We start from the raw sequence: 57671 nt of genomic DNA on the forward strand, positions 1-57671 counted from the left end.
CGCTGCCTGTGGGTGCGCGACATTGTCAGCCTGATCGAGCATGGCCACGAACCGGTGATGCGCGGGTTGATGATCGATATCAGCGAAATCAAACGCACCGAAGAGGCGCTGCGCCTGTCCGAGCAGAAGTTCGCTTCGGTGTTCGAGCAATGCCCGGACATTCTGGTGATTGCACGCCTGTCCGACGGCTGCCTGCTTGAGGTCAACGAGGCCTTCGAAGAGCAGATCGGCCTCAGGGCCGAGGATGTGATCGGCCAGACCGCCACCAACCTCAATATCTGGGGCATTCCCGGCGTCGGGCCGGGCCTCTTGCAGCGTTTGCAGGCCGGCAGCATCCGTAATCTGGAAATGCCCTTTCGCCGCAACAACGGCCAAGTCTTCACCGGGCTGATTTCCGCCGAGCCTTTCGACCTCGACACCACGCCGGCGCTGGTGGTCGTGGTGCGCGACATCAGCCAGCTCAAGGAAACCCAACAGCAACTGCAAACCTCTGAAGAGAAGTTCGCCAAGGCTTTCCATGCGTCGCCGGATGGCCTGTTGCTGTCGCGTCAGAGCGACGGCTTGCTGCTGGAGGTCAACGAAGGCTTCAGCCGCATCACCGGTTTCAATAGCGCCATGTCGGTGGATCGTTCGACGCTGGATCTCGGCATCTGGGTCAACCTCAACGAACGCAAGCAGATGCTCGATCTGCTAAAGCGCGACGGGTTTGTCCGCGACTTCACTTGCCACATCCGTCGCAGCGACGGGCAGATTCGCCTGTGCGAAGTGTCCAGTCGCCCGCTGCCGATCGGTGACGAGGATTGCATGCTGACCATCGCCCGCGACATCACCGAACGCCATCTCATGCAGGAAAAACTGCAGCAGGCCGCGACCGTTTTCGAGAGCACCGCCGAGGGCGTGTTGATCACCGATACTCAACAACACATCAGCGCCGTCAATCGTGCCTTTACCGAAATTACCGGCTATAGCGAAAGCGAAGCACTGGGCCACACGCCACGCTTGCTGGCCTCAGGGCTGCATGACAGCGCTTTCTACGCAGCGATGTGGCATCAATTGACCGACGAGGGCCACTGGCAAGGCGAGATTTCCAACCGGCGCAAGAACGGCGAGCTGTACCCGAGCTGGCTGACCATCAGCGCGGTGCGCAATCGCGACAAGTTCATCACTCACTTCGTCGCGGTGTTCGCCGATATTTCCAGCCTCAAGCATGCCCAGGCCAAGCTCGATTACCAGGCTCACCACGATCCGCTCACCGGCCTGCCCAACCGCACCCTGTTCGAAAGCCGTCTGCAAATGGCCCTGACCAGCCAGCAGGAAAATGGCGGCCAGGGCGCGGTGCTGTTTCTCGATCTCGACCGCTTCAAACACATCAACGACAGCCTCGGCCACCCGGTCGGCGACCTGTTGCTCAAGGGCATCGCCGTGCGTTTGAAAGAACAACTGCGCGATATCGACACGGTCGCGCGATTGGGCGGTGACGAGTTCATCATCCTGTTGCCAGGCTTGCAGCAAGCCAGCGACGCCGACAACATCGCGACGAAACTGCTCAACTGCTTCGGCGCGCCGTTCCAGGCCGGCGAACACGAGTTCTTTATCAGCGCCAGCATCGGCACCAGCCTCTATCCCCGCGACGGTTGCGATGTGGCCACGCTGGTGAAAAACGCCGACGCGGCGATGTACCGCTCAAAAGCCAAAGGACGCAACCGCGTCGAAAGCTACACCCGCGACCTCACCGCCCAGGCCAGCGAGCGCATAGCGCTGGAACACGAACTGCGCCGCGCCATCGAGCGCGATGAGCTGTTTCTCTGTTACCAACCGAAAATCAGCCTGGTCGATCACAGTCTGGTCGGTGCAGAGGCGCTGATTCGCTGGCGCCACCCAACCTTCGGCGACGTGCCGCCCGAGCATTTCATTCCGCTGGCGGAAGAAAACGGCATGATCCTGCAGATCGGTGACTGGGTGCTCGAAACCGCTTGCAGACAAATGTTCGAGTGGAGCCGGATCTACCAACCGCTCGGGCCGCTCTCGGTAAACCTCGCTGGCGCGCAGCTGCGTCAGCCGAACCTGCTGGTGCGCATCGAGCAACTGCTCAAGGACAACCGCCTCAGGCCGGATTTACTGCAACTGGAAATTACCGAGAATTTCATCATGAGTCAGGCCGAAGAGGCACTGGCAGTGCTGCACCAGCTCAAACACCTCGGCGTGCAACTGGCGATCGATGACTTCGGCACCGGCTACTCCTCGCTCAGCTACCTCAAACGCCTGCCGCTGGACATTCTCAAGATCGACCAGTCCTTCGTCCGCGGACTGCCTGACGACCCCCACGACGCGGCCATTGTGCGCGCCATCATCGCGCTCGGTCGCAGCATGCAATTCACCGTGATTGCCGAAGGCGTGGAAACACAGGCGCAACAACAATTCCTCGCTGCTGAAGGGTGCGAACAGATACAGGGCTACATCGTCAGCCTGCCGCTGCCCCCGGAGGAATTCGCCGCGACGTTTCTGCATATAACCGTATCGGATTTTTCGGATAGCACAGCCGCGAAACCGTCGCTATAATCCGCGGCCTACTGAGGGCCTATAGCTCAGTTGGTTAGAGCAGAGGACTCATAATCCTTTGGTCCACGGTTCGAGTCCGTGTGGGCCCACCAAATTGAAAAGCCGCGCTTGATGCGCGGCTTTTTTGTGGGCTTTGATTTCCCAATCATGCTAATCCCATGCCTGTGGTTGTGGACATTCGGGATGGACACATTCTCTGGAATTTTATGCACGCTCCGGCGAGAGCCATGAACAGGCATCGAAAAGGCGAGCTTTTGTATAGGCGGTACATTCTTTCGGAAAAAAAAAGGGCAGCCATCGGGCTGCCCGTAACATCTAAATCCTGATATTTGCATCCTCAGGAAATGGGATGAAGAGGTCTCACCTGACACCGATGTTGCAGCATCGCTGAGGTACCTACATCTGCTAATGCCCTGCAAGGCAGCAGATTTCGCGCTCTTGTAGGCATTCTTGGGAAACAGGGCAGACAAGTCAAATCAATTGTCAGAACATTTGTTTCATCAAACTCATCAGTGACCTCTTTGCTTTGGCGCAAAAGCCTTTCCTTATTTGCCTGTATAGAGGCGCCTCCCTCCGACTCAACGCCAATGGAGCTTCCCTTGCCAGACACCCGCCAACCCATCCTCGACGAAATCGACCGCCAGCTAATCGCCGCGCTGCAAATCAACGCCCGCGAAAGCGTGGCCATGCTCGCCCGTCAGCTAGGCATTGCTCGCACTACGGTGACGTCGCGTCTGGCCCGTCTGGAAAAGGCCAAAGTGATCACCGGTTACGGTGTGCGCCTCGGTCAGCATTTTGTCGATGGCGGGCTGCAAGCCTACGTCGGGATCAAGGTGCAGCCGCGTTCCGGCAAGGACGTGCTGCGGCGCCTGAGTGCGATGGCGCAGGTGCAGCAGTTGTGTGCAGTGAGTGGCGAGTTTGATTATGTGGCGTGGTTGCGCACCGACTCGCCGGAGCAGCTCGATCAGTTGCTGGATCAGATTGGCAGCGTCGATGGGGTGGAGAAGACCACGACTTCGATCATTCTGAGCAGCAAGATTGATCGCGGGCAGCCGGTCTGAGCGTTGGCCATGGCATCGTGGCTCGGGCCTCTTCGCGAGCAGGCTCGCTCCCACATTTTGGTCGGTATGCAGCCTGCAATCGTCAGTCTGCACAACATTCAGGCAAAACGACGACACATTGCGTCTTATTAACGCGCTCCACGCTCCCTAGAATGGCTGACATCTTTTCCTATACTCAGACGCGAATCCTGCGTCGGGTCGCCAATAAGGTCAGCCATGAACAAGAACAATCGCCATCCTGCAGACGGAAAAAAACCAGTCACCATTTTCGGTCCGGACTTTCCGTTCGCGTTTGACGATTGGATCGAGCATCCCGCCGGGCTGGGGAGCATTCCTGAGCAGCACCATGGCGCTGAGGTGGCGATTGTCGGCGCGGGCATTGCCGGTCTGGTGGCTGCGTATGAACTGATGAAACTCGGTTTGAAACCGGTGGTGTACGAGGCGTCGAAACTCGGTGGTCGTCTGCGCTCGCAAGCCTTCAACGGTACCGACGCCATCGTCGCCGAGCTCGGTGGCATGCGTTTTCCAGTGTCCTCCACCGCGTTCTATCACTACGTCGACAAGCTCGGCCTGGAAACCAAGCCTTTTCCCAACCCGCTCACTGGCGCTTCGGGCAGTACCGTGATCGATCTGGAAGGCGAAACCTATTACGCCGAGAGCCTGAAGGATCTTCCTGCATTGTTTCAGGAAGTGGCTGACGCCTGGGCGGATGCGCTGGAAGCCGGTTCGCAGTTCTCCGACATCCAGCAAGCCATCCGTGATCGCGATGTGCCGCGCCTGAAAGAGTTGTGGAACAAGCTGGTGCCGCTGTGGGACGACCGGACCTTTTACGACTTCGTCGCCACCTCGAAAGCCTTCGCCAAATTGTCGTTCCAGCACCGCGAAGTGTTCGGCCAGGTCGGTTTCGGCACCGGCGGCTGGGATTCGGACTTCCCCAATTCGATGCTGGAAATCTTCCGCGTGGTGATGACCAATTGCGACGATCACCAACACCTAGTGGTCGGTGGCGTCGAGCAGGTGCCACAGGGCATTTGGCGCCATGTGCCGGAGCGCTGCGTGCACTGGCCGGCCGGCACCAGCCTGAAATCCCTGCACCGTGGCGCGCCGCGTTCCGGTGTGAAGAAAATTGCCCACGCACCGGAGGGCCGTTTCGCCGTTACCGACAACAACGGTGACACCCGCGAGTACGCCGCCGTCCTGACAACCTGCCAGAGCTGGCTGCTGACCACTCAGATCGAATGCGACGAGACCCTGTTCTCGCAGAAGATGTGGATGGCCCTCGACCGCACGCGCTACATGCAGTCGTCGAAAACCTTCGTGATGGTCGACCGGCCATTCTGGAAAGACAAGGATCCGGAGACCGGCCGCGACGTGATGAGCATGACCCTCACTGATCGCCTGACCCGTGGCACCTATCTGTTCGACAACGGCGACGACAAACCGGGGGTGATCTGCCTGTCGTACTCGTGGATGAGCGACGCGTTGAAAATGCTCCCGCATCCGGTGGAAAAACGCGTTGAACTCGCCTTGAACGCGCTGAAGAAGATCTACCCGAAAGTCGACATCGCCGCGCGGATCATCGGCGACCCGATCACCGTGTCGTGGGAAGCCGACCCGTACTTTCTCGGTGCCTTCAAAGGCGCCCTGCCCGGCCATTATCGCTACAACCAGCGTATGTACGCGCACTTCATGCAGGACGACATGCCGGCCGAACAGCGCGGGATTTTCATCGCCGGCGACGACGTGTCGTGGACACCGGCGTGGGTCGAAGGCGCAGTGCAGACTTCGCTCAACGCAGTGTGGGGCATCATGAAACATTTCGGCGGCTCGACACATAAAGAGAACCCCGGCCCGGGTGATGTGTTCAAAGACATCGGCCCTATCGCCCTGCCCGAGTAAGAGGATTCCCCGATGCGCGTAGCCGTTTACCAATGTCCACCGCTGCCACTGGACCCCGCCGCCAACCTGCATCGCCTGCATCAAGTAGCGATGGAGGCCAAGGGCGCCGATCTGCTGGTGCTGCCGGAGATGTTCATGACCGGCTACAACATCGGCGCCGAAGCGGTCAGCACGCTGGCCGAGGTCTATAACGGTGAATGGGCGCAGCAGATCGGCCGCATTGCCAAGGCTGCCGGTCTGGCGATCGTTTACGGCTACCCGGAGCGCACCGCCGACGGTCAGATCTACAACGCCGTGCAACTGATCGACGCCCATGGCGAGCGCCTGTGCAACTATCGAAAGTCGCATCTGTTCGGCGACCTCGATCGGTCGATGTTCAGCTCCGGCGAAGCGGAGTTGCCGGTGGTTGAGCTGAACGGCTGGAAGCTCGGCTTCCTGATCTGCTACGACCTGGAGTTTCCGGAAAACGCGCGGCGCCTGGCCTTGGCCGGCGCCGAGCTGATCGTGGTGCCGACGGCCAACATGATTCCGTTCGATTTCGTTGCCGATGTCACCGTGCGTGCCCGCGCCTTCGAAAACCAGTGCTACGTGGCTTACGCCAATTACTGCGGACACGAAGGCGATATCCAGTATTGCGGGCAAAGCAGCATTGCCGCGCCGGACGGCAGCCGCATCGCTCTGGCAGGTCTGGACGAGGCGTTGATCGTCGGCGAACTGGACCGACAACTGATGAACGATTCACGCCAGGCCAATCGCTATCTCAGCGATCGCCGCCCGGAGCTTTACGGCGCGCTCAACCGCCGCTAATCCGCTAGCATGGGCACTTCACTGTTCTGGAAGTGCCCATGTCTGCGCCGACTCATCCCCGCCCCCACTCTGAAACCCTGGCCAACGGCCTGCGCGTGACCCTGCGCCACGTGCCTGGTCTCAAGCGCAGCGCTGCCGCGTTGCGCGTGGCGGCCGGCAGCCATGACGTGCCATTGGCTTGGCCGGGGCTGGCGCATTTTCTCGAGCACTTGCTGTTTCTCGGCACCGAGCGTTTTCCCACAGACGAAGGGCTGATGGCCTACGTGCAACGTCACGGCGGGCAGGTGAATGCCAGCACCCGCGAGCGCACCACGGACTTTTTCTTCGAGTTGCCTGTGTCGTCCTTCAGCGCGGGGCTCGAGCGTCTGTCAGACATGCTCGCCCGGCCACGTATGAATCTGGACGATCAACTGCGTGAACGGGAAGTGCTGCAGGCCGAATTCGTCGCCTGGTCGCAGGATCCGACAGCGCAGCAGCAGTTTGCCTTGTATGAAAGTTTGCCAGCGGAGCATCCGTTGCGCGGTTTTCATGCAGGCAATCGGGACAGCTTGCAGGTCGAATCGCCTAGGTTTCAATCGGCGCTGAAAGATTTCCATCAGCGCTTTTATCGAACCGGGCAAATGAGCCTGAGTCTGGTCGGGCCACAAAGTATCGATGAGCTTCGGGAGCTCGCGCAGCAATTCGCAGCGGTGTTATCGGTTGGGGATAAAGTTGCCCAGGCCGCACCGCCACCGTTGGCAGTGAAGAGTTATCAACAGGTTGGCGCTCACACGAACCTGTTATTTGCTTTCGACGCGTTGCCCGAGTCATCCGCCGAGGCGATGGCTTTTCTCTGTCATTGGTTGAATAGCGCAAAACCTGGTGGATTGCTCGCATACCTGCATCAACAGAATCTGGCTGACAGCCTGAAAGCCACGCCGCTTTACCAGTTCGCCGGCCAAGCGCTGCTGCATCTTCAATTCCATGCCGACGGCGAGCAGTTGAACACCATTCACGAACGGCTGCTGGATTGGCTGAGCTTCTTCGCCCGTCAGGACTGGACGCCGTTGCGCGAGGAATACGCCGCCCTGCTTCAGCGCCAGCAGCAAGTCAGCGGCGCGTTGCAACTGGCGCGAACCGACATTGAGCAGCAAGCATTCGGCCTGTCCGAATCCGGCGCTGCCGCACTTGAGCACATCCTTCGCGAAATCGGCGTTGTGGATAACTTCAGCGATCATTGGCATCTGCCCGCCGCCAATCCTTTCTTGCGCGCCAGTGAACCGCTGGCCAACGCCGGACTGATTCGCGGCCAGACCAGCGCCCACCGTGGCCTGCGCACCTTCGCCCAGGATCGCTCGCGCAGTCGTCGCGAGCGATCGCCGATGCAGTTCAGCCTGGCCCTGCCGGACAACAGCGATGAGGGCGCGATTTACCTGCGCTGGCAGGGCGAGACGGCGGCCAGCGCCGATCTGCGCTCAAGATTGCAGCGCAGTCTGCGCCAGACCCGACAGGATGCGTCCGAAGCCGGAGTGGACTTGTCTTTCAGCGCCGCAGGTAACCAATGCCTGCTGAAAATGACCGGGCTACAGGAACCGATGCCCAGCATCCTCGAGCATGCGCTGAAATGTCTGACGATGATCGACGCCGATTCGCCGCGCGACGAGGTGCAGATACCGTCGATGCCGATCCGCCAACTACTCGAAGCGTTGCCGGAAAAATGCCTGCCCACGATTGAAACCAGCGATGACGCCAATCAGCTGTGGACAACTTCGCGCTGGGACGGCCTCGCTCTAGGCCTTAACCAACAAACCCAATCAGCCTTGGGCCTGGCGCTGAGCCGCATTCCCGGCACACCGGACAATCAGCTACCGGTGATACCGATCACCCAAGGCAAGTACCACTGGAGCCAGATCAACACGGCCTGCAGCGAACACGCCTTGCTGCTGATCTGCCCGACTACCAGCAGCGATATTGCTGACGAAGCGGCGTGGCGCCTTCTGGCTCAGTTGTGCCAGACGCCTTTCTATCAGCGCCTGCGCGTCGAACTGCAATTGGGGTACGCCGTATTCAGCGCGCTGCGTCAATTGCACGGCAGGACCGCGATTGTGTTTGGCGTGCAATCGCCGACGACTTCGGCCGCCGAGTTGCTCGAATATATTCAGGAGTTTTTCAACGGCATTCCCGCGTTGATCGAAACGCTCGATGAAGCAAGCCTCGAGCAACAGCGTCAAAGCCTCGCCGATCAGTTCGACGACACCACACTGTCCACCAAGGATGCCGCCGAACTCCTCTGGCAAGGCAAACTTGCCGGCCATTCGTCGGATTACCGGGAGCAGTTGGTCACGGCGATCCGGCAACTCGATCGCCAGGCTTTGCTGGCCGCTGCGCAGCGCCTGATCAATGCCGAGGGCGGCTGGCATTGCCTGGCCAATGAATCGATGCCGGACGCGCCGTGGCAAGTGACAAACTGATCATTACCGAGGCTGCAAGGAGCTTTCTCAAAGATTCACGGGTCACGGCGTTGAAATTTTGAGTAACATAGCCGCCTAACTAATTGGAACATCACCGCGCTGCCGTGGACTATAACTATGGATAGCGCTATCCCAACCCTCAGAAGGAGACATCTCATGGCCTGGACCAAACCTGCTTACACCGACCTGCGTATCGGCTTCGAAGTCACCATGTACTTCGCCAGCCGCTGAGTTCTGCCTACGCAGAATCGCAGTGCAACGCCTCGGCTCGCCGAGGCGTTTTATTTTCCGCGTTGAAATGATGGAGCGTTCATGTTCGTCCAGATTCTGGGTTCGGCCGCCGGTGGCGGTTTTCCGCAGTGGAACTGCAACTGCGTCAACTGCGCAGGCTTTCGCGACGGCAGCCTGAATGCCAAGGCCCGCACCCAATCGTCCATCGCCATTTCCGATGACGGCGTGAACTGGGTGCTGTGCAATGCCTCGCCGGACATCCGCGCGCAACTGCAAAGCTTCGCCCCGATGCAACCGGGCCGAGCCCTGCGCGACACCGGCATCAGCGCGATCATCCTGATGGACAGCCAGATCGACCACACCACCGGCCTGCTCAGCCTGCGCGAAGGCTGCCCGCATCAGGTGTGGTGCACGGACATGGTTCACGAAGACCTGAGCACCGGTTTTCCCCTGTTCAAGATGCTCACCCACTGGAACGGCGGGCTGGACTGGAACCGTATCGAGCTCGACCAGAGCTTCACCGTAGCCGCCTGCCCGAATCTGCGTTTCACCCCGTTGCCGTTGCGCAGCGCCGCGCCGCCGTATTCGCCGCACCGTTTCGATCCGCATCCGGGCGACAACATCGGTTTGATCGTTGAAGACCTCAACACTGGCGGCAAGCTGTTCTACGCGCCAGGGCTGGGCAAGGTCGATGCGCCGCTGCTGGAAATCATGGCGGACAGCGATTGCCTGCTGGTCGACGGCACGCTGTGGGATGACGATGAAATGCAGCGCCGTGGCGTCGGCACCCGCACCGGTCGCGAGATGGGCCATCTTGCCCAGAACGGCCCCGGCGGCATGCTGGAAGTGCTGGAGCAGTTGCCCGAGCAGCGCAAAGTACTTATCCACATCAACAACACCAACCCGATCCTCGACGAGGATTCCCCGGAGCGTGCGGAGCTGGTGCGGCGTAATGTTGAAGTGGCGTTTGATGGCATGAGTATCGTGCTTTAAGCAATCGAGACCGCTGCGCGGTCTATCGCGAGCAGGCTCACTCCTACAATGGAATGCGATCAACTGTGGGAGCGAGCCTGCTCGCGAAGAGGCCAGCACAGACACCAGAGATTTCCAGGGTTGTTCCCGGAGAACAGACATGACCGACACCCCGCTGTCCCCCGCCGAATTCGAAGCGGCCCTGCGCACCAAGGGCGCCTACTACCACATCTACCACCCTTATCACGTGGCGATGTACGAAGGCCGCGCGACCCGCGAGCAGATTCAGGGCTGGGTCGCCAACCGCTTCTACTATCAGGTGAACATTCCCCTGAAGGACGCAGCGATCCTCGCCAATTGCCCGGATCGGGAAATCCGCCGCGAGTGGATTCAGCGCCTGCTCGACCACGACGGCGCGCCCGGTGAAGATGGCGGCATCGAAGCCTGGCTGCGTCTGGGCCAGGCTGTTGGCCTTGACCCGGACCAATTGCGTTCTCAGGAGCTGGTGCTGCCCGGCGTGCGTTTCGCTGTCGATGCCTACGTCAACTTCGCACGTCGCGCCAGTTGGCAGGAAGCCGCCAGCAGCTCGCTGACCGAACTGTTCGCGCCGCAGATCCACCAGTCGCGCCTCGACAGCTGGCCGCAGCATTACCCGTGGATCGACCCGGCCGGCTACGAATACTTCCGCACCCGTCTCGGTCAGGCGCGGCGTGATGTCGAGCATGGGCTGGCGATCACCCTTGAGCATTACAAGACCCGCGAAGGCCAGGAGCGCATGCTGGAAATTCTCCAGTTCAAACTGGACATTCTTTGGAGCATGCTCGATGCCATGAGCATGGCCTACGAACTGAACCGTCCGCCGTATCACAGCGTGACCGAACAACGGGTCTGGCATAAAGGAATTACCTTATGAGTTTCGACCGCAGCAAAGTACCGAGCTGGCGCCCGGGCTATCGCTTCCAGTACGAACCGGCGCAAAAAGGCCATGTGTTGCTGTACCCGGAAGGCATGATCAAGCTCAACGAAACGGCCGCGCTGATTGGCGGCCTGATTGACGGTGAGCGTGATGTCGCGGCGATCATTGCCGAACTGGACAAGCAGTTCCCCGGCGTGCCCGAGCTCGGTGACGACGTCGAGCAATTCATGGAGGTTGCCCGTGAGCAACACTGGCTCACCCTTGGCTGATCTGCCGGCCAAACCGGAAGTCGGCCTGCCGCTGTGGCTGCTCGCCGAGCTGACCTACCGCTGCCCGCTGCAATGCCCGTACTGCTCCAATCCACTGGATTTCGCCGAGCAGGGCAAAGAGCTGACCACCGAGCAATGGATCAAGGTGTTCCGCGAAGCGCGGGAGATGGGCGCGGCGCAATTGGGCTTTTCCGGCGGCGAACCGCTGGTGCGTCAGGACTTGGCCGAACTGATCCGTGAAGCGCGGCAGTTGGGTTTCTACACCAACCTGATCACCTCCGGCATTGGCCTGACCGAGCAGAAAATCAGCGACTTCAAAAAGGCCGGGCTTGATCACATCCAGATCAGTTTTCAGGCCAGCGACGAGCAAGTGAACAACCTGCTCGCGGGCTCGAAAAAGGCCTTTGCGCAGAAGCTGGAAATGGCTCGTGCGGTGAAGGCCCACGGCTACCCGATGGTGCTGAACTTCGTCACCCATCGGCACAACATCGACAAGATCGACCGCATTATCGAACTGTGCATTGCGCTGGAGGCTGACTTCGTAGAACTCGCCACTTGCCAGTTCTACGGCTGGGCGCAGCTCAACCGTGTCGGTCTGTTGCCGACCAAGGAACAACTGGTGCGCGCCGAACGCATCACCAACGAATACCGGGCCAGGCTGGAAGCCGAAGGGCATCCGTGCAAGCTGATTTTCGTCACCCCGGATTACTACGAAGAACGCCCGAAAGCCTGCATGAACGGCTGGGGCAGCATCTTCCTAACCGTCACCCCGGACGGCACCGCCCTGCCCTGCCATGGTGCCCGCCAGATGCCGGTGCAATTTCCCAACGTGCGCGATCACAGCATGCAACACATCTGGTACGACTCGTTCGGCTTCAACCGTTTTCGCGGTTACGACTGGATGCCCGAGCCGTGCCGCTCTTGCGACGAGAAAGAAAAAGACTTCGGCGGCTGCCGCTGCCAGGCGTTCATGCTCACCGGCGACGCCAGTAATGCCGACCCGGTGTGCAGCAAGTCCGAACATCATGGCGTGATCCTCAAGGCCCGCGAAGAAGCCGAGACCGCCACTCAAACCATCGAACAATTGGCCTTTCGCAATGAACGAAACTCACGCCTCATCGCCAAGGGCTGAGCTTTTCAGCGCCGCCCAGGCCGTCGCCGCCGGAACCGACTTCGCCGAACTGCAGCTCGGCGCCCATGGCGTGTTCTGGAATGAATACCGCCCCGAGGATGCCGCGTGCCGAATCTGGCATTGGCGCGATGGCGCAGCGAAACGTCTGACGCAGGACGGTTTCAGCGTGCGTAGCCGCGTTTACGAATATGGCGGTGGTGCGTTTTGTCTGACGCCTGACGGGGTGGTTTTCGTCAATGAAGCGGATCAGCAGATGTATCGGCAGGCGCTGGATGGCGAGCCGGTCGCGCTGACGTCGACTGACTGCCGCTACGGCGATCTGCAATTCGCCGCAGGCCGGGTGTTGGCGGTCGAAGAGCAGCAGGATCGACATCGCCTGGTGGCGATTGATCTGGCGACCGGCACGCGCAAGGTGCTGGCCGAAGGTGCTGATTTCTACGCGTCGCCAACGCTGAGCCCCGACGGCCAGCGCTTGGCATGGATCGAGTGGAGCCGACCGCATCAGCCGTGGACCTCGACGCGGTTGATGGTCGCGGAAGGTGATTTTTCCGCACCTCGTTGTATTGCCGGCGAGCAGATTGAGGAGTCGATCCAGCAGCCGCGCTTCGACGCGGACGGCCGGCTCTACTGCCTGACTGATCGTGGCGGTTACTGGCAGCCGTGGGGCGAAACGTCTGATGGCTTGCACGCGCTACCGAGTGCCGAGGCCGATCACGCGCCCGCGCCGTGGCAGCTAGGCGGCTGCACGTGGCTGCCTGTCGGTGATCAATTTTTAGCCAGTTGGAGCGAGGATGGTTTCGGTCGCCTGGCCCTTGGAAATGAAGATTTCAGCGGTGACTACAGCCGCTTCCGCCACTTGGCGATGGATCAACAATTCATCTATTGCATCGCTGCATCGCCGACCAGCCCGTCGGCAGTGATCGCCATTGATCGTGTCTCTCATGCCGTGAAAATCCTCGCTGGCGGCGTGGCTCCATTGCCTGCCGAACGCATCAGCCGCCCGCAAACCTTGCGTTATCCGAGCGGCTCCGGCGAGGCGCATGGTTTCTTCTACCCGGCCATGAGCGGTGAAGCGAAACCGCCGCTGGTGGTGTTTATCCACGGCGGCCCGACGTCGGCGTGCTATCCGATCCTCGATCCGCGCATCCAGTACTGGACGCAGCGCGGTTTCGCCGTCGCCGACCTCAACTATCGCGGCAGCACTGGCTATGGTCGTGAATATCGGCAAGCGCTACATCTGCGCTGGGGCGAGGTGGATGTCGAGGATGCCTGCGCGGTGGTCAGCTATCTCGCGGACCAAGGTTTGATCGATGGTGACCGCGCGTTCATTCGCGGTGGCAGTGCAGGTGGTTACACCACATTGTGCGCACTGGCGTTCAGGCAGGTTTTCCGCGCAGGTGCCAGCCTCTACGGCGTCAGCGACCCGGTAGCTTTGGCACGGGCCACGCACAAGTTCGAGGGTGATTATCTGGATTGGCTGATCGGCGATCCCGAAGGAGATGCCCAACGCTATGCCGCCCGCACGCCACTGCTGCACGCAGACAACATTCGCGTGCCGGTGATTTTCTTTCAAGGTGAACTGGACGCGGTGGTCGTGCCGCAACAGACCCGCGACATGGTCGCGGCGCTGGAGCACAACGGCATCCCGGTCGAAGCGCATTACTACCCTGACGAACGCCACGGCTTTCGTCGCGCGGCTAACCAGGCGCATGCGCTGGAGCGGGAGTGGACGTTTTATCGGCGAGTGATGGGACTGACTGACTGAGCCCTCACTTTGAGACTGCGTCGCTCCAATCGCGGGCAAGCCCGCTCCCACAGGTTATTTGGTGTACACAAAAATTGTGATCACTCATAACACTGTGGGAGCGGGCTTGCCCGCGATAGCTATTGATCAGACGCCACTGAACTCAACGCTTGGCGATGATATACACCGCATGCACGATCCCCGGAATGTAGCCGCACAACGTCAGCAGAATGTTCAGCCAGAACGCCCCGCCAAACCCGACCTGCAGAAACACGCCCAGTGGCGGCAACAGAATAGCGATGATGATACGAATGAAATCCATGGGGCAGCTCCTGAATGGGGGTTGGCTCACTTGAGCCATACAAGCTAATCGACCTGCGCCGTTCGTCAGGGTTCAGTGCAATAGCTGCGTCAGGCTCAAGCGAGAATTTTCAACCCATGTTTTTGTACGATGCTCAGTAGTTTGAGCGCCATACCGCTGGGATGTTTGTCACCCGATTCCCATTGCTTGACCGTGGATGCACTGGTGTTGAGATAGCGTGCAAACACCGGCTGGCTGACCTTGTTACGCTCGCGTAGCGCCTTGATCTCCTCAGCCGGGATCGCTAAGGGAACCGATGCCAGACAGGAGTCATCGAATTCTCGCATCGTTGCTTTGTTGATTGCTCCGACAGCAAGCAACGCCCCGGCTGATTCGTGTATCGATTCAAAGACTTCACTTTTGAATTTCTTACTCATGACATATCTCCACAAACTCCTTCATCGCCAACAAGTCGCTGATCTGCTCTTCGGTCAGTTGCGCATAAACCTTTGCCAATTTACGTAAATCCTTCAATTCTGTTGGCGTGATATTGCTTTGATCCTGCTTGGCGAAAAGCACTTGGTAGATCCAGTAATGTCCACCTTTTGCCAAAACAATCGAACGGTGGCGGTTCGACTTCAAGCGCTTCTTCCACACGCCTCCGCCAAGATCGTCCGCCTGTCCCTGAAGCATCTGATGAAACGCCTCCTGCAACTCTTCATCTGTGATCCACGCCCTGCTGGCCTGGAGGGCGAAGCGTTTGGTCTTGAACAACCTCAATGGCATAGGTATCCCTTCCAAAAACATACCACCCAGTGGTACAGATCGCAAAACGGCTTTTTCGGTGATACCGATCAGGCCGTGGCCGCATCCCTTGCTGGCATTCTCTAAAAGACCATCCGCGGTACGATCCCTTAAGCTCTAAATCCCGTCTGTAAAACCCGGCCACAAAAAAACGCCCCACGCCAAAAGAATCAGGCGTGGGGCGTGCGTTATACCGCGAGACGGTTCGGGTAATCGGTTGGGGCTGCTCTGCTCACACGGCAATGCCCTTGCGACATTGCACTTGGGCGGTGCGCACTCGCGAGAAGGCGCGGCCCAGGCGCAGGAGCATTTCGTCGATGTTGGTTTTGCTGACAGTGAGGGCCGGGGTGAAGCGCAGGCAGTCAGGCTGCGCGGCGTTCAATATCAGGCCTTCGTGAAGTGCGGCATGGACGACGGCGTCGGCGCATTCGTCGGACAGCGTAAACCCGTAAAACAGGCCTTGGCCGCGCAATTCGCCGTGGCCGTAGCGGTATGCCAGTCGTGACAGACCTTCGCGCAAATGCTGGCCGTTATCGTTGACCTGCTGGAGGAAGCTGCGGTCATGGATGCTGTCGAGCACCACCAGACCGGCCGCCGTCATCAAGGCGTTGCCGTGATGGGTGCCGCTAATCTCGCCGGTGGCGAAGCAGCAGGCCTTGCCTCGCGCCAGCAAGGCCGCCAGCGGCAAGCCGCCGCCAAGACCTTTGCCGAGCACGACGATATCGGCGCGAATCCCGTAGGACTGTTCGGCAAGCAAGCTGCCGCAGCGGCCCATACCCGTCTGCACTTCGTCGAGGATCAGCAGAATGCCCAGGTCACGACACAGTCGCTCGACGCCTTTGAGGTAATGCTCGGTCGCCGGAATGACCCCGGCATCGCTCTGGATCGGCTCCAGCATGATCGCCACGGTCTGCGCGTCCACCGCCGCATGCAGCGCCGGCAGGTCGTTGAATGGCACTCGATCAATCGTCGCCAGACTGCGGCCATGACAACCCTGCTCAGCCATGATAATCCGCGAGGCGCCGCCGCGATGCAGCTGCCCCCATTTGCGCGCCAGTTTGATTGCCGCCTCACAAGCCTCGGCGCCACTGTTGAGCAGGTAGGCCTGATCGCTGGACGTGCTGGCGCACAAACGTTCGGCGAGGCTGAGCATGCCGCGATTATGCAGATTGCAGCCGGGATTGATCAGCGCCTGGGCCTGATTGGCGATGGCTTTGACCAGCGCCGTGGGGCTGTGGCCAAGGCTGTTGGCGCCGCCTGCCTGGGAAAAGTCGAGGTAGGCGCGATCATTGCTGTCCCACAGCCAGGAACCCTGGCCGCGAACGAACACTTGTTGCGGCCGATCGACGTTGGGCATCAGGCGTTGAGCATGGAGGTGGTCGCTCAAGGCGGATGGCCCCGCCTCGAAGGTGAGGTCATCCAGACTCGGCGTCTGGCGCCGCAAACTGAACAGATTCATGCGGAAAAACCTCGCTGGAGGTTTTTTGAACTGCCTATGTAATCACGAACGAAGCAAATGGAATTCGTCACGCTTTCTGGCCCTGCAAGCCTTGTGAATGCGGTTAGACTAGGCGCGCAAACGGCTCCAGGCCATTTCGATTTCACAGCCATTTCGATAAGCGCTACTTATGGATTTCAAACAACTGCGTTATTTCGTCGCGGTCTACGAAGAAGGCCATGTCGGCCGTGCGGCTGAGCGCCTCTCGATCTCGCAACCAGCGCTGTCGCAACAGATCCGTCAGTTGGAGCAGAACCTCGACGTCACCCTGTTCGAACGCAGCAGTAAACGCCTGCTGCCGACCCTCGCTGCGCATACGCTGTACAACCACGCGTTGCCATTGCTCGATGGCTTGCAGCGGGCGCGCGAGGCGTTGGGTAATTTCAAGGGGCAGGCGTTGCGCACCCTGGCGATCGGTGTGTTGCAAACGGTGCACACCAGCCTCGTGCCGCAGATGCTCGAGCGTGTGCGCAAGGCGCAGCCGCATCTGGTGGTGCAGATCTATGAACTGACCGGGCTGGAAATCGAACGGCGTCTGCTCAATGGTTCCCTGGACATCGGCATCAGCTATCTGCCGCCGCGCCAACCCGGTCTGCACGGTGTGTTGCTGTACGAAGATGAACTGACGCTGGTTATCCCGGCGGACCATCCCTTGCGCGAGTTCAAGAAAGTCTCGATGCGCCAGGCTGCTGAGCTGCCCATGTTGCTGCTCGGCGAAGAGTTCCAGATCCGGCAGATCTGGCAGGCACAACTGACCAGCCTCGGACGACGCCCGCAGGTGCAGGCCGAGCTGAACACTATGCTGGGGATTCTCGATAGCCTGCCGCACACCAGGCTGGCAACGGTGCTGCCGGGACGTTCGCAAAAGGAATACGACGACGAAGATCTGCTGTGGAAACCGCTGAGCGAGCCACGGGTGCCGTTGCAAGTTGGCCTGGTGTGCCGTGATGTGCAACGCCAGCAGGCCTCGTTGGCATTGCTGCGGACATTGCTTGAAGAGGTGATCGATCGCGAAATGAAGCCGCCTCTCGATCCGCTTGCCTGAAACTTTTCTTCAGGCAAAAGAAAACCCCGCCGAAGCGGGGCTTTGCAGACTGTTTCCCTGACATCCATTTCACTCCGCCACCCTGGCAGAATCCTACGTGTCCGTGTTGTTTACTTTGCGCTTCCTGCGCGACGTCCATGAAATGTAGATTAGCCGTGGATCCAATATACGGATATGGGAGAACAGCAGCACGTCACGTAAGCAAATGCTTACATGACGTCTACAGGATCAAAACTGTGCCGCATCCAGCAGGAACAGCGACTCGCTACCGGCCTTGACCGACGCGCTCAACGAGTGGATACGCGGCAGCAGACGGGCGAAATAGAAGCGCGCGGTGCCCAGCTTGCTCGCGTAGAAATCCTCCTGCGCTTCCTTGCCCAGCGCGGCTTTGGCCATCAACGCCCACATGTAGGCGTAAGCGGTGTAGCCGAACGCTTGCAAATATTCGACCGAGGCCGCGCCGATTTCGTTCGGATTGTTTTTCGCCCGGTCCAGCAGCCAAGCGGTCAGCTCGTCGAGGGTGTCGACGGCATCGTTCAGCGGTTTGGTGAACTCGCCCAGATCGGCGCTGGCGGTTGCGGTGAAATGGCGGATCTCGTCAGCGAACAGCTGGTAGAACGCGCCGCCACTGCCAACGATCTTGCGCCCGACCAGGTCCAGCGCCTGAATGCCGTTGGTGCCTTCGTAGATCTGGGTGATGCGCACATCGCGCACCAGTTGTTCCTGGCCCCACTCGCGGATGTAGCCGTGGCCGCCGAAGATCTGCTGGCCGTGGACGGTGGTTTCCAGACCCAGGTCGGTCAGAAAGGCTTTCGCCACCGGCGTCAGCAACGCCACCAGATCTTCCGCGCGCTTGCGGGTGGTCGCGTCTTCACTGAACTTGGCGGTGTCCAGTTGCATCGCCACATACGTGGAGAACGCACGGCCGCCTTCGTTCGAGGCTTTCATGGTCAGCAGCATGCGTCGCACGTCCGGGTGGACGATGATCGGGTCAGCGACTTTGTCCTTGTTCTGCGCACCGGTCGGCGAACGGCTCTGCAGACGATCGCGCGCATATTCAACAGCGTTCTGATAAGAGCGCTCGCCCGTGGCCAGGCCTTGAATACCAACGCCCAGGCGCTCGTAGTTCATCATGGTGAACATTGCGGCCAGGCCTTTGTTCGGCTCGCCGACCAGATAACCCACGGCTTCGTCGAAGTTCATCACGCAGGTCGCCGAGGCCTGAATGCCCATCTTGTGCTCGATCGAGCCACAGTTGGCCGGGTTGCGTGCGCCGAGGCTGCCGTCGGCATTGACCATGAACTTCGGCACCAGGAACAGCGAAATGCCTTTCGGACCGGCCGGGGCGTCCGGCAGCTTGGCCAGTACCAGATGAATGATGTTCTCGGTGAGGTCGTGCTCGCCGCCAGTGATGAAGATCTTGGTGCCGCTGACCTTGTAGGAACCATCGGCCTGAGGTTCGGCTTTAGTGCGAATGATCCCCAGATCGGTGCCGGCGTGCGGCTCGGTCAGGCACATGGAGCCGGCCCAGATGCCGGCGTACATGTTCGGCAGGTACGCAGCTTTCAGTTCTTCACTGGCGTGGGCATTGATCGACAGGCAGGCGCCAGCGGTCAGCATCGGATACAGACCGAACGCGAGGCTGGCGGAGTTGACCATTTCTTCGACTTGCGCCGACACGGCTTTGGGCATGCCCATGCCGCCGTAGGCCGGATCGCCGCCAACACCGACCCAACCGCCTTCAGCATAAGTCTGATAGGCCTGTGGGAAACCGGCCGGCGTGGTGACGGCACCGTCCGCCCAATGGCAACCTTCCTCGTCAGCGGCACGGCTCAGCGGCGCGATGCTTTTGCTGGTGACCTTGCCGGCCTCTTCGAGAATCGCTTCAACGGTTTCGGCGTCGACGGTCTCGGCCAGTGCCGGCAGCTCGGCCCAGAGTTTGGCGACTTCGAACACTTCATTGAGGACGAAGCGCATATCGCGCAGCGGCGCTTTGTAGTCAGCCATGGCAAACCTCGCAAGATCTAAACAGGTGGTTCGTGGAATGATGTTTTCGTTGATCCGGAGTGTACCTCAACAACTTTTGCGACACATAGGGTCAACCGGTGACTGATTTGTTATTTTTGGTCACCGGAAAAAGATCGCCGCGATCTTTCGATCTGCCCTACAAGGCAAACGCCTGCGCCGGCAAATTCATCAAACAATCACTCCCCGCCTCGATCGCCACCTGATGCGCAGCCGTACGCGGCAGCAAGCGCTTGAAGTAGAACTCGCACGTCGCCAGTTTGCCCTTGAGGAAATCAGCCTCACCCTCGCCCGCCTCCAGCTGTGCCTGCGCAACCAACGCCATGCGCAGCCACAGGTAGCCAAGGATGATGTAGCCGCTGTACATCAGGTAATCCACCGATGCGGCGCCGACTTCGTCCGGGTTCTTCATGGCGGCCATGCCGACCTTCATGGTCAGGTCGCCCCACTGTTGATTGAGCCCGTTGAGTTGCGCGACGAAGCCGCCCAATTGCGCGTGGTCGGCGTTCGCTGCGCAGAACTTGTGGACGATCTTGGTAAAGCCCCGCAGCAGCTTGCCCTGACTGCCCAGCACCTTGCGCCCGAGCAGGTCCAGCGCCTGAATGCCATTGGTGCCTTCGTAGATCGGCGCAATCCGGCAATCGCGCACCAGTTGCTCCATGCCCCACTCACGAATGAAACCGTGGCCGCCGAACACTTGCATGCCGTGATTGGTCACTTCCAGCCCGGTGTCGGTCATGAACGCCTTGCAGATCGGCGTGAGGAACGCCAACAGGTCTTCGGCCTCCTGACGCGCCTCGGCGTCGCTGCTCAGGTGCGCGACATCGAGCATCTGCGCGGTGAAATAGGTCAGCGCGCGGTTGCCTTCGTTGAAAGCTTTCATGGTCAGCAACATGCGCCGCACATCGGGGTGGACGATGATCGGATCGGCAGGTTTTTCCGGGGCCTTGGCGCCGGTCAGCGCGCGCATCTGCAGGCGGTCGTTGGCGTACTTGATCGCACCCTGAAAACTCGCCTCGCCCAGACAAAGCCCTTGCGTGCCGGTGCCGAGCCGCGCGTGGTTCATCATGGTGAACATGCAGTTGAGGCCCTTGTTCGGCTCGCCGATCAGGTAACCGGTGGCGGCATCGAAGTTCAGCACGCAGGTGGCTGAAGCCTTGATGCCCATCTTGTGCTCGATCGAGCCACAGGAAACGCCATTGCGCTCTCCCGCTTCGCCTGCTGCATCGGGCAGGAACTTGGGCACGATAAACAGGGAAATGCCCTTGGTTCCGGCCGGTGCGTCCGGCAGCTTTGCCAGGACCAGATGGATGATGTTGTCGCTCAGGTCATGCTCGCCGGCGGAAATGAAAATCTTGCTGCCGGTGATCGCGTAGCTGCCGTCGGCCCGGGGCACCGCGCGAGTCTTGATGATGCCCAGATCAGTGCCGCAGTGCGCTTCGGTCAGGCACATGGTGCCGGTCCACTGGCCGGCGGTGAGTTTGCTCAGGTAGGTGTCTTTCTGTTCGGCGGTGCCGTGAGCGTGAATCGCCGACATCGCGCCATGGGTCAGGCCCGGGTACATGCCCCAGGACGTGTTACTGGAACCGACCATCTCGCTGATCACCAGCCCTAGCGAACTCGGCAACCCTTGGCCACCGTAAGCCGGATCAGCCGCCAACCCATGCCAGCCGCCCTCGACATATTGTGCGAAGGCCTGCTTGAAGCCTGTAGGCGTTGTCACCACGCCGTTGTCGAAATGGCAGCCCTCTTCGTCGCCGCTGCGATTGAGCGGGGCCAGCACGTTCTCGCAGAACTTCGCGCCTTCTTCGAGGATCGCGCTGATCATGTCCGGGCTGGCGTCATGCGCGCCGAGATTGGCGTAGTTGGTATGGAAGTCGAAGACGTGATCGATCAGAAAGCGCATGTCGCGCAGCGGAGCTTTGTACTCGGGCATGGTGGCTTCTCCGTCAGCAGATGCCTCCAACCTACTGCTGGCCACCACGTGCGGCAATCATCGTGCAGGCGCTGAATGCGCCGTCATCACTCAACCCGCAGCAGCGTCCATGCGCACCGCGCCACGGCGGTTCTGCCCGAATGCCATGACGCAGTTACGCCCGGCGCCCTTGGCGCTGTACAACGCCTGGTCGGCGGACTTGAGCACTTCTTCAGGGGTGCGTTGCTCCACGCGTTCGGCGACGCCGATACTCACCGTCACCGACACCGCCGAAGCCCCGGAACCGCTGCGGCGCTGGCGACCTTGCTGATCATCCTGCGGGCGGTTTTCCTGGTTGCGTAGCTGAATGCTGTAGGAGGCGATCGATTCGCGGATCACTTCCAGGTGCGGCATGCATTCCTCAAGGGTTTTGCCTGCAAACACCAAGGCAAATTCCTCACCGCCGTAGCGATACGCCCTACCGCCACCGCTGATTTTCGACAGCTTGCTGGCGACCAAGCGCAGCACCTGGTCACCGACATCATGGCCATGGGTGTCGTTGAATTTCTTGAAGTGATCGACGTCGCTCATCGCCAACACATAGTTGCGCCCCAGACGCTGCATGCGCTCGTTGAGCGCACGTCGTCCCGGCAGGCCGGTGAGCTCGTCGCGGAAGGCCATTTGATAGGCCTCATGCGCAACGGCGGCGGCGATCATCAGCATCACCTGGCTGCACATGATGTTCAGGGTGAACGGCAGAATGAAGGTCTTCGGCAGCATCCAGAACACCCCGAGCAAGCCGACCAGTTGCGCCGCATGCAACGGACGCGGGTTGCGCCAGTATTGCCAGGCCAGCAGCAGGAAGGCCGAGATGAACACCGGATAGGACAACTGGATCAGACTCATCCATGCGCCATGCAGCGCCGGCCAGCGGATCTCCGACAGCCACAGCAGTAGCGCCTGTGGGTAACTTTGCTCCAGGCCCAGCGCCACGCTGCCAAATGCCAGCAGTACGGCAAAGCGCGCGACCATGTCCTGAAACAGATGGGTACGTTCCTGCCATGCGGCGAATAATCCGAACAACAGCGGCAGCAGCAGGCAGACCAGATGAAACACCACCGCAGCGTCCTCGCGAACCTTGCCGTTGTCGCGGTAGAAATCGGTCTGGGTGTCCAGCAGAAAGTAGGCGATGTACACCGTGAGCATCAGAAACAGTTCGCGCTGACGTCGATACACCGCGCAATACGCGCCACCGAGGAGCAGAACCAATGTCGGCAGAACGTTGAACAGCGACGTGAAAAACACGCTGAGGTCTTTGACGTACGCAGCCGCCAGCCCCGCAAGCAATAACAGCAGTGATGGCACGAAATGGCTGAAACGTACAGCGGAAGAACGCGGCAAGGGTAAGCTCCGACCCGTCATAGCAAAGAGATGGCATTGTGCCTGCAAAGTGCGGCCAAGCCCATACAATGTGATCCAGATCACACACGGTCTCTGTAACGGCCGGAAGCTCGACTATCTGAGCGATCCACAAACAAAAAAACCGCTGCCCCCTAACGGGAGCAGCGGTTTTCGTCAGACTGCGTTAAGGCTTAGTAGCCCAGTGCGAAGTCTTCTTCTTTCATGTCCATCAGGTTGCCAGCACCCGACAGCATAGTGGCCACGTGCGTACGGGTACGCGGCAGGATGCGCTGGAAGTAGAAGCGCGCGGTTTGCAGCTTGGCGGTGTAGAACGCCTCGTCGCTGGTGCCGGCGGCCAGTTTTTCCGCAGCCAGACGTGCCATGTCAGCCCAGAAGTAGGCCAGGCAGGCATAACCGGAGTACATCAGGTAATCCACGGAGGCCGCGCCGACTTCTTCGCGATCTTTCATGGCAGCCATACCAACCTTCATGGTCAGCTCGCCCCATTCCTTGTTCAGTGCAGCCAGCGGCGCGACGAATTCCTGGACGGCTTCGTTGCCTTCGTTGGTCTGGCAGAACTTGTGGACGATCTTGGTGAAGCCTTTCAGAGCCTCGCCTTGAGTCATCAGCACTTTGCGGCCGAGCAGGTCGAGGGCCTGGATGCCGGTGGTGCCTTCGTACAGCATCGAAATGCGGCTGTCGCGAACGTTCTGCTCCATGCCCCACTCGGCGATGAAGCCGTGGCCGCCGTAGATCTGCACGCCGTGGTTGGCGGCTTCGAAACCGACTTCGGTCATGAACGCTTTGGCGATCGGGGTCATGAATGCCAGCAGTGCGTCGGCCTTCTTCTTCTCTTCTTCATCGACGCCGTATTTGACGATGTCGACCTGCTTGGCGGTGAAGTAGACCATCGCGCGGTTGCCTTCGGCGAACGCCTTCATGGTCAACAGCATGCGGCGCACGTCAGGGTGGACGATGATCGGGTCAGCGGCTTTGTCCGGCGCTTTCGGGCCAGTCAGCGAGCGCATTTGCAGGCGATCACGAGCGTATTTCAGACCGCCCTGGAAGCCGATTTCGGCGTGAGCCAGACCTTGCAGCGCGGTACCGAGACGGGCGGTGTTCATAAAGGTGAACATGCAGTTCAGACCTTTGTTCGCCGGGCCAATCAGGTAACCAGTGGCGCCATCGAAGTTCATCACGCAAGTGGCGTTGCCGTGGATGCCCATCTTGTGTTCCAGCGAACCGCAGCTCACTGCGTTGCGCGCGCCAATGGTGCCATCGGCGTTTGGCAGGAACTTTGGAACGATGAACAGCGAGATGCCTTTGGTGCCAGCCGGAGCATCCGGCAGACGCGCCAATACGATGTGGACGATGTTGTCGGCCATGTCGTGTTCACCGGCCGAGATGAAGATCTTGGTGCCGGAAACTTTGTAGGAACCGTCGGCCTGAGGCTCGGCCTTGGTGCGCAGCATGCCCAGGTCAGTGCCGCAGTGCGGTTCGGTCAGGCACATGGTGCCGGTCCATTCGCCGGAGACCAGTTTGGTCAGATAGGCTTCCTGCTGCTCAGGGGTGCCGTGCTCGGAGATGGTGTTCATCGCACCGTGCGACAGGCCTGGGTACATGCCCCACGACCAGTTGGCTTCACCGACCATTTCGCTCACTGCCAGGCCCAGCGACTCAGGCAGACCTTGGCCGCCGTGCTCAACGTCGTGGGCCAGGCTTGGCCAGCCGCCTTCGACGAATTGCTTGTACGCCTCTTTGAAGCCAGTCGGGGTTTTCACACCGGACTCGCTCCAGGTGCAGCCTTCGATGTCGCCCACGCGGTTCAGCGGCGCCAGTACCTGCTCACAAAACTTGGCGCCTTCCTCGAGGATGGCGTCAACCATGTCCGGCGTGGCGTCTGCGCACGCTGGCAGGCTCTGATAGTGCGCTTCGTAGCCGAGCAGCTCGTCACGAACGAAGCGAATATCACGCAAGGGGGCCTTGTAGTCAGGCATAGCGATAAACCTCTGCTGATGTAACCGGGAATGAACGACCGTGTTGAGTTGTTGTGACGGTCAAACAGTTGTTTGAAACATACGTTTACGCCGAAATCTTGTCAAGCGTCGATCTTTTGCCGTTCGTCATCACGTTCTCCAAATGCCGGAAACTGGAAATCGCCGCGACTTCACGTAAGCCACGGGCGTTGTAAAAAGATTAGTTGAGCAAGAAGGACTTAAACGAAAAACGCCGCGACAGGGGCGCGGCGTTTTGAGGTCTACAACAAGTTCGATCAGGCGAAGGTATCGATGATCGTCCCGAGCACTTCGTCGGAAGCCTTGGCCACTTTCACACCCAGCTCTGCCTGGATCTTGCCCTGCGACAGCTCGACGATATTGCTCGCCAGATCCGATTCTTGTGCGCGATCCACGCCGCGCAGGCGATTGACCTGCACTTCGGACGACTGGCTGGTCACCGAGCGTTCGATGGTGTTGTTGGCGATCTGGCTGGCAGCCTGATCGACGCGGTTCTGCCCGGACTGAATCGAGCTCAGCCCCGCATAGAAAGCTGTGTTACCGGAGATTTCCATGATCGTGCTCGTCCCTACAAAGGATCAATGGTCGCCATTGAAGCAGACGCGCCGGCAAAACACCCGTCAAAAACACTAATGGCACAGTGCCTGTTCATAGCGAGAAACTTAATCGAGCAAATCCAGTTGCAAATGCTCGGCCACCGCTTCGGCGCTCAACGCCTTGAGTTTTGGCACGCGACCCAGGCACGGCGCGGGGATGCGCTCAGCCAGGGTCGCAAGGTTCTCCTCCAGCCGCGAAGTTTTCGGATCGATGATATTCGCCACCCACCCCGCCAATTGCAGACCATCGCGGGCAATGGCCTCGGCGGTCAGCAACGCATGACTGATGCACCCCAACCTTACGCCCACCACCAGAATCACTGGCAGCTTCAGTGCGATCGCCAGGTCCGAGAGATTGTCCTGATCGGCCAACGGCACCCGCCAGCCGCCCGCGCCTTCGATCAGGGTGAAATCGGCGTTCATCGCTAGAATCCCGCGCATCGGCGCCAGCAGCGATTGCACCGTCAGCGCCACACCTGCTTCGCGCGCCGCCAGATGCGGAGCGATCGCTGGCTCGAACGCCACCGGGTTGACCTGTAGATAAGTCAGCGGCAACGAACATTCGGCCAGCAGCGCCAAGGCATCGGAATTACGCAAGCCTTTGGGCGTGACATCGCACCCGGAAGCCACCGGTTTGCCCGCCGCCGTGCTCAAGCCTGCCGACCGCGCCGCATGGAGCAATCCGGCAGCAACGGTGGTCTTGCCGACATCGGTGTCGGTACCGGTGATGAAATAGGCTGCGCTCATAGAGGTTTCTCCAACACGGCGTATACCACCTGATACGTTGCCGGCAGCCCCGACGCCTGACGGAACCGCTCATACGCGTCGATCAGCCCGAGAATCCGCGCCCGTCCGGTCAAACCGCCCGGCCGCCCGGGATTCAGATTGTGTGCGCCCAGCGCTTTCAGCTCATGAGTCAGGCTGCGCACATCCGGGTAATGCAACACGTGCGGCTGATTCTCCAGCGCCGAAATGCGCATGCCACTGCCGGCACATAACTGTTCATAGCGGCCGAACTCACGGAAGCGATTGACGTGCACCAGCCCATCGACCTGCTGCCAACTCTCCCGCAACTCGAACAGCGTTCCTGTACATAGACTAGCAAAGGCAAAAATCCCGCCCGGTTTAAGCACGCGCAAGGCTTCGCTGAGCACCGCCTCGAAGTCGGCGCACCACTGCACTGCAAGGCTGGAGAAAATCAGATCGATGCTCGCATCCTGCAACGGCAGCCTTTCGGCATCGCCGGCAATGAAATGCTCAGCGCCACCCAACGGCCGGGCGTGATTGAGCATGCCTTCGGCAATGTCCAGCGCGACACCGCTGCCCTGGGTGAAACGCGAGGCCAGCGCCCGGGTGAAATAGCCGGTGCCGCAACCGAGATCGAGCCACCGCGACGGCATGAAACTCCCAGGCAAACGCTCAAGCAGCTGCGTGCCGACGTCACGCTGAAACTCGGCGACGCTGTCGTAACTGGCCGCAGCGCGAGAAAAAGACGCCGCCACCTGGCGCTTGTCGGGCAAGCCCCCAGGCAGCACAAGGGACAGATCAGTCATCAGCGCACTCATGTAGAAACGCCTGGATCGCGCCCGCGACTCCATGCGGGTCTTCCAGCAGAAAAGCATGGCTGGCCTGTTCGATCAGACCAATTTCGATATCCGGCAACAGCGCGAACAATGCGCCGGCCGCTTCCGCCGGGACCAGAGCGTCCTGTCCGCCGAACAGATGAAACTGCGGGCCGCGAAACCCCTGCAACGCCTGGCGTGTGTCCAGTTGCGCGAGCAGCTCCAGCCCTGCCATCAGCGCGGCCGGCGCGGTGGCCGGCGCGCCACCGAGCAGCAAGCGCGACAAGCCGCGCGGGTCTGGTGAACCTTGCGCACATAGCAGAGCGAAGCGCTTGAGCGTGGTACGCGGATCGGCCTGGCAACCGGCAAGAAACGCATCGAACGTCTCGCCAGGCATCGCGTTCGGCCACTGTTCATGGGCGATAAACGCAGGGTTGCTCGCCAGCGTCAGCACCCCGCAGCACGCCTCGCCGCGTCGTGCCGCCAACTCAGAGACGAGCATGCCGCCCAGCGACCAGCCACCGAGCCAGACCTCCTGCGGAATGCGCGCATCGAGCTCGTCGAGCCAGTCTTCAAGGTCAGCGGAGTCCAGCTCCGGCAGGGGTTCGATCTCGACTTGCAGATGTTCGTCGAGGCCACGTAATGCTGCGGCCAGCGGTTCCAGCGGCGACACGCCGAGGCCCCAGCCGGGCAACAGGATCAGACGATTACGCATGGCCTGGCTCCAACGACAATCGGGCGAAACAATCTGCCAACCCTTCCAGCAACTGTTGCACCTGTGCCTCGCTGTGGGCGGCGGTCAGAGTGACGCGCAACCGCGCGCTGCCGGCCGGCACGGTCGGTGGGCGAATTGCGGTCACCATCAAGCCGCGCTCGCGGAGCATTTGCGACAGCCGCACCGCGCGGCCGGCATCGCCGATCATGATCGGCTGGATCGGCGTAAAGCTGTCCATCAGCTCCAGCCCGATCTGCTCCGCGCCGTGGCGGAACTGGCGAATCAGCGTCTGCAAGTGTTCACGGCGCCAGTGTTCGCTGCATAACAGCTCAAGGCTTTTCAGCGTCGCGCAGGCCAGCGCCGGCGGTTGGCTGGTGGTGTAGATGTATGGGCGGGCGAACTGGATCAGGCTTTCGATCAACTCTTCGCTGCCGGCGACAAAGGCCCCGGCGGTGCCGAAGGCTTTACCGAGAGTGCCGACCAGCACCGGCACATCGTCCTGGCTCAGGCCGAAATGCTCGACGATGCCGCCACCGTTGGCGCCCAGCGGGCCGAAGCCATGCGCATCGTCGACCATCAGCCACGCGCCTTTGGCCTTGGCCGCGCGGGCCAGCGCCGGCAGGTCGGCGATGTCACCGTCCATGCTGAACACACCGTCGGTGACCACCAGCGTGTTGCCGGTGGCTTTCTCCAGGCGTTTGCCCAGGCTTTCGGCGTCGTTGTGCAGATAGCGATTGAAACGCGCGCCGGACAACAGGCCCGCGTCCAGCAACGAGGCATGATTGAGCCGGTCTTCGAGTACCGTATCGCCCTGCCCGACCAGCGCGGTGACCGCGCCGAGGTTGGCCATGTAGCCGGTGGTGAACAGCAGCGCACGTGGGCGCCCGGTCAGATCGGCGAGTGCTTCTTCCAGCGCGTGATGCGGGCTGCTGTGGCCGATCACCAGATGCGATGCGCCACCGCCGACACCCCAGCGCTCGGCACCGGCGCGCCAGGCTTCGATCACCTGCGGATGATTGGCCAGGCCCAGATAGTCGTTGTTGCAGAAAGCGAGCAGCGGTTGGCCGTCGACCACGACTTGCGGGCCTTGCGGCGATTCGAGCAGCGGGCGCTGCCGGTAGAGGTTGTCGGCACGACGGGCAGCAAGGCGTGCGGCGAGATCGAATGACATGCAGGCCTCGATTTTCAAATGACACAGATCCCCTGTGGGAGCGAGCCTGCTCGCGAATGGGCGTCACATCCAACAGGGATGTTGGCGGCCAAACCGCTTTCGCGAGCAGGCTCGCTCCCACAGGGGTTTTGCATTCCTTCAGGGCAATCCGCGCGGTTTATTACACCGCAGCGTTGTAGAACTGCTCGCTACTCTTCTGCTCCACCAGTGCCTGCTCGATCGCAGCTTGATGAACCTCATCGGAATGCTCTTCGCGGGCCTCCGGCTGGATACCGAGGCGCGCGAACAATTGCATGTCCTTGTCTGCCTGCGGGTTGGCGGTGGTGAGCAATTTGTCGCCGTAGAAAATCGAGTTGGCGCCGGCGAAAAATGCCAGGGCCTGCATCTGCTCGTTCATCGCTTCGCGACCGGCGGACAGACGTACGTGAGATTGGGGCATGAGGATGCGCGCCACGGCGAGCATGCGGATGAAGTCGAACGGGTCGATGTCTTCTGCGTTTTCCAGCGGCGTGCCGGCGACTTTCACCAGCATGTTGATCGGCACCGACTCCGGGTGCTCCGGCAGGTTGGCCAGCTGGATCAGCAGATTGGCGCGATCGTCCAGGGATTCGCCCATGCCGAGAATGCCGCCGGAGCAGATTTTCATTCCCGACTCGCGTACATAGGCCAGCGTCTGCAAGCGCTCGCTGTAAGTGCGGGTGGTGATGATGCTGCCGTAGAACTCCGGCGAGGTGTCGAGGTTGTGGTTGTAGTAATCGAGACCGGCCTTGGCCAGCGCTTCGGTCTGCTCCTGATCGAGACGGCCGAGGGTCATGCAGGTTTCCAGGCCGAGGGCTTTCACCCCTTCAACCATCTTCAACACGTACGGCATGTCTTTGGCGGATGGATGTTTCCACGCCGCGCCCATGCAGAAACGCGTCGAACCAATGGCTTTGGCGCGGGCCGCCTCTTCGAGGACCTTCTGCACTTCCATCAGCTTTTCTTTTTCCAGACCGGTGTTGTAGTGCCCGGACTGCGGGCAGTATTTGCAGTCTTCCGGGCAGGCGCCGGTCTTGATCGACAGCAGTGTCGAGACCTGCACGCGGTTGGCGTTGAAATGCGCGCGGTGCACCGTTTGCGCCTGGAACAGCAAGTCGTTGAATGGCTGTACGAAGAGTGCTTTGACTTCGGCCAGAGACCAATCGTGACGCAGGGTGGCAGTGGTGCTCGCGCTCATGGGCAATTCCTTGGTTATGCTTGGCTGGCGCCGGGGAAGATGGAATATCCACAGGCGCTACACGGATGTTCGGCATATTTAAGGAAGAGCGATGCGCTGTCAACCGCAATACCAAGTACAGGTTTACATCTGTTTAAAAAACATACAGACCTGTTTGCTGTGCGATGAGCCCGCAGAAGCACAAATGCCAATGTGCGAGGCCTGCGAAACCGAATTGCCCTGGCTCGGCAGTCATTGTCAGAGCTGCGCTTTGCCGCTGGCGGCGGATGGCCTGACTTGCAGCGAGTGCCTGCTAGAGCCTCCGGCCTTCGAGCAGGTCGCCGTGCCCTGGGTTTATGGCTTCCCCGTGGACAGTCTGATTACGCGCTTTAAACACAACGCAGAATGGCCGTTTGGTCACCTGCTCGCCGACGTTCTCGGCCAATACCTGCAGCATCGCTTCGCCGAGGACTTGCCGCGACCCGATGTGCTGCTACCGGTGCCGCTGGCCAATAAACGCCTGCGTCGGCGAGGATTCAATCAGGCGGCGATGCTCGCGCGCTGGTTGAGTGTTTCGCTGGGTTTGCCCTGTGAAGAACAGCTGCTGCGGCGAGTCATCGACACCGATGCCCAACAGGATCTCGATGCCAAGGCGCGCAAACGCAACTTGCGCAGCGCCTTTGCGCTGGCGCCTGATGCACAGGTTAAGGGCCGACATCTGGTACTGGTGGATGATGTTCTGACCACGGGCGCGACCGCTCAAGCGCTGGCGCGGTTGCTGATGAATGCAGGTGCGGCGCGGGTTGATGTGTATTGCCTGGCCCGGACGCCGAAGCCCGGTACCTGAAGCGAATACAGATCTCCTGTGGGAGCGAGCCTGCTCGCGAATCGGTGTCACATTCAACAAAGCTGTTGTTGGTCAAACCGCTTTCGCGAGCAGGCTCGCTCCCACAGGGGGCTTTGCGTCAGGCTTGACTCGCGCGTTGCAAGTGGCCAACGTCCCTCTCATCGCCCGAGCCAGAAGCGTTCTGCCATGTCCCTGCCCACCCTGCTCTCCCAGCACATTGTCCGCCGCCCGCAGCGCATTGCCCTGCTGCAACACATCGTCGAGCAAGGCTCGATCACCCGCGCGGCGAAGAGCGCGGGGCTCAGTTACAAGGCGGCATGGGATGCGATCGATGAGTTGAACAACCTGGCGCAGAAACCCTTGGTCGAGCGCGTGGTGGGTGGCAAGGGTGGTGGCGGCGCCAGACTGTCCAGCGAGGGCGAGCGGGTGCTGCGCCTGTATCAGAAATTGCAGGCGTTGCAGGCGCAGGTGCTGGAAGCGGCGGAAGACGCCAGCGATCTCGACCTGCTCGGGCGGCTGATGCTCAGGACCAGCGCGCGCAATCAGCTGCATGGCACGGTCGCGGCCATTCAGCCGCAGGGGCGCAACGATCTGATCCGCCTCGAACTGGCAGAAGGCATTGCTCTGGAGGCACAGATCACCCACGACAGCACCGTGCATCTGGAATTGCAGGTCGGTACCGAAGTCATGGCGCTGATCAAGGCTGGCTGGCTTGAGTTGCTCGGCGCCGATCAGCCGGCCACGCCCGGACACAATGTCCTGCGCGGCACCATCGAAGCCATCCTCGATGCCGAGGACGGTCCCAGCGAGGTGCGCATTTCCCTGCCCAACGGCCAGACACTTTGCGCCTTGGCCGAACCGCTGCACTTGCGCAACCAGCAACTCGCCGTGGGGTCTGCGGTGCAGGTGCAATGCGCGCCGTCCAACGTGCTGATCGGCACGCCGCTCTGATTTGTCCTTGCCACAAAAGCGTCATCGACCCGCATTAAGGTGTTGCCCATAACCAAGCAGGGAGCCTGATGTGAGCCTATTAGAAGAAAACCAATCCACTGATCTGGAAAAAATGGTCGGCCTCAGCCGTCGCGGTTTCATCAGCGCCGGTGCATTGTGCGGCGCGGCGATGTTCCTCGGCGGCAACCTGTTGAGCCGCAGCGTCATGGCCGCCAGCGTCAGCGCCGGCAACAGCCGCCTGCTCGGTTTCGAGAGCATTCCGGCGGCGACCACCGACGCCATCAGCCTGCCCAAGGGCTACAAGTCTTCGGTGCTGATCAGTTGGGGCCAGCCGTTGCACAAGAACGGCCCGGCCTTCGATCCGAGCGGTAACGGCACCGCTGCCGCACAGGAAGTGCAGTTCGGCGACAACAACGACGGCATGAGCCTGTTCGCCTTCCCGGACGACAAGAACCGCGCGCTGATGGCGATCAACAACGAATACACCAACTATCGCTATCTATATCCGCATGGCGGCATGCCGCAGTCGGCTGAAGATGTGCGCAAGGCACTGGCCTGCGAAGGCGTGTCGGTGATCGAAGTGCAGCGCAAGAACGGCCAGTGGCAATTCGTCCAGGGCTCGCGCTACAACCGCCGCATCCACGGCAACTCGCCGCTGCGCATCAGCGGCCCGGCCCGCGGCCACGACTTGATGAAAACCGCCGCCGACAAGCACGGCAAAAAAGTCCTCGGCACCTTCCAGAACTGCGCCAACGGCAAGACACCGTGGGGCACCTACCTGACCTGCGAAGAAAACTTCACCGACTGCTTCGGCAGCAGCAACGCCCAGCAGCAGTTCGATGCCGCGCAAAAGCGCTATGGCGTTGTCGCCAGCAGCAAAGACATCAACTGGCACCCGCACGATCCGCGTTTCGACATGGCCAAGAACCCCAATGAGCTCAACCGTCACGGCTGGGTGGTCGAGATCGACCCATTCGATCCGCAATCGACTCCGGTCAAACGCACCGCGCTGGGCCGCTTCAAGCATGAAAACGCCGCACTGGCCGAGACCGACGATGGTCGCGCTGTGGTGTACATGGGCGACGACGAGCGTGGCGAGTTCATTTACAAATTCGTCAGCCGCGACCGCATCAACCACCGCAATCAGAAAGCCAACCGCGACATCCTCGATCACGGCACGTTGTATGTGGCCAAATTCGATGCCGGCGACGGCAACCCTGATCACCCGAAAGGCCGGGGCCAGTGGATCGAACTGACCCACGGCAAGAACGGCATCGACGCCAGCAGCGGGTTTGCCGATCAGGCGGAAGTGCTGATCCACGCGCGCCTTGCCGCCAGCGTGGTTGGCGCAACGCGCATGGACCGCCCGGAGTGGATCGTCGTCAGTCCCAAGGACGGCCAGGTTTATTGCACCCTGACCAACAACGCCAAGCGCGGTGAAGACGGGCAACCGGTGGGCGGTCCAAACCCGCGCGAGAAGAACGTTTACGGGCAGATTCTGCGCTGGCGTACCGACCGCAACGATCACGCCTCGAAGACGTTTGCCTGGGATCTGTTTGTGGTCGCCGGCAACCCGGGCGTGCATGCCGGGACGCCGAAAGGTGGCTCATCCAACATCACCCCGCAGAACATGTTCAACAGCCCCGACGGTCTGGGTTTCGACAAGGCCGGACGCCTGTGGATTCTCACCGACGGCGACTCGAGCAACGCTGGCGACTTCGCCGGGATGGGCAACAACCAGATGCTCTGCGCCGATCCTGCGACCGGTGAGATTCGCCGTTTCATGGTCGGGCCGGTGGGTTGTGAAGTGACCGGAATCAGCTTCTCGCCGGATCAGAAAACCCTGTTTGTCGGGATTCAGCATCCCGGCGAGAACGGCGGTTCGACCTTCCCCGAGCATCTGCCCAATGGCAAGCCAAGGTCTTCGGTGATGGCAATTACCCGCGAAGACGGCGGGATCGTCGGCGCCTGATAAACCGCTTTCGCGAGCAGGCTCGCTCCCACAGGGAATCGCATTCCAAGGTGGGAGCGAGCCTGCTCGCGAAGAGGCCCGGGCAGACACCAACACCCTTCGCGCTGCCATCTGCGCTACCATGCCGAGCCGGACGCAGCAGCCTGCTGCGCGCAGGAGTCAGCATGGCCCACCCGTTTGAAACCCTCACCCCCGATCTCGTCCTGGATGCCGTTGAAAGCATCGGTTTCCTCAGCGACGCGCGCATTCTGGCGCTCAACAGCTACGAAAACCGTGTGTATCAGGTCGGTATCGAAGACTCCGAGCCGCTGATTGCCAAGTTCTATCGTCCGCAGCGCTGGACCAACGAGGCCATCCTCGAAGAGCACCAGTTCACCTTCGAACTGGCCGACATCGACATCCCGGTGGTAGCGCCGCTGATCCACAACGGCGAAACCCTGCATGAGCACGCCGGTTTCCGCTTCACCCTGTTCCCGCGCCGTGGTGGCCGGGCGCCGGAGCCGGGCAATCTTGATCAACTGTATCGCCTCGGCCAGTTGCTCGGGCGCATGCATGCGGTGGGCGGCACCAAGCCGTTCGAGCACCGCGAAGCCCTCACCGTGCAGAACTTCGGCCATGCCTCGCTGAACACTTTGCTCGAAGGCAACTTCATTCCCAAGAGCCTGCTGCCGGCTTACGAGTCGGTTGCCCGCGACCTGCTCAAACGCGTCGAAGATGTCTACGCTGCCACGCCGCACCAGAACATCCGCATGCACGGTGACTGCCACCCCGGCAACATGATGTGCCGCGACGAGATGTTCCACATCGTCGACCTCGACGACTGCCGCATGGGCCCGGCGGTGCAGGACATCTGGATGATGCTCGCCGGTGACCGGCAGGAATGCTTGGGACAATTGTCGGAATTGATGGACGGCTACAACGAATTCCATGATTTCGACCCGCGCGAACTGGCGCTGATCGAACCGTTGCGCGCCTTGCGCCTGATGCACTACAGCGCCTGGCTGGCGCGGCGCTGGGACGACCCGGCATTCCCGCATAGCTTTCCGTGGTTTGGCACCGAGCGGTATTGGGGCGACCAGGTGCTGGCGTTGCGTGAGCAGTTGGCGGCACTGAATGAAGAACCGCTGAAACTCTTCTGATTCAAACCTGAACCCTGTGGGAGCGAGCCTGCTCGCGAAGGCGTCATTTCAGGCAACATCGATGTTGAATGTCAGACCGCCTTCGCGAGCAGGCTCGCTCCCACAAGATCGGTGTTCACAATTCTATGAACATTGGTCTACGACATTCGCGGACAAATCTCCTTACAATCCCTCCTTTGTCAGCTGCCTGAGCAAGGATTCTGCATGCAAGCCGCCAACCCGCGTCGCGGGTACATTCTGGGCCTGAGCGCCTACATCATCTGGGGCCTGTTCCCGATCTATTTCAAAGCCATTGCCGAAGTCCCGGCCGTCGAGATCATCATCCACCGGGTGCTGTGGTCGGCGCTGTTCGGTGCGTTGCTGCTGATGGTGTGGAAACACCCGGGCTGGTTGCGCGAGTTGCTCGACAACCCCAAGCGCCTGGCGATTCTGGCTCTGAGCGGCACGCTGATCGCGGCCAACTGGTTGACCTACGTGTGGTCGGTGAACAACGGCCGCATGCTCGAGGCGAGTCTGGGTTACTACATCAATCCGCTGGTCAACGTGCTGTTGGGCATGGTGATCCTTGGCGAACGGCTGCGGCGCATGCAGTGGGTGGCGGTCGGGCTGGCTGCCATCGGCGTGGCGCAGCAGGTATGGCAGGTCGGCAGTCTGCCGTGGGTGTCGCTGGCGCTGGCGCTGACCTTCGGTTTCTATGGCCTGATCCGCAAGCAGGCGCCGGTCAAGGCATTGCCGGGACTGGTGGTGGAAACCTGGATGCTGGTGCCGATCGCAATTGCGTGGTTGCTGTTCAATCAGACTGCGACGAGTGTGCAGCCGGCCTTCTGGACCACCTCCGAAGCCTGGTGGCTGGTGGCTGCCGGGCCGGTGACGCTGGTGCCGCTGGTGTGTTTCAACGCCGCCACCCGCCACTTGCCCTACACCACTATCGGCTTCCTGCAATACATCGCGCCGACGCTGGTGTTGCTGCAAGCCGTGCTGCTGTTTGGCGAGCATTTGTCGTCCAGCACGCTGGTTGCGTTCATGTTTATCTGGGCCGGTCTGGCGGTCTACAGCGTCGATGCGTGGATAAGTCTGCGCCGGCGCGCCTGATCAAAAAACGCACAAACCTCCGCAGGCCACGGTTCTCGTGGCCTGCATCGTTCCTTCCCAAGCTTATCCACAGCGTGATCCCCGCCGTTTGTGCGCAAGTCGCTGAATGTTGGCGGTTTTTTGAGCAATAGACGCAAAGCCACGGCCGGCGTGGCGTGGCGGTCTGTCTCTACAGGTTATCCACAGGCAGGCGCACGTTAAACCTGAATAACCCTGTCTGCGCTTAAACCTCTGTGCGTAACACCAATTCGACCATCAGATCATCGGCCAGGGTTTCCAGGCGCGCCTGCAGAACATCGAGCGACAAGGTCAGTGGCACCGCGAGAATTGCCTCGGCGTGAAACAGCGGCTCGCTGCTCATCGGCGCCGGGCGCACCTCAGTTACCAGTCGCTCCAGGTTTACGCCCTGCTCGCTCAAGAGCCGAGTGATATCGCGGACGATACCCGGTCGGTCATTGCCGACCAGTTCCATGGCGATCGGTTTCCACGTGCAGGACTGCTCCACTCCGCTTTCGGCAATCAATACCCGAATGCCATGGGCCGACAGCGCTTGCAGGGCATCGACCAGTTCGTCGTAAGCCTCCGCCGGCACACCCACGCGCAGAATCCCGGCGAACTGCCCGGCCATGCGTGACATGCGGCTTTCCAGCCAGTTGCCGCCGTGCTCGGCGATGCATTGGGCGATGCGCTCGACCTGCCCGGGCTTGTCCGGGGCGAAAACGGTGAGTACGAGATGGTCCATGGCGCAGCCCTCTTGTCATGACTTTGTTATCGAAGGGCAAGTATAGGCAAGCGGATTGATTCAGCCTGACCCAGTGCTGGCAGATGATGACCTGTGGCGAGGGGATTTATCCCCGTCCGGCTGCGCAGCAGTCGTGAGTCCTGCCAATTGGGTCTGCCAGCCGGACCGCAGGGGGCGGCTTCGCCACCCAACGGGGATAAATCCCCTCGCCACAGATTCGCTCATCGCAAAGGTGGAGACGCCAAACTGCGCCATAGCAGCCAAACAGCAATTATGTGTACAACTTTCGATATTTAGCTGGAACAATCCAATACTTTTTTGAGAACATCCCGTTCCGCGACGTGACCGCAATGCGTCATGAGGTCGCAGAACGACGTAATTAGTCTGATTTTCACAAGCGCAACTCATCATGTAGTATGCCGCAGCGCGCACTACATAACGCTGGATCGATGTCTGCCCAAGGCCCTTCGCAACCCTGAAAGCCCCGTCAGCAAGGCCTCCAAGCCGTTGATTGGTCCTAGCCCAGCCGCCAGTAATGGCATGTACTGGTCCGCAGGTTTGTGGTTTAAATGGCCAGAAGCTTCATTGTTAAATTGACGAGCTGAAAAGCGAAATAGCTGAGCAGAGTGAGGCAAGCAATGACTGAACACGTTCAAGTCGGTGGCCTGCAGGTCGCCAAAGTCCTGTTCGACTTCGTGAATAACGAAGCCATTCCCGGTACCGGCCTCACCGCCGAACAATTCTGGGAAGGTGCCGACAAGGTCATTCACGACCTGGCGCCGAAGAACAAAGCCCTACTCGCCAAACGCGATGACTTCCAGGCGCGCATTGATGCCTGGCATCAGCAGCATGCCGGCCAGGCGCACGATGCCGTGGCCTACAAAGCTTTCCTGCAAGAGATCGGTTATCTGCTGCCAGAAGCAACTGATTTCCAGGCCACGACGCAAAACGTCGACGATGAAATCGCCCGCACCGCCGGCCCGCAACTGGTCGTGCCGGTGATGAATGCGCGTTTCGCGCTCAATGCTTCGAACGCCCGCTGGGGTTCGCTGTACGACGCCCTCTACGGCACCGACGCGATCAGCGAAGACGGCGGCGCGGAAAAAGGCAAAGGCTACAACAAGGTGCGTGGCGACAAAGTCATCGCCTTCGCCCGCGCCTTCCTCGACGAAGCCGCGCCTCTGGCTGCAGGCTCCCACGTCGATTCGACCGGCTACAAAATCGCTGACGGCAAACTGGTCGTGACGCTCAAGGGCGGCAGCAACAGTGGCCTGCGCGATGACGCTCAGTTGATCGGTTTCCAGGGCGACGCCAACGCGCCGATCGCGGTGCTGCTCAAGCACAACGGCCTGCACTTCGAAATCCAGATCGACGCCAGCACCCCGGTCGGCCAGACCGACGCCGCCGGCGTCAAAGACATTCTCATGGAAGCGGCGCTGACCACGATCATGGACTGCGAAGACTCCGTGGCCGCCGTCGATGCCGACGACAAAGTGGTGATCTACCGCAACTGGCTCGGCCTGATGAAGGGCGACCTGTCGGAAGAGGTCGCCAAGGGCGGCCAGACCTTCACCCGCACCATGAACCCGGATCGCACCTACACCGCGCCCAACGGCGGTGAAGTGACCCTGCACGGTCGTTCGCTGTTGTTCGTGCGCAACGTCGGCCATCTGATGACCATCGATGCGATCCTCGACAGTCAAGGCAACGAAGTACCGGAAGGCATCCTCGATGGTCTGGTGACTTGCCTGGCAGCAATGCACAACCTCAACGGCAACACCTCGCGGCGCAACACCCGCACCGGTTCGGTGTACATCGTCAAACCGAAAATGCACGGCCCGGAAGAAGCGGCGTTCACCAACGAGCTGTTCGGGCGTATCGAAGACGTCCTGCGCTTGCCGCGCAACACCCTGAAAGTCGGGATCATGGACGAGGAGCGCCGCACCACGGTCAACCTCAAGGCTTGCATCAAGGCCGCCAGCGAGCGCGTGGTGTTCATCAACACCGGTTTCCTCGACCGTACCGGCGACGAAATCCACACGTCCATGGAGGCCGGCCCAGTGGTGCGCAAGGCTGACATGAAGGCCGAGAAGTGGATCGGCGCCTACGAGAACTGGAACGTCGACATCGGTCTGAGCACCGGCCTGCAAGGTCGTGCGCAAATCGGTAAAGGCATGTGGGCCATGCCGGATCTGATGGCAGCGATGCTCGAGCAGAAAATCGCTCACCCTCTGGCCGGCGCCAACACTGCCTGGGTGCCATCGCCGACCGCCGCTGCGCTGCACGCGCTGCACTACCACAAGGTTGACGTGTTTGCGCGTCAGGCCGAACTGGCCAAACGTGCGCGCGCCTCGGTGGACGACATCCTGACCATTCCACTGGCAGTGAACCCAAGCTGGACGCCAGAGCAGATCAAGAACGAACTGGACAACAACGCCCAGGGCATTCTCGGTTACGTGGTGCGCTGGATCGACCAGGGTGTCGGTTGCTCCAAAGTGCCGGATATCAACGACGTCGGCCTGATGGAAGACCGTGCGACGCTGCGCATCTCCAGCCAGCACATCGCCAACTGGCTGCGCCACGGTATCGTCAGCCAAGAGCAAGTGATGGAAAGCCTCAAGCGCATGGCGCCAGTGGTTGACCGCCAGAACGCCAACGACCCGCTGTATCGCCCGCTGGCACCGGACTTCGACAGCAACATCGCCTTCCAGGCGGCAGTCGAACTGGTGATCGAAGGCACCAAGCAACCGAACGGCTACACCGAGCCGGTGCTGCACCGTCGTCGTCGCGAGTTCAAGGCCAAGAATGGTCTGTGACTTGAGTTGATGGTTGGAATGAAAAAGGCCCTGATCGAGAGATCAGGGCCCTTTTGTTTATGTGTTCGGAGGCGGATTGATCGTTCCCACGCTCCGCGTGGGAATGCAGCCCGGGACGCTCCGCGTCCCACAACAGCGGACGCGGAGCGTCCATTGATGCATTCCCACGCAGAGCGTGGGAACGATCATCCTCAAATATTCAGGGCTCGATGCCCAATTCGTGTTTCACCAACTCAAGCAACTTCCCCGTATCAATCGGCTTGAGCAGAAAATCCACCACGCTCAAATGCATCGCTTCGATCGCGTCTTTCACGTCGGCATCGCCGGAGACGATGATGATCGGCATCGCTGCCCGTACCGATTCACGCACCTGGCGAATCAGCTCGAGGCCGTCGACATTGCCCATGCGCAGGTCGGTAATCACAAGGCCGATCGAAGGCTTTTCATCGAGCATTTTCAGCGCGGTTTCACCGCTGGCTGCGGTCATGCAGCGAATGCCGTCCAGCGCGAGAATCTCCGACAACAGCTCGCGGGCGTCCTTGTCGTCGTCGACGATCAGGACACGCTGCGGCGGCAGATCGGGTTCGAGCATCACTGCGCTGAGCGCTTCCCGCTCGGCGTCGCTCAAAATATCGTGGTCGGACATGGCGCTCTCTAAATGTTCAAACAATCCCTGGCAAGTCGTCAGACATCACCGGACAGCGCTTCAATGTGCACTTCGTCGGAATTTTTTCCAAGTGGCTAGCGCAAGCTTTTCCGAGCTTTTGCGTAGGTTATTTCCGAAAATCGGCCAATGGTGGCAAAACCTAGACTTACGTCCAATGGGCACCCTGCCCGCCGGGGCCGACCATGGTCGCAACGATCCGACAACAACAATTCGAAAAAGACTGCGGTAATGGTTATGAGCAAAGCGGACGCCTTCACCCAGGCAGGGAAAACCGCGGTGTTGCAGAACATTCAGGGCACCCTGCAATTCCTTCAGCGCTTCCCGCCCTTCAATCAGATGGAACACGCCCACCTCGCCTATCTGGTGGAGCAATGTCAGCTGCGTTTTTTTGCCCAGGGCGAGAGCATCATCAAACCGGCTGACGGCCCGGTGGAGCACTTTTATATCGTCAAACAGGGTCGGGTGGTCGGCGAACGCCAGCACATCACCAAGCCCGGCACCGAAACCACCTTCGAAATCACCACCGGCGAATGCTTTCCGCTGGCCGCGCTGCTCGGTGAGCGCGCTACGCGCACCGAACACCTGGCGGGCGAAGACACCTTTTGCCTGCAACTGAACAAACTGGCGTTCATCAAACTGTTCGCCCTTTCCAGCGCCTTCCGCGATTTCGCCTTGCGTGGGGTGAGCAGCCTGCTCGATCAAGTCAACCAGCAAGTGCAACAAAAAGCCGTGGAAACCCTCGGCACCCAATACTCGCTGAACACTCGTCTCGGTGAACTTGCGATGCGCCATCCGGTGACTTGCAGTGCCGATACGCCACTGCGTGAAGCGGTGAAGCTGATGCACGAGCAACAGGTCGGCAGCATCGTCGCGGTGGATGAGCACAAGGCGCCGCTGGGGATTTTCACCCTGCGCGATTTGCGCCATGTGGTCGCCGAAGGTGTCGGCGATTTCAGCGACGCCATCGAACAGCACATGACTCGATCACCGTTTCATCTGTCGCCGGATCACAGCGCCTTCGATGCGGCGATCGCCATGACCGAGCGGCACATCGCCCACGTCTGTCTGGTCAAGGATCAACGCCTGTGCGGTGTAGTGTCCGAGCGTGATCTGTTCTCCCTGCAACGAGTCGATCTGGTCCACCTCGCCCGGACCATCCGCAGCGCGCAACGGATCGAGCAACTGGTGACCTTGCGCGGCGAGATCGGCCAACTGGTCGAACGCATGCTCGCCCACGGCGCGTCATCGACGCAGATCACTCACATCATCACCCTGCTCAACGATCACACGGTGTGTCGGGTGATCGAACTGACCCTCGCCGAAAAGGGCGACCCGGGCGTGCCGTTCAGCTGGCTGTGTTTCGGCAGCGAGGGCCGGCGCGAGCAGACGCTGCACACCGATCAGGACAACGGGATTCTCTTCGACGCCCGCGATGCCGCGCACGCAGCGGAGATACGCGGCAAGCTGCTGCCGATTGCCCAGCAGATCAACCAGAGCCTGGCGCAGTGCGGCTTTACCCTGTGCAAGGGCAACATCATGGCCGGCAATCCCGAGCTGTGTCTGTCGCGGGCCGAATGGGCGCGACGCTTCGCGGCGTTCATCCGCGAAGCCACGCCGGAGAACCTGCTGGGTTCGAGCATTTATTTCGACCTGCGCGTGGTCTGGGGCGATGAACAAGGCTGCGAGCAATTGCGCCGTGGCATTCTCGATCAGGTCGCCGACAACCGCCTGTTCCAGCGCATGCTCGCCGAAAATGCGCTGCGTAATCGCCCTCCCGTTGGGCGATTCCGTGAATTCGTGCTGGCCCGCAAGAACGGTGAGAAAGCCACGCTGGATCTGAAAATTCAGGGTCTGACGCCGTTCGTCGACGGTGCCCGTTTGCTGGCGCTGGCCAACGGCATCGACGCCAACAACACCCTCGAGCGTTTCCGCCAATTGGTCGATAAACAAGTCATCGAGCCGCTCGACGGCGCGGCGTATGAAGAGGCCTATCACTTCATTCAGCAAACGCGGATGCAGCAGCATCAGTTGCAAACTCGGGAAAATCAGCCGTACTCAAACCGCGTCGATCCCGACAGCCTCAATCACCTTGACCGGCGCATCCTGCGCGAATCCCTGCGGCAGGCGCAGCGCCTGCAAAGCAGCCTGACCTTGCGGTATCAGCTATGAGCCTGTTTTCCTGGCTGCGCCCGGCCAGCCCCGTGGTGTCGGCGGACTTGCAGCAGCGGCTGGCGAAGCTGCCGGCGCTTGCCGAGCTGAGCGAATGCAGCCTGCGCGAGCAGCGCTGGGTGGTGCTGGACCTGGAAACCACCGGCCTGAATATGAGCAAGGATCGGGTCCTGTCGATCGGCGCGGTGGTGATCGAGGACGGTGCGATCGATTTCAGTCAGCAGTTCGAGCGCACGCTGCAATGCCGCGAGCTGAAGCTCAGCCCCAGCGTACTGATTCATGGCTTGGGGCCGACTGCGATTGCCGCAGGCAGCGACCCGGCGGAAGCGTTGCTGGAGTTGCTGGAGTTCATCGGCGACAGCCCGGTGCTGGCCTTTCATGCGCCGTTCGATCAGCACATGCTCGGGCGCGCAGTGAAAGAACACCTGGGGCATAAGCTGCAGCATGTGTTTCTGGATGTGGCAGATATCGCGCCGTTTCTGTGTCCGCAGGCGCAGATTCGCGAGGCCGGGCTGGATGAGTGGATCGAGTGGTTCCGGCTGGAAGTGTTCGAACGGCATAACGCCAGTGCCGATGCGCTGGCCACGGCGGAGTTGGCGTTGATCCTGTTCAGCCGAGCGCGGGCGCAGCAGATTTACAGTCCGTTGCAGTTGCAGCAGCGGTTGAGCCAGTGGAAGCGGCGGCAGCAGGCGCCGTCCTTCTAGCTTTTCGGCACCTCCCCAGCCGCCTTCGCGAGCAGGCTCGCTCCCACAAGGCAACGCGTTGCTTCAGATCACCTGACCAGTGGCCAATTGCTAACCATTCCCACCTCTGCCAGAATCGCGAACTATTCTCGTTAGTTAACATTTCCCAATCGGTGATGTCCGGTGTCGTCAGTGCCCAACCCCCACAGTGAGCTCGTCGGTGCGATGTATCGCGACCATCGCGGTTGGCTGCTGGCGTGGTTGCGGCGCAATGTGGCGTGTCCGCAGCGTGCCGAGGACCTGAGCCAGGACACCTTCGTGCGCCTGCTCAACCGCGACGAACTGCTGACGCCGCGCGAACCTCGGGCATTTCTGGTGGCGATCGCCAAAGGCCTGTTGTTTGACTACTTCCGCCGCGCCGCGCTGGAACAGGCCTACCTCACCGAACTGATGCTGATCCCCGAAGACGAACAGCCGTCGGTGGAAGAACAGCAAATGATCCTCGACGACCTAAAGGCCATCGATCGCCTGCTCGGCAAGTTGTCGACCAAGGCTCGTGCGGCCTTCCTGTATAACCGCCTCGACGGTCTCAGCCACGGCGAAATCGCCGCCAGACTCGGCGTGTCAGTGCCGCGCGTGCGGCAGTATCTGGCGCAAGGCCTGCGCCAGTGTTACATCGCCCTGTACGGTGAGCCGACATGACGGCGGCCAGTTCGCGCCCGGTGCCGGCGCATGTGCTGGACGCGGCGATTGCCTGGCAATTGACCCTCGACTCGAGCACCGCGCTGGAGCGCGAGGAATTCGCCAAGTGGCATGCGGCCCATGAGGAACACGCCCGCGCGTGGCGCCAGTTGGGCATGCTCGATCAGCGCTTCAGTGTCGCCAAAGGCCCGGCCCGAAGTGCGTTGCTGCAATCGCGCGAAGGCATTCGCCGCCGCGTGCGCAAACTCGGCAGCGGGCTGGCCAGTGTCGTGGTGATCATCGGGCTCGGGCTGTTTGTCAGCGAGCGCTATCTGCCGCTGGATTACTGGCTCGCCGATCAACGCACCGCCACCGGCGAACAGCGCACCGTGCGCCTGTCCGACGGCACTCTGCTCAACCTCAATACCCACAGCGCGGTCGACGTACGCTTCGATGACGAGCGCCGCTTGATCGTGTTGCAGGAAGGCGAAATCCTCGTCGAGACCGGGCATGGCGACGCGCGGCCGTTTATCGTCGAAACCCGCGAAGGCAGCATGCGCGCGCTGGGCACGCGGTTTCTGGTCAAACGCGAGGACGATGGCACACGGCTGAGTGTGTTGCAGTCAGCGGTGGCGGCACATGCCCAGGCCAACCCGCAAGAACAGATTCTGCGCGAAGGCCAGCAGGTGTTGCTGCGCAGTGACGGGCTGGGCTCGATTGCCGCCCTCGCCCCCGGCGCCGATGCCTGGACGCGCGGCATGCTGGTGGTGGACAACGCGCGACTGGGCGATCTGTTGCATGAGCTCGGGCGCTATCGTCGTGGCCATCTGGGCGTGGCGCCGGAAGTGGCCGATCTGCGCATTACCGGCAGCTTTCCGTTGCATGACACCGACAAGGCACTGAGTGCTTTGCTGCCGACTCTGCCAGTGCAGATCGAGCGGCATACGCCGTATTGGGTCACCGTGGCGAAGGCTGATATCAAGCCTGAGTAATGCGTCGGCAGGAAAACCGCCTTCGCGAGCAGGCTCGCTCCCACATTGGCATGCGATCACCTGTGGGAGCGAGCCTGCTCGCGAAGGCGCCATCAGCCGCACAACCATTTCCTGCAAAAAAGAATTTCCACCCAGCCCTATCACTTTTCCAATCTCGTCCGGCACACAGGCAATTGAGAAATATTTCCATTCAGGAGCCGCCGTATGTCCCGTTCGCCAGACACCTTGTTGCGCCCCAGTCTGCTGGCTTTTGCCATCGCTTTCGGCACGCCGCTGATCAGCAGCCCGTTGCTCGCCGCTGAGCAAGCGTCCAGCGTGCGCGCCTACAACCTGCCGGCGGCGCCGCTGTCGACCACCCTGAACCAGATCGCCAGCCAGGGCGGCCTCGCCCTGTCGCTCAATCCTGCGCTGGCCGCCGGCAAGACCTCGGCCCCGGTCAACGGCCAGTACGACGCCGCCGGAGCCCTGCGCGCGGCCTTGCGCGGCACCGGTCTGCAACTGGAACAGAGCAGCGCCGGCACCTACACCCTGGTGGCCGTGCCTGAAGGCACGCTGGCCCTGCCGGAAACTTCGGTCATCGGCGTGGAAAACTTCGAAAGCGCCTGGGGCCCGGTCGAAGGCTACACCGCGACCCGCACCGCCGCCGGCACCAAGACCGACACTGCGCTGGTCGAAGCACCGCGTTCGATCTCGGTGGCGACCCGCCAGCAAATGGACGACCGCAGCGTGCACAGCCTCGATGACGCTGTGCGCTACATGCCGGGCATCACCGCCAGCAGCTACGGCAGCGACACCCGTGCCGACTGGCTGCGCGTACGCGGTTTCGAGCCGACCCAGTTCCTCGATGGCCTGCCGCTGCCCAAAGGCGTGTACGCCAACCCGAAACAGGAAACCTGGAACCTCGACCGCCTCGCCCTGCTGCGTGGCCCGGCCTCGTCGGTGTACGGCCAGACCCCGCCGGGCGGTTTGCTCGACATGGTCAGCCGCCGCCCGAGCGCTGAAGCCAGCAGCGAAATCCAGTTGCAATACGGCAGCGACAATCACCGCCAGATCAACTTCGCCAGCACCGGCAAGATCGATGACGCCGGGCAGTTTCTCTATGGCCTCAGCGGCGTGGTGCGCGACAGCGATACGCAAATCGACCACATCGACAACAAGCGCTACAACATCGCACCGAGCCTGACCTGGAACATCGACGACGATACAAAAATCACTCTGCTGAGCCAGTTCACCCGCGATGATACCGGCGTCACCAGCCAGTTCTATCCCATCCAGGGCACCAAGATCGACATGCCGTTCGGCAAGATTTCCCATCACAAGAATCTCGGCGATCCCGACTACGATTATTACGACCGCACTTATTACGCGCTGGGTTATGCCTTCGAACATCGCCTCAACGATGTCTGGCAGTTCAAGCAGAATCTGCGCTACACCAAATCTGACCTGTCGTTCCAGACCGTGACCGTTAACAGTTACAACCCATCGTTTGCCGGATTTACCGTGGACGATCAAGGCAATGTCGGTCGCAGTACCACTAACGCCGACGAAGACATCAGTCAGTTTGCCGTGGATAACAATTTCCAGGCTGACTTCGCCACCGGCGAAATCAGCCATACGCTGCTGCTGGGTCTCGATCATCAGCGCAGCAACACCAACTACACGTCAATTTTCGGTTCGGCGCCGAGCATCAACGTCAACAACCCGATCTACGGCCAGCCGATCGTACGTCCAGCACGCTCCACGGCGTTTTACGACTACAACCAGAAGACCTACCAGACCGGCCTCTACGTGCAGGACCAAATGGCCCTCGATCAGTGGCGCCTGACCCTCGGCGGCCGTGAAGACTGGGTGCACACCAGCACTGAATTCTTCAACAAGGGCGATGCGACCAACACCCAGCGTGACAAGAAATTCAGCGGCAACGCGGCGCTCAGCTACGTCTTCGATAACGGCTTCGTGCCGTACCTGTCCTACGCCGAATCCTTCCAGCCGACCACCGGCGCCGATGCCACCTCGACCGGCTCGCTCAAGCCAACCGAAGGCAAGCAGTGGGAACTGGGCATCAAATACCAGCCTCCGGGCAGCAAGACCCTGCTGACCGCCGCCGTGTATGACCTGACCCAGAAGAACGTCGCGGTGAACACCTTCGTCAACAACGTTTCAGTGACCAGCCAGACCGGCGAAGTGAAGGTCAAAGGCCTGGAACTCGAGGCCGTGTCGGATGTGACCGATAACCTCAAAGTCATCGCCGCCTACACCCTGGCCAAGTCCGAAGTGCAGAAAGGCATCGACAAGGGCAATCGTCTGCAACTGATGCCCAACCAACAAGCCTCGCTGTGGACCGACTACACCTGGCACGCCGGCGTGCTCGACGGTTTCGGCATTGGCGCCGGCGTGCGCTACACCGGCAACACCTACGGCGACAAGGCCAACACCTGGCTGGGCAAGGCTGACGCCTACACCGTGTTCGACGCCAGCGTGCATTATGATCTCGGCCGTCTGGACAACAGTCTGAAGGGTGCATCGCTGGCGGTGAATGCGACCAACCTGTTCGACAAGGACTACATTTCCACCTGCGACAGCTTCTACTGCTACTACGGCGACCAGCGCAGTGTCGTCGCCAGCGCCACTTACAAGTGGTAAGCCAGTGAGCTGAAACAGGCCCTGTTCCCAGGCCGTCCGTACCGGACGGCTTCGGTGTTTTTGAAGGTCATGCAATGAAAAGTAAAACCATCCGCCGTTGGTCGTTCATCCACACCTGGACCAGCCTGATCTGCACCGTGTTTCTGCTGATGCTGGCGCTGACCGGTCTGCCGCTGATTTTCAGCCACGAGATTGATCACGCGCTGGGCAACGCCCCGGAGCTGCGCGAGATGCCGGCCGACACGCCGCAACTCAACCTGCAGCAACTGGTCGATGCCGCGCAGAAGCATCGCCCGGGCGAAGTCATGCAGTACTTCGGCTACGACGACGAAGAGCCGAACGCGGCGTTCGCGATCATGGCCAGGACGCCCGACACCGAGCCGAACTCTTCGCACACCTTCATGCTCGATGCGCGCACTGGCGAAGCGCTGGAAACCCCTTCGGCCAACGGTGGCTTGATGCTGTTCATCCTGCGCCTGCACGTCGACATGTTCGCCGGGCTGCCGGGCAAGCTGCTGCTGGCGTTCATGGGTCTGTTGTTTGTCGTGGCGATCGTGTCCGGCACGGTGCTGTACCTGCCGTTCATGCGCCGCTTGAAATTCGGCACCGTACGTCAGGACAAATCAACGCGGCTGCGCTGGCTCGATCTGCACAACCTGATCGGCGTCGTCACTTTGACCTGGTGTCTGGTGGTGGGGGTGACCGGGGTGATCAGCGCCTGCGCCGACCTGCTCATCGCCGCTTGGCGCAACGACGCGTTGACCACGCTGATCGCGCCGTATCGCGATGCGCCGCCGCTGACCCAACTGGCGCCGGCTACCCGGCTGCTCGACATCGCCGAGGAAGTCGCACCGGGGATGAAGCCGGATTTCATCGCCTTCCCCGGCACCCGTTTTTCCAGCGAGCACCATTATTCGGTGTTCATGAAGGGCGGCACGCACCTGACCTCGCACCTGCTGACACCGGTGCTGATCGACGCCACGACCTTGCAGGTCACCGCCGTGGCCGAACGGCCGTGGTACATGGACGCCATGGGCATGTCGCAGCCGCTGCACTTTGGTGACTACGGCGGCATGCCGATGAAGATTCTCTGGGCGACGCTGGATGTGCTGACGATCATCGTGTTGGCCAGTGGGGTGTATTTGTGGGTGGTGCGGCGCAAGGCGGCCAAGCCTGTTCTGGAAGCGGCGGAGGCCTCGGCATGAAGCCGCGTCAGTCGAGTTTCTGGAAAGTCTTCAGCACACCGATCGTGATCGCCCTGCTCAGTGCGGCGGGGCTGTTTGCGGCGTTGCTGGGGGATGGAATCTGGGATGCGTTGAGCTGGGTCGGGCTTGGCGTGCCGGCATTTCTGGCGATAAGAGGTTTTCTGCCGCGAAGCTGAGAATCCCTTGTGGGAGCGAGCCTGCTCGCGAAAGCGCCCGGACATTCAACATCAAAGTCGACTGTCACGACGCCTTCGCGAGCAGGCTCGCTCCCACATGGGTTCTGCGCCGGACGCGAGCAGGCTATGCTGCCCGATCATTGTCCTGATCGAGACCTTGCCATGTCCGCCCCCAGCATGACCCTGTACCACAACACCCTGTCGCCCTTTGTCCGCAAGGTCATGGTGCTGCTGCACGAAACCGGTCAGCAGGATCGTGTCGCGCTGCAGGACTGCGTGCTCAGCCCGGTCAGCCCGGACCCGGCGCTGATTGCCGACAACCCGCTGAGCAAGATCCCCGCCCTGCGCCTGGCCGATGGCAATGTCATCCATGACAGCCGCGTCATCCTCGAGTACCTCGACCAGCAGCACGTCGGCAATCCGCTGATCCCCCGTGAAGGTGCGGCGCGCTGGCGGCGCCTGACCCTGGCGTCGATGGCCGACGGGATCATGGATGCCTCGGTGATGGTGCGTTATGAAACCGTTCTGCGCCCGGTGGAAAAACACTGGGACGAATGGCTCGATGCCCAGCGCGACAAGATCCGCCGCGCCCTCGCCGTGCTCGAGAGCGAAGCGATTGCCGAGCTGACCAGCCACTTCGATGTCGCGGCGATCAGCGTGGCCTGCGCGCTGGGCTATCTGGATCTGCGCTTCCCGGACATGGACTGGCGTGCAGCCAATCCGCAACTGGCCAATTGGTATTTTGAAGTGAGTCAGCGACCGTCCATGGTGGCGACAATGCCCAAGCCCTGATTCTGCGGCGCCTGATCTGCCCCCATCGCTGGCAAGCCAGCTCCCACATTGAATCGGGACAGACCGCTGACCTGTGTGTCGGCATATATCCTGTGGGAGCTGGCTTGCCAGCGATGGCACCACCTCGGTTCCGGCGGCAGCGCTGCAACAATCAGCGTCAGCAGAACCGCCACTTCCCTGCGCTCAGCTCGCAACCCGCTCATTGCATCGCCTCCACATCAAACTCCAGCGGCCTGGCCGACTTCAAACCAATCCCGTACCAGTCCAGCTTGCGCGTCAGCACCATGAACACCCCGAGCAGACCGAACAGCATCAGCGAGCCCATCAGCAGCGCGTAATCCTCGGCGCTGAGCAAGCCGTACAGCAAGCCATACAGCGCCGCCAGCCCGGCCGAAAAACGCAAGCCATGCCGTGCGCTGCGCAAGACGTGGCTGACATAGAAGCCAATCAGCAATACGCAGCCACTCGCCGACAACAGATACGCCAGCGCAAAACCGATGTGTTCCGACAGTGACAACAGCAGCAGGTAAAAGAACGCCAGCGCAACACCGACCAAGGCATATTGCACCGGGTGCACCGCCAGGCTCTTGAGCACTTCGAAGAGGAAGAAACCGGCGAATGTCAGAACGATGAACAGCAGCGCGTATTTGATCGCCCGGTCGCTCTTCAGGTACTGATCCACCGGGTCGATGAAGCTGACGCCGAAGCTGCGCCCGTTAAGCGCGTCACAGTCGCCAGCGACGCAGCGCTCCATCGCCTCTTGCAGGTTGGTGGAGAAAAACGAGGTCTGCCAGTCGGCGCTGAACCCCTGATCGTTGATCTCGCGCTTGGCCGGCAGGAAGTTGCCGACGAAGCTGGGGTGCGGCCAGTTGGCGGCGAGGCTGACACTGCTGGTCTTGCCCACCGGCACCACACGCAGCGAGCCGGTGCCTTGCAGACGCAGGTCGAAACCGAAGGTCAATTGCGTGGCTTTGCTGGCGTCGAGCGCCGGCAGGGTCACGTGTACGCCCTCACCGATCCACGCCACTTCGCTGCCGGGCACGAAATCCAGTTGCTGGCCGCCGAGCTCGAGTTTCAGCGCGTTTTCGATGCCGCGAATATCGCTGATACCGACGGCGAGGAACGGCGCGTCGAATTGGTAATCGGCAAAATTTTCCTTGATGCCCAACTGCGCCGGCAGGGAAAAATGCCCATCGATACGATTGTCGGCGTGGAACAGTCGCGCCTCGTAAATGCCGCGTTTGCGCAGTTCGGTTTGTACTTGCCCGTCGAGCTCGAAACGCTCCGGCAGAAAGTACAAACGCCCGCGCGCCTCGCCGATCTCCTCGTAGCGCTTGTTGGTTTTCTCGTTGGTTTTCCAGGTGCGCACCACCTTGCGATACGGCACTACCATCACCGGCCCGGTCAGTTGCTGGCTGTAACTGGAACTGCGCGCGATGTCTTCGAGCACACCGTCGCGCAGTTGCTGACGCTCATCGATGATGCCGTCGATCATCAGCAACGGGATCAGCAACAGCAGGATCAACAAGGCAATCGCGCCGAGCTTGATGGTCAGATTCTTGTTCATGGGACTCTCCCTGTTTGGATGGGGGGAGTCTGCTGATACGGTGTGGTGGGAGTGTGGGGGGAATATGGAGATTGTGTGGAGAATGCATTCCCTCTTGGAGCGAGCCTGCTCGCGAAGGCAGCAACTGGGTCTCACGGCAAGCGCAATACCACCTCAACCCCACCCTCGACATTACCAATGCGCATCACCCCGCCATGTAACTTGACCACTTCTTCAACGAAGTTCAGCCCCAATCCGGTGCTCTTGCGTCCGCTGTCCGGGCGCGGCAACGAGTAGAAGCGCTCGGTCAAACGCGGCAAGGCGTAATCGGGAATCGGTGTAGTCTGGTTGAACAGGCGGAACTCGATCTGCTCGCCAACCCGCTCGGCACGCAAGCGCAACAGCCCCTGCGCCGGGGTGAAATCCAAGGCGTTTTCCAGCAGATTGCCCAACGCCTGCCGCAGCAGAAACGGCTCGCCAATCAACAGCAGATCCTCGCCGATCGCTTGCTCGACACGCAGTTGTTTGCCCTCGATCCGCGCGGCCTGCGCCTTGAGCAGTTCTGCGACCAACAGCGCCAGCGGCACTGCCACGCGTTCTTCCAGCCCTTGGCGCTGTTCGACCTGCGCCAGGTTGAGCAGGCGCTCGATCAACTGCTGCATCCGCGCGCTTTCGCTGTCGATGTTGCTGACAAAGCGCAAACGCTGGACGGCCGGCATCTCGCTTTGCAGCAACTCAGCCGCACCCCGAATGGCCGCTAGCGGACTTTTCAATTCATGGGTCAGGGTGTGCACGTAGCGCTCGACGTAGGCCTTGCCTTCGAGCTGCGTGCGCATCTGCTCGACCGCCGTCGCCAGTTGCTCCAGCTCGCCGCCGCGATAATGCGGCACTTCCACGCGCCGGCCTTCGCTGACCGCCTGGGCATAACCGGTCAAACGGTGCAGCGCACGACTAAGCCACCATGAGAGCAAAGCGCCGAACAGCAGACCGAGGCCGATCAGTCCAGCGCCGTAAAACAGCAAGCGCCGCTCGGTGCGATCGACGTAGGGTTGCAATGAACTGTTGGGCTTGGCCACGGTGACCACGCCGACGATCCTGCCGTTGTCGCGGATCGGCGCACCGACGTGCATCACTGAAGAGCTCGGATCGTCAGGATCACTGCGGCTGGAGCGCGCGCCGTACTCGCCGCGCAGGGTCAGGTAGACGTCGTTCCAGCGCGAATAATCCTGGCCGACTGCGACGCCGCTGGAGTCGAGCACAACGATGCCCTTGGCGTCGGTGACGTAGATGCGGTGGTTGACCTGGTTTTTCGGCAAGCCCCAGATGGTCGCTTGCGGCTGGCGCTCGCCATAGGCGCGGAGCAATTGCGGCCAGCGGTTCTCGCTGAGGGTGCCGGCCTTGAAATCGTCGCGCAGGATTTCTGCCATCAGGTTGGCGGTGTCCACCAGCGTCTCTTCGGTGGACTGACGCACGCCGGGGCGGATTTCTTCCATCACCGTGTTGAGGACGAAATAGCCGGTCAGGCCGACAAACAGCACGTACACCAGAAAAATCCGCAGCCCCAGCGACATCAGCTGTGCCCCGGGCTGTAGCTGTAACCGAGGCCGCGATGGGTCTGGATCGGCTCGGCCTCGGCGCGCACCAGGCGCAACTTGGCGCGCAGGCTTTTGATGTGACTGTCGATGCTGCGCTCGTAACCGGCATCGGCCGCTACGCCCAGCGCATCGAGCAATTGCTCGCGGCTGAACACCCGCTCAGGTTGTTCGAGCAGGCATTGCAACAAGCGGAATTCATGGCGGGTCAGGCTCAGCGGCTGGCCGCGATAGCTGATCTGCACGCGTTCGGCATCGATGCGAAACAGCGTTGAGCCTGCTTCCAGGGTTGCGCGCGGCGCCATGCGTTTGAGGATGGCTTTGACCCGCGCCGCCACTTCACGCGGGCTGAACGGCTTGACCACGTAATCGTCGGCACCGATCTCCAGGCCCACCACGCGGTCGATCTCGGCGTCGCGGGCGCTGAGAAACAGCACCGGCACTTCCGTGAAGCGCCGCAGTTGCTTGCAGGTTTCGAAGCCACTGATGTCCGGCAAACCGATATCGAGAATGATCAGGTCGGCCGGGGTCTGCCGCTGATGCTCCAGCGCCGCCGCGCCGAGGTTCAGCCACGTGGTGCTGAACCCCTCGCCCTGCAAGGCAAAAATCAATGTGTCGGCAATCGCCGCTTCGTCTTCGACAATCAGGATGTGCGGCATGGCGTCCGAGCCCGTGGCAGTTAGTGCGCGAACGGTGCCCCAAGCCCGGGGTTACGTCAATCAGACCACTTAGCAGTCAGGCTTGTCGGCGGTGTAACGCCGCGCCGGGTTGACCGCCGCGCCGAACTCGCGCAAGGCCTTGGCGCCGATCAGCAGCGGATAGTTGAAGTGGCTGCGGTCGGTCAGGTTGACCTCGACGGTGCGCTTGACGTTGCCCAGGCACAGTTCCAGATCGACCACCGGGCGCTTGGCGACATCGCTGCTGTCGCGCTCTTCATCGTCCTCGTCGGAACGGCTTTTGATCTTGCTGATCCGCGCGACCTTGTGCTCGAAAACCTTGTTGCTGGCATCTTTGGTGGCGAGGCGGAAACGCACCCAGTCTTCGCCGTCGCGGGTGAAGGTCTCGATGTCCTTGGCCGACAGCGAGGCGGTCAGCGCGCCGGTGTCCATCTTGGCCTTGAGCACTTCGCCACCGATTTCCGGCAGCGCGATGTATTCGTAGCGACCGTACAGCGTCGGCTCGGCGGCCATTACCGGCAGCGCGACGAGGGCAAACAGAGCAAGGAGGGATTTCACGTAAGGGGCTTCCTTGGAAATTGAGGGCGGCAAACTGGGATTTTAGACACGCGCCAAGTTATTCGTTCGCTTCTCGGCCCCCTTCGCGAGCAGGCTCGCTCCCACATTTGAAATGCATTCCCCTGTGGGAGCGAGCCTGCTCGCGAAGAGGCCAGTGCATTCAGATCGAATCTTGAGCGAAGCATACCCGGCAAAAAGTGAAACATTCGTCAGCGCCGATTTGGCCTGTCGCGCGAAGCTGCTTATCATGGCTCGCCCCTGCCACTTCATAGAGTTGCTTATGCGCCGCCTGCTCACCGGCTGTTTCGTCACCCTGCTGCTGTTGCTCAACACCCTGATCCTGATCGGGCCGTTGATGGTGTTCGCCCTGCTCAAGCTGGTTGCACCCGGGCGCTGGCGGGATTACGCATCGGGGGCGGTGATGTGGATCGCCGAGACCTGGGCCGAGATCGACAAGCTGATCTTCCAGCTGTGCATCCCCACGCAATGGGACATTCGCGGCGGCGACGATCTGCGCCGCGACACGTCCTATCTGGTGGTCAGCAACCATCAATCGTGGGTCGATATTCCGGCACTGATCCAGACCCTCAACCGGCGCACGCCGTTCTTCAAGTTCTTCCTGAAGAAAGAGCTGATCTGGGTGCCGTTTCTCGGGCTGGCATGGTGGGCGCTGGATTACCCGTTCATGAAGCGCTACACCAAAGCCTTTCTGGCAAAGAACCCCGAGCTGGCGGGCAAGGATCTGGAAATCACCAAAGCGGCGTGCGAGCTGTTCAAGCGCCAGCCGGTGACGGTGGTCAATTATCTGGAAGGAACGCGCTACACCCTGGCGAAAAGCACCCAGCAGGAATCACCGTTCAGCCACCTGCTCAAACCCAAGGCCGGCGGGGTGGCGTTCGTGCTGGCGGCGATGGGTGAACAGCTCGATGCGATGCTCGATGTGACGGTGGTGTATCCGCAGGAAAAAATCCCGGGCTTCTGGGACCTGATCAGCGGCAACGTGCCGCGAGTGATCATCGACATCAGGACCCGCGAACTCGACCCGACGCTGTGGCAGGGCGATTACGAGAAAGATCCGGCCTTTCGCCAACACGTCCAGAACTGGGTCAACCAGCTCTGGACCGAAAAGGATCAGCGCATCGTCGAGCTGCGCAACGAGCGCGGCTGACTCAAGTGCCGGTGCCGGTGCCCCAGATGCTGCCCAGGCTGCTCAACAGCGAACCGCCGACGCCCTGCTGACCGAGGTACTGCAGCAACACCGGGGCAAACTGGCCGATCATGCCACTGTCCATGCCCAGCGCGCTGAACGCGTTGTTCAGATCGTTGCTGTCTTTGACATTGCCCAGTGCATTCTCAAGGCCTGCGGACTTGCCGGACGAACCGAGCAAAGCCCCGAGCGCCGCCAGATTGCCGCTGCCACCGGACAGCTTGTCGATACCCGGCACTTCCTTGGCCAGTTGCGAATAGTCGGTGCTGCTCAACTGATTCTTCGCCAGCCCAAGCATCGCACTGGTACCGCCAACGGCCTGCTCCGGTGTGACGTCCAGCGCACTCAAAGCACTCAACAAACCAGCGGTTTCCGAGGTCGGCGCCGCAGCGGCCGCCTTGTCACCACCTTGCATCCCCGCTACCGCACCGGCCACGTCGTTCAAACTGAAACCGGCAAACACCGGCCCGGCGGCCAGGGTCAGGAGCGATGCCAAGGCAAAACCGCGTGAAATCTTCATTCAGACATCCTCTTGGGGAAAAGCTGCCACCGGACAACGGCGACGAAACTGCCGGTTTGACCGGGGATCGGCTGGCGTGTTCCTCCTCCTGCACTTCCATTGTCATCATTTTCCGGCAGATTAACCGGAGGTCGGGTCCTCGCGATAGAGGGATATTGGCAGCCTTCCAAACCCAAGATTCAAAGGAGCGTAGCCTTTGGCAGTTCCTGTGAAAATAGTCTAAGCGATGCAAAAGGCAGGAATCCTTATGCCGTTTATCTGCTATTAATTAGATAACATATTTCTAACAAGACTAAAAAACTGTCACATCTGACAGTTGGCGATAGGTGCAAACAAGGAGACCATTCTTGCTCTTTTAATGACGGAGTACGAATGATGAAGCTGAAAATTGCGGCGGGTATTTTGGTAAGTATTGCAATGATGGGCACCGCCTATGCAGCCACTTGCCCGACAGTTTCAATTACCCACGCTCAAGACAACGAAGATCTCACCTTCACCTCTGCACGCCTTAAAGACAAAGGCAGCGCCGATTCCGTTGTCGTTTGTCGCTACGAAGGCAAGGGCGACCTAGGCGCCTCATCCGGTTACAGAAACGGTACTCCGATTAAAGCCACTGGGACCGGTTGGAAGGACAAGGAAGGTAAGCCTTCGGATGATTGCGCAGTCACCGATGGAGATGCCAAAAAATGCTCGTTTGAAGAACAGGAAAAGTAACGCGCAAAAAGGGCAACTCTAAGGGTTGTCCTTTTTACGTTTTACATGGACAAAACCGATCGTCTGCATCAGTACAAATCGGTACCGCCAAGTAATTTAACGAAGATAAAGCTTGGTTTTATTAACTCTGCCGGCAGCGGTGTTATTTTCGTTATTAAAAGACCGATCATACCGGAGGAAATACAAAACTCTAAAAGAAGGACAAAGTAGAAAGCAATGAAGGTTGGACCGGTTCGTGACGAGAGAATAAATAAAGCCTGGTTGCGATGCCCCTTTTTGACAATTAAACAGGAAGCATTGACATGTCAAATAGACAAAGCGGTACCGTAAAGTGGTTTAACGATGAAAAAGGTGTTGGCGGTATTACACCCGCTGACGAGGGAGCCGAGATCTCCCTCCATTACAAGAATATCGAAAAGGAAGGGTTCAAAGCCTTCAAAGTCGGGCAAAAAGTCTCATTTGTGGCCGAAAAGGGAACCACAGGAATGAAAGCATGCCAAGTTCGCGCTGAATGAACGCTAATCCAACCAAAACGGCGACCCTGAGGTCGCCGTTTTGCGTTGCGGTAAAACCTTACGCCGCACTGAACAACTTATGCGGATCAATCACAAACTTCTTCGGCACACCCGCATCGAACTCGCCGTAACCTTCCGGCGCCTGATCGAGGCTGATGACCTGCACGCCAACCACTTCGGCAATGTTGATGCGGTCCCACATGATCGCCTGCATCAACTGGCGGTTGTACTTCATCACTGGAGTCTGCCCGGTGTGGAAGCTGTGGGATTTGGCCCAGCCCAGGCCGAAGCGGATGCTCAGGCTGCCCATTTTCGCCGCGGCGTCGACGGCGCCCGGATCTTCGGTGACATACAGGCCCGGGATACCGATCTTGCCGGCAACGCGCACCACGCCCATCAGTGAGTTGAGCACCGTGGCCGGGGCTTCGGCCTTGACGCCGTCGTGGCCGTGGCCGCGGGCTTCGAAACCGACGCAGTCCACCGCGCAATCGA

51 protein-coding genes and 1 tRNA gene (2 of these 52 cut by a window edge) are annotated in these 57671 nt (G+C 60.6%); 30 read left to right on the forward strand and 22 right to left on the reverse strand.

Features of this window, described 5'->3' with window-relative positions:
• From KVG87_RS04115 to KVG87_RS04170, 12 genes are all read left to right on the forward strand, one after another.
• A protein-coding gene (locus tag KVG87_RS04115; RefSeq protein ID WP_217849445.1) for a bifunctional diguanylate cyclase/phosphodiesterase crosses the window boundary here: on the forward strand, window positions 1–2559 show its 3' portion. Its footprint begins 1188 nt before the window's first position; the window shows 2559 of its 3747 coding nt (coding positions 1189–3747); the start codon falls outside the window, past its left edge; its stop codon occupies window positions 2557–2559.
• Between the two features lie 15 nt (window positions 2560–2574).
• Window positions 2575–2651 (forward strand) — tRNA-Ile (locus KVG87_RS04120).
• 507 nt (window positions 2652–3158) lie between these two features.
• A complete protein-coding gene (locus KVG87_RS04125; RefSeq protein WP_217849447.1) occupies window positions 3159–3620 on the forward strand; it encodes an Lrp/AsnC family transcriptional regulator in 462 nt (153 codons plus the stop codon).
• Window positions 3621–3836: 216 nt separating this feature from the next.
• Window positions 3837–5519 carry a flavin monoamine oxidase family protein gene (locus tag KVG87_RS04130; RefSeq protein WP_024014552.1) on the forward strand — a complete coding sequence of 561 codons (1683 nt, stop codon included), beginning with the start codon at window positions 3837–3839 and terminating at the stop codon, window positions 5517–5519.
• Window positions 5520–5531: 12 nt separating this feature from the next.
• Window positions 5532–6326 (forward strand): carbon-nitrogen hydrolase family protein, encoded by a 795-nt coding sequence (locus KVG87_RS04135; protein ID WP_095181404.1) that lies wholly within the window; start codon window positions 5532–5534, stop codon window positions 6324–6326.
• A gap of 38 nt (window positions 6327–6364) precedes the next feature.
• A complete protein-coding gene (pqqF, locus tag KVG87_RS04140) occupies window positions 6365–8776 on the forward strand; it encodes a pyrroloquinoline quinone biosynthesis protein PqqF (RefSeq protein WP_217849449.1) in 2412 nt (803 codons plus the stop codon).
• 156 nt (window positions 8777–8932) lie between these two features.
• Window positions 8933–9007 (forward strand): pyrroloquinoline quinone precursor peptide PqqA, encoded by a 75-nt coding sequence (gene pqqA / locus KVG87_RS04145; RefSeq protein WP_003444522.1) that lies wholly within the window; start codon window positions 8933–8935, stop codon window positions 9005–9007.
• A gap of 81 nt (window positions 9008–9088) precedes the next feature.
• Complete coding sequence (gene pqqB, locus KVG87_RS04150) at window positions 9089–10000, forward strand: pyrroloquinoline quinone biosynthesis protein PqqB (protein ID WP_217849451.1); 912 nt, start codon at window positions 9089–9091, stop codon at window positions 9998–10000.
• Between the two features lie 139 nt (window positions 10001–10139).
• Window positions 10140–10892: a pyrroloquinoline-quinone synthase PqqC gene (gene pqqC / locus KVG87_RS04155; RefSeq protein ID WP_217849453.1), complete on the forward strand. Its 753-nt coding sequence runs from the start codon at window positions 10140–10142 to the stop codon at window positions 10890–10892.
• The gene (gene pqqD, locus KVG87_RS04160) at window positions 10889–11164 is read left to right on the forward strand and encodes a pyrroloquinoline quinone biosynthesis peptide chaperone PqqD (RefSeq protein ID WP_016772874.1); all 276 of its coding nucleotides are present in this window, start codon (window positions 10889–10891) and stop codon (window positions 11162–11164) included. The genes pqqC and pqqD overlap by 4 nt, the downstream gene beginning before the upstream one ends.
• Complete coding sequence (gene pqqE, locus KVG87_RS04165; protein ID WP_280038404.1) at window positions 11136–12296, forward strand: pyrroloquinoline quinone biosynthesis protein PqqE; 1161 nt, start codon at window positions 11136–11138, stop codon at window positions 12294–12296. Before pqqD ends, pqqE begins: the two co-directional genes overlap by 29 nt.
• The gene (locus KVG87_RS04170; protein ID WP_217849455.1) at window positions 12262–14061 is read left to right on the forward strand and encodes an alpha/beta hydrolase family protein; all 1800 of its coding nucleotides are present in this window, start codon (window positions 12262–12264) and stop codon (window positions 14059–14061) included. Before pqqE ends, KVG87_RS04170 begins: the two co-directional genes overlap by 35 nt.
• A gap of 142 nt (window positions 14062–14203) precedes the next feature.
• Here the strand turns inward: KVG87_RS04170 and KVG87_RS04175 are convergent, their stop codons facing one another.
• The 4 genes from KVG87_RS04175 to KVG87_RS04190 all read right to left on the reverse strand — a co-directional run bounded on the left by KVG87_RS04175 (window position 14204) and on the right by KVG87_RS04190 (window position 16604).
• Complete coding sequence (locus KVG87_RS04175; protein WP_003228885.1) at window positions 14204–14362, reverse strand: YqaE/Pmp3 family membrane protein; 159 nt, start codon at window positions 14360–14362, stop codon at window positions 14204–14206.
• 95 nt (window positions 14363–14457) lie between these two features.
• Window positions 14458–14778, reverse strand: coding sequence for a helix-turn-helix domain-containing protein (locus KVG87_RS04180; RefSeq protein WP_039757682.1), 321 nt, complete (start codon window positions 14776–14778; stop codon window positions 14458–14460).
• A complete protein-coding gene (locus tag KVG87_RS04185) occupies window positions 14771–15127 on the reverse strand; it encodes a type II toxin-antitoxin system RelE/ParE family toxin (protein ID WP_217849457.1) in 357 nt (118 codons plus the stop codon). Before KVG87_RS04185 ends, KVG87_RS04180 begins: the two co-directional genes overlap by 8 nt.
• Window positions 15128–15377: 250 nt before the next feature.
• Entirely contained in the window at window positions 15378–16604 is a 1227-nt protein-coding gene (locus KVG87_RS04190; RefSeq protein ID WP_217849459.1) for an aspartate aminotransferase family protein, read from the reverse strand.
• A 169-nt stretch (window positions 16605–16773) separates the two neighbouring features.
• Between KVG87_RS04190 and KVG87_RS04195 the strand changes: the two genes are divergently transcribed.
• Window positions 16774–17688 carry a LysR family transcriptional regulator gene (locus tag KVG87_RS04195; protein WP_071173828.1) on the forward strand — a complete coding sequence of 305 codons (915 nt, stop codon included), beginning with the start codon at window positions 16774–16776 and terminating at the stop codon, window positions 17686–17688.
• 228 nt (window positions 17689–17916) lie between these two features.
• Here the strand turns inward: KVG87_RS04195 and KVG87_RS04200 are convergent, their stop codons facing one another.
• The 10 genes from KVG87_RS04200 to bioB all read right to left on the reverse strand — a co-directional run bounded on the left by KVG87_RS04200 (window position 17917) and on the right by bioB (window position 30304).
• Window positions 17917–19695, reverse strand: coding sequence for an acyl-CoA dehydrogenase C-terminal domain-containing protein (locus tag KVG87_RS04200; protein ID WP_041476717.1), 1779 nt, complete (start codon window positions 19693–19695; stop codon window positions 17917–17919).
• 157 nt (window positions 19696–19852) lie between these two features.
• A complete protein-coding gene (locus tag KVG87_RS04205) occupies window positions 19853–21649 on the reverse strand; it encodes an acyl-CoA dehydrogenase C-terminal domain-containing protein (protein ID WP_217849461.1) in 1797 nt (598 codons plus the stop codon).
• A gap of 90 nt (window positions 21650–21739) precedes the next feature.
• Window positions 21740–23029 carry a GGDEF domain-containing protein gene (locus KVG87_RS04210; RefSeq protein WP_076564364.1) on the reverse strand — a complete coding sequence of 430 codons (1290 nt, stop codon included), beginning with the start codon at window positions 23027–23029 and terminating at the stop codon, window positions 21740–21742.
• A gap of 191 nt (window positions 23030–23220) precedes the next feature.
• Window positions 23221–25026, reverse strand: a complete 1806-nt coding sequence (locus tag KVG87_RS04215) for a phenylacyl-CoA dehydrogenase (RefSeq protein WP_024014564.1) — start codon at window positions 25024–25026, stop codon at window positions 23221–23223.
• 275 nt (window positions 25027–25301) lie between these two features.
• Window positions 25302–25598, reverse strand: a complete 297-nt coding sequence (locus KVG87_RS04220) for a hypothetical protein (protein WP_016772865.1) — start codon at window positions 25596–25598, stop codon at window positions 25302–25304.
• A 108-nt stretch (window positions 25599–25706) separates the two neighbouring features.
• Complete coding sequence (gene bioD / locus KVG87_RS04225) at window positions 25707–26387, reverse strand: dethiobiotin synthase (protein WP_217849463.1); 681 nt, start codon at window positions 26385–26387, stop codon at window positions 25707–25709.
• Window positions 26384–27193, reverse strand: a complete 810-nt coding sequence (gene bioC / locus KVG87_RS04230) for a malonyl-ACP O-methyltransferase BioC (protein ID WP_217849465.1) — start codon at window positions 27191–27193, stop codon at window positions 26384–26386. Before bioC ends, bioD begins: the two co-directional genes overlap by 4 nt.
• Window positions 27186–27917, reverse strand: a complete 732-nt coding sequence (locus tag KVG87_RS04235) for an alpha/beta fold hydrolase (RefSeq protein WP_217849467.1) — start codon at window positions 27915–27917, stop codon at window positions 27186–27188. The genes bioC and KVG87_RS04235 overlap by 8 nt, the downstream gene beginning before the upstream one ends.
• Entirely contained in the window at window positions 27910–29088 is a 1179-nt protein-coding gene (gene bioF / locus KVG87_RS04240; RefSeq protein WP_217849469.1) for an 8-amino-7-oxononanoate synthase, read from the reverse strand. Before bioF ends, KVG87_RS04235 begins: the two co-directional genes overlap by 8 nt.
• A 160-nt stretch (window positions 29089–29248) precedes the next feature.
• Entirely contained in the window at window positions 29249–30304 is a 1056-nt protein-coding gene (bioB, locus tag KVG87_RS04245; RefSeq protein WP_016772860.1) for a biotin synthase BioB, read from the reverse strand.
• 91 nt (window positions 30305–30395) lie between these two features.
• Here bioB and KVG87_RS04250 point away from each other — a divergent pair, with 91 nt between their 5' ends.
• The 5 genes from KVG87_RS04250 (at window position 30396) to rarD (ending at window position 36284) form a co-directional block, all read left to right on the forward strand.
• Window positions 30396–31130: a ComFC family protein gene (locus tag KVG87_RS04250; protein WP_217849471.1), complete on the forward strand. Its 735-nt coding sequence runs from the start codon at window positions 30396–30398 to the stop codon at window positions 31128–31130.
• Between the two features lie 186 nt (window positions 31131–31316).
• On the forward strand, window positions 31317–32081 hold the full coding sequence (locus KVG87_RS04255; RefSeq protein WP_217849473.1) for a TOBE domain-containing protein: 765 nt from the start codon (window positions 31317–31319) through the stop codon (window positions 32079–32081).
• A gap of 70 nt (window positions 32082–32151) precedes the next feature.
• Window positions 32152–34053 (forward strand): PhoX family protein, encoded by a 1902-nt coding sequence (locus tag KVG87_RS04260; protein WP_217849475.1) that lies wholly within the window; start codon window positions 32152–32154, stop codon window positions 34051–34053.
• Window positions 34054–34217: 164 nt separating this feature from the next.
• The gene (locus KVG87_RS04265) at window positions 34218–35192 is read left to right on the forward strand and encodes a serine/threonine protein kinase (RefSeq protein WP_217849477.1); all 975 of its coding nucleotides are present in this window, start codon (window positions 34218–34220) and stop codon (window positions 35190–35192) included.
• A 204-nt stretch (window positions 35193–35396) separates the two neighbouring features.
• Complete coding sequence (gene rarD, locus KVG87_RS04270) at window positions 35397–36284, forward strand: EamA family transporter RarD (RefSeq protein WP_041476730.1); 888 nt, start codon at window positions 35397–35399, stop codon at window positions 36282–36284.
• A gap of 223 nt (window positions 36285–36507) precedes the next feature.
• Here the strand turns inward: rarD and KVG87_RS04275 are convergent, their stop codons facing one another.
• Window positions 36508–37026 (reverse strand): glycine cleavage system transcriptional repressor, encoded by a 519-nt coding sequence (locus KVG87_RS04275; RefSeq protein ID WP_016772854.1) that lies wholly within the window; start codon window positions 37024–37026, stop codon window positions 36508–36510.
• Window positions 37027–37664: 638 nt separating this feature from the next.
• Here KVG87_RS04275 and KVG87_RS04280 point away from each other — a divergent pair.
• A complete protein-coding gene (locus tag KVG87_RS04280; protein ID WP_217849479.1) occupies window positions 37665–39842 on the forward strand; it encodes a malate synthase G in 2178 nt (725 codons plus the stop codon).
• 199 nt (window positions 39843–40041) lie between these two features.
• Here the strand turns inward: KVG87_RS04280 and KVG87_RS04285 are convergent, their stop codons facing one another.
• Complete coding sequence (locus KVG87_RS04285; RefSeq protein ID WP_016772851.1) at window positions 40042–40488, reverse strand: response regulator; 447 nt, start codon at window positions 40486–40488, stop codon at window positions 40042–40044.
• Between the two features lie 255 nt (window positions 40489–40743).
• On the opposite strand from KVG87_RS04285, the gene KVG87_RS04290 reads away from it, so the two are divergent.
• From KVG87_RS04290 to KVG87_RS04325, 8 genes are all read left to right on the forward strand, one after another.
• On the forward strand, window positions 40744–42678 hold the full coding sequence (locus KVG87_RS04290) for a putative nucleotidyltransferase substrate binding domain-containing protein (RefSeq protein ID WP_302467807.1): 1935 nt from the start codon (window positions 40744–40746) through the stop codon (window positions 42676–42678).
• On the forward strand, window positions 42675–43382 hold the full coding sequence (locus tag KVG87_RS04295; RefSeq protein WP_076564376.1) for a 3'-5' exonuclease: 708 nt from the start codon (window positions 42675–42677) through the stop codon (window positions 43380–43382). The genes KVG87_RS04290 and KVG87_RS04295 overlap by 4 nt, the downstream gene beginning before the upstream one ends.
• A 204-nt stretch (window positions 43383–43586) precedes the next feature.
• On the forward strand, window positions 43587–44063 hold the full coding sequence (locus tag KVG87_RS04300) for an RNA polymerase sigma factor (RefSeq protein ID WP_221264883.1): 477 nt from the start codon (window positions 43587–43589) through the stop codon (window positions 44061–44063).
• Window positions 44060–45034: a FecR domain-containing protein gene (locus tag KVG87_RS04305; protein WP_217849484.1), complete on the forward strand. Its 975-nt coding sequence runs from the start codon at window positions 44060–44062 to the stop codon at window positions 45032–45034. Before KVG87_RS04300 ends, KVG87_RS04305 begins: the two co-directional genes overlap by 4 nt.
• A 204-nt stretch (window positions 45035–45238) precedes the next feature.
• Window positions 45239–47677, forward strand: coding sequence for a TonB-dependent siderophore receptor (locus KVG87_RS04310; protein WP_217849486.1), 2439 nt, complete (start codon window positions 45239–45241; stop codon window positions 47675–47677).
• 74 nt (window positions 47678–47751) lie between these two features.
• Window positions 47752–48882 carry a PepSY-associated TM helix domain-containing protein gene (locus tag KVG87_RS04315; RefSeq protein WP_217849488.1) on the forward strand — a complete coding sequence of 377 codons (1131 nt, stop codon included), beginning with the start codon at window positions 47752–47754 and terminating at the stop codon, window positions 48880–48882.
• Complete coding sequence (locus KVG87_RS04320) at window positions 48879–49058, forward strand: hypothetical protein (RefSeq protein WP_016772844.1); 180 nt, start codon at window positions 48879–48881, stop codon at window positions 49056–49058. The genes KVG87_RS04315 and KVG87_RS04320 overlap by 4 nt, the downstream gene beginning before the upstream one ends.
• A 162-nt stretch (window positions 49059–49220) precedes the next feature.
• Window positions 49221–49850: a glutathione S-transferase gene (locus tag KVG87_RS04325; RefSeq protein WP_123443813.1), complete on the forward strand. Its 630-nt coding sequence runs from the start codon at window positions 49221–49223 to the stop codon at window positions 49848–49850.
• 199 nt (window positions 49851–50049) lie between these two features.
• Here the strand turns inward: KVG87_RS04325 and creD are convergent, their stop codons facing one another.
• The 4 genes from creD to rloA2 all read right to left on the reverse strand — a co-directional run bounded on the left by creD (window position 50050) and on the right by rloA2 (window position 54223).
• Window positions 50050–51417, reverse strand: a complete 1368-nt coding sequence (gene creD / locus KVG87_RS04330; protein WP_217849490.1) for a cell envelope integrity protein CreD — start codon at window positions 51415–51417, stop codon at window positions 50050–50052.
• Between the two features lie 131 nt (window positions 51418–51548).
• The gene (gene creC, locus KVG87_RS04335) at window positions 51549–52967 is read right to left on the reverse strand and encodes a two-component system sensor histidine kinase CreC (RefSeq protein WP_217849492.1); all 1419 of its coding nucleotides are present in this window, start codon (window positions 52965–52967) and stop codon (window positions 51549–51551) included.
• Window positions 52967–53647 (reverse strand): two-component system response regulator CreB, encoded by a 681-nt coding sequence (creB, locus tag KVG87_RS04340; protein ID WP_024014583.1) that lies wholly within the window; start codon window positions 53645–53647, stop codon window positions 52967–52969. The genes creC and creB overlap by 1 nt, the downstream gene beginning before the upstream one ends.
• Window positions 53648–53716: 69 nt before the next feature.
• On the reverse strand, window positions 53717–54223 hold the full coding sequence (gene rloA2, locus KVG87_RS04345) for a retropepsin-like aspartic peptidase RloA2 (RefSeq protein WP_016772839.1): 507 nt from the start codon (window positions 54221–54223) through the stop codon (window positions 53717–53719).
• 280 nt (window positions 54224–54503) lie between these two features.
• Here rloA2 and yihG point away from each other — a divergent pair, with 280 nt between their 5' ends.
• Complete coding sequence (gene yihG / locus KVG87_RS04350) at window positions 54504–55391, forward strand: 1-acylglycerol-3-phosphate O-acyltransferase, YihG family (protein ID WP_217849494.1); 888 nt, start codon at window positions 54504–54506, stop codon at window positions 55389–55391.
• 1 nt (window position 55392) lies between these two features.
• Here the strand turns inward: yihG and KVG87_RS04355 are convergent, their stop codons facing one another.
• Complete coding sequence (locus KVG87_RS04355) at window positions 55393–55950, reverse strand: DUF2780 domain-containing protein (RefSeq protein ID WP_123443808.1); 558 nt, start codon at window positions 55948–55950, stop codon at window positions 55393–55395.
• 372 nt (window positions 55951–56322) lie between these two features.
• Here KVG87_RS04355 and KVG87_RS04360 point away from each other — a divergent pair, with 372 nt between their 5' ends.
• A complete protein-coding gene (locus tag KVG87_RS04360) occupies window positions 56323–56664 on the forward strand; it encodes a hypothetical protein (RefSeq protein WP_217849497.1) in 342 nt (113 codons plus the stop codon).
• 302 nt (window positions 56665–56966) lie between these two features.
• Entirely contained in the window at window positions 56967–57179 is a 213-nt protein-coding gene (locus KVG87_RS04365; protein ID WP_217849499.1) for a cold-shock protein, read from the forward strand.
• 58 nt (window positions 57180–57237) lie between these two features.
• Here KVG87_RS04365 and fdhA read toward each other — a convergent pair whose 3' ends face one another.
• On the reverse strand, window positions 57238–57671 hold the 3' end of the coding sequence (gene fdhA, locus KVG87_RS04370) for a formaldehyde dehydrogenase, glutathione-independent (protein ID WP_016772834.1). It continues 766 nt past the right edge of the window; the window shows 434 of its 1200 coding nt (coding positions 767–1200); the start codon falls outside the window, past its right edge — the gene reads right to left on this strand; the stop codon is at window positions 57238–57240.

The organism is Pseudomonas siliginis, from assembly GCF_019145195.1.
In the GTDB taxonomy this organism is placed as follows: domain Bacteria; phylum Pseudomonadota; class Gammaproteobacteria; order Pseudomonadales; family Pseudomonadaceae; genus Aquipseudomonas; species Aquipseudomonas siliginis.

What these genes read in the sequence shown, in the direction of transcription:
- KVG87_RS04130 (WP_024014552.1), top strand. Translation starts at nt 3,837, where the DNA reads ATGAACAAGAACAATCGCCATCCTGCAGACGGAAAAAAACCAGTCACC.
- KVG87_RS04135 (WP_095181404.1), top strand. Translation starts at nt 5,532, where the DNA reads ATGCGCGTAGCCGTTTACCAATGTCCACCGCTGCCACTGGACCCCGCC.
- pqqF (WP_217849449.1), top strand. Translation starts at nt 6,365, where the DNA reads ATGTCTGCGCCGACTCATCCCCGCCCCCACTCTGAAACCCTGGCCAAC.
- pqqB (WP_217849451.1), top strand. Translation starts at nt 9,089, where the DNA reads ATGTTCGTCCAGATTCTGGGTTCGGCCGCCGGTGGCGGTTTTCCGCAG.
- pqqC (WP_217849453.1), top strand. Translation starts at nt 10,140, where the DNA reads ATGACCGACACCCCGCTGTCCCCCGCCGAATTCGAAGCGGCCCTGCGC.
- pqqD (WP_016772874.1), top strand. Translation starts at nt 10,889, where the DNA reads ATGAGTTTCGACCGCAGCAAAGTACCGAGCTGGCGCCCGGGCTATCGC.
- KVG87_RS04170 (WP_217849455.1), top strand. Translation starts at nt 12,262, where the DNA reads ATGAACGAAACTCACGCCTCATCGCCAAGGGCTGAGCTTTTCAGCGCC.
- KVG87_RS04175 (WP_003228885.1), bottom strand. Translation starts at nt 14,362, where the DNA reads ATGGATTTCATTCGTATCATCATCGCTATTCTGTTGCCGCCACTGGGC.
- KVG87_RS04180 (WP_039757682.1), bottom strand. Translation starts at nt 14,778, where the DNA reads ATGAGTAAGAAATTCAAAAGTGAAGTCTTTGAATCGATACACGAATCA.
- KVG87_RS04185 (WP_217849457.1), bottom strand. Translation starts at nt 15,127, where the DNA reads ATGCCATTGAGGTTGTTCAAGACCAAACGCTTCGCCCTCCAGGCCAGC.
- KVG87_RS04190 (WP_217849459.1), bottom strand. Translation starts at nt 16,604, where the DNA reads ATGAATCTGTTCAGTTTGCGGCGCCAGACGCCGAGTCTGGATGACCTC.
- KVG87_RS04195 (WP_071173828.1), top strand. Translation starts at nt 16,774, where the DNA reads ATGGATTTCAAACAACTGCGTTATTTCGTCGCGGTCTACGAAGAAGGC.
- KVG87_RS04200 (WP_041476717.1), bottom strand. Translation starts at nt 19,695, where the DNA reads ATGGCTGACTACAAAGCGCCGCTGCGCGATATGCGCTTCGTCCTCAAT.
- KVG87_RS04205 (WP_217849461.1), bottom strand. Translation starts at nt 21,649, where the DNA reads ATGCCCGAGTACAAAGCTCCGCTGCGCGACATGCGCTTTCTGATCGAT.
- KVG87_RS04215 (WP_024014564.1), bottom strand. Translation starts at nt 25,026, where the DNA reads ATGCCTGACTACAAGGCCCCCTTGCGTGATATTCGCTTCGTTCGTGAC.
- KVG87_RS04220 (WP_016772865.1), bottom strand. Translation starts at nt 25,598, where the DNA reads ATGGAAATCTCCGGTAACACAGCTTTCTATGCGGGGCTGAGCTCGATT.
- bioD (WP_217849463.1), bottom strand. Translation starts at nt 26,387, where the DNA reads ATGAGCGCAGCCTATTTCATCACCGGTACCGACACCGATGTCGGCAAG.
- bioC (WP_217849465.1), bottom strand. Translation starts at nt 27,193, where the DNA reads ATGACTGATCTGTCCCTTGTGCTGCCTGGGGGCTTGCCCGACAAGCGC.
- KVG87_RS04235 (WP_217849467.1), bottom strand. Translation starts at nt 27,917, where the DNA reads ATGCGTAATCGTCTGATCCTGTTGCCCGGCTGGGGCCTCGGCGTGTCG.
- bioF (WP_217849469.1), bottom strand. Translation starts at nt 29,088, where the DNA reads ATGTCATTCGATCTCGCCGCACGCCTTGCTGCCCGTCGTGCCGACAAC.
- bioB (WP_016772860.1), bottom strand. Translation starts at nt 30,304, where the DNA reads ATGAGCGCGAGCACCACTGCCACCCTGCGTCACGATTGGTCTCTGGCC.
- KVG87_RS04250 (WP_217849471.1), top strand. Translation starts at nt 30,396, where the DNA reads ATGCGCTGTCAACCGCAATACCAAGTACAGGTTTACATCTGTTTAAAA.
- KVG87_RS04255 (WP_217849473.1), top strand. Translation starts at nt 31,317, where the DNA reads ATGTCCCTGCCCACCCTGCTCTCCCAGCACATTGTCCGCCGCCCGCAG.
- KVG87_RS04265 (WP_217849477.1), top strand. Translation starts at nt 34,218, where the DNA reads ATGGCCCACCCGTTTGAAACCCTCACCCCCGATCTCGTCCTGGATGCC.
- rarD (WP_041476730.1), top strand. Translation starts at nt 35,397, where the DNA reads ATGCAAGCCGCCAACCCGCGTCGCGGGTACATTCTGGGCCTGAGCGCC.
- KVG87_RS04275 (WP_016772854.1), bottom strand. Translation starts at nt 37,026, where the DNA reads ATGGACCATCTCGTACTCACCGTTTTCGCCCCGGACAAGCCCGGGCAG.
- KVG87_RS04280 (WP_217849479.1), top strand. Translation starts at nt 37,665, where the DNA reads ATGACTGAACACGTTCAAGTCGGTGGCCTGCAGGTCGCCAAAGTCCTG.
- KVG87_RS04285 (WP_016772851.1), bottom strand. Translation starts at nt 40,488, where the DNA reads ATGTCCGACCACGATATTTTGAGCGACGCCGAGCGGGAAGCGCTCAGC.
- KVG87_RS04290 (WP_302467807.1), top strand. Translation starts at nt 40,744, where the DNA reads ATGAGCAAAGCGGACGCCTTCACCCAGGCAGGGAAAACCGCGGTGTTG.
- KVG87_RS04295 (WP_076564376.1), top strand. Translation starts at nt 42,675, where the DNA reads ATGAGCCTGTTTTCCTGGCTGCGCCCGGCCAGCCCCGTGGTGTCGGCG.
- KVG87_RS04300 (WP_221264883.1), top strand. Translation starts at nt 43,587, where the DNA reads ATGTATCGCGACCATCGCGGTTGGCTGCTGGCGTGGTTGCGGCGCAAT.
- KVG87_RS04305 (WP_217849484.1), top strand. Translation starts at nt 44,060, where the DNA reads ATGACGGCGGCCAGTTCGCGCCCGGTGCCGGCGCATGTGCTGGACGCG.
- KVG87_RS04310 (WP_217849486.1), top strand. Translation starts at nt 45,239, where the DNA reads ATGTCCCGTTCGCCAGACACCTTGTTGCGCCCCAGTCTGCTGGCTTTT.
- KVG87_RS04315 (WP_217849488.1), top strand. Translation starts at nt 47,752, where the DNA reads ATGAAAAGTAAAACCATCCGCCGTTGGTCGTTCATCCACACCTGGACC.
- KVG87_RS04320 (WP_016772844.1), top strand. Translation starts at nt 48,879, where the DNA reads ATGAAGCCGCGTCAGTCGAGTTTCTGGAAAGTCTTCAGCACACCGATC.
- KVG87_RS04325 (WP_123443813.1), top strand. Translation starts at nt 49,221, where the DNA reads ATGTCCGCCCCCAGCATGACCCTGTACCACAACACCCTGTCGCCCTTT.
- creD (WP_217849490.1), bottom strand. Translation starts at nt 51,417, where the DNA reads ATGAACAAGAATCTGACCATCAAGCTCGGCGCGATTGCCTTGTTGATC.
- creC (WP_217849492.1), bottom strand. Translation starts at nt 52,967, where the DNA reads ATGTCGCTGGGGCTGCGGATTTTTCTGGTGTACGTGCTGTTTGTCGGC.
- creB (WP_024014583.1), bottom strand. Translation starts at nt 53,647, where the DNA reads ATGCCGCACATCCTGATTGTCGAAGACGAAGCGGCGATTGCCGACACA.
- yihG (WP_217849494.1), top strand. Translation starts at nt 54,504, where the DNA reads ATGCGCCGCCTGCTCACCGGCTGTTTCGTCACCCTGCTGCTGTTGCTC.
- KVG87_RS04355 (WP_123443808.1), bottom strand. Translation starts at nt 55,950, where the DNA reads ATGAAGATTTCACGCGGTTTTGCCTTGGCATCGCTCCTGACCCTGGCC.
- KVG87_RS04360 (WP_217849497.1), top strand. Translation starts at nt 56,323, where the DNA reads ATGATGAAGCTGAAAATTGCGGCGGGTATTTTGGTAAGTATTGCAATG.
- KVG87_RS04365 (WP_217849499.1), top strand. Translation starts at nt 56,967, where the DNA reads ATGTCAAATAGACAAAGCGGTACCGTAAAGTGGTTTAACGATGAAAAA.